Source organism: Pelorhabdus sp. sgz311001 (genome assembly GCF_055901755.1).
In genome coordinates this window covers 115,343-173,013 of sequence record NZ_JBVXUT010000003.1, presented here as the reverse complement: position 1 = coordinate 173,013, position 57,671 = coordinate 115,343, and the positions used below count along the sequence as shown (strand labels likewise).

At 44.4% G+C, this 57,671-nt stretch carries 52 protein-coding genes (2 of these 52 running past the window's edge); 43 read left to right on the top strand and 9 right to left on the bottom strand.

Features of this window, described 5'->3' with window-relative positions; genetic code table 11:
• The 7 genes from AC0MXB_RS09640 to AC0MXB_RS09610 all read left to right on the top strand — a co-directional run.
• A protein-coding gene (locus AC0MXB_RS09640) for an MFS transporter (protein WP_474039455.1) crosses the window boundary here: on the top strand, positions 1-450 show its 3' end. 867 nt of this gene lie to the left of the window's left edge; 450 of the gene's 1,317 nt are visible here — the last part of the coding sequence; the start codon falls outside the window, past its left edge; its stop codon occupies positions 448-450.
• A gap of 59 nt (positions 451-509) precedes the next feature.
• Positions 510-1,166: an MgtC/SapB family protein gene (locus AC0MXB_RS09635; protein ID WP_474039740.1), complete on the top strand. Its 657-nt coding sequence runs from the start codon at positions 510-512 to the stop codon at positions 1,164-1,166.
• Positions 1,167-1,176: 10 nt separating this feature from the next.
• Positions 1,177-1,614 (top strand): YgjP-like metallopeptidase domain-containing protein, encoded by a 438-nt coding sequence (locus AC0MXB_RS09630; RefSeq protein ID WP_474039454.1) that lies wholly within the window; start codon positions 1,177-1,179, stop codon positions 1,612-1,614.
• Positions 1,615-1,756: 142 nt separating this feature from the next.
• Positions 1,757-3,070 carry an NPN-dependent 2-hydroxyacid racemase, LarAH10 family gene (gene larAH10, locus AC0MXB_RS09625; protein ID WP_474039453.1) on the top strand — a complete coding sequence of 438 codons (1,314 nt, stop codon included), beginning with the start codon at positions 1,757-1,759 and terminating at the stop codon, positions 3,068-3,070.
• 59 nt (positions 3,071-3,129) lie between these two features.
• The gene (gene panB / locus AC0MXB_RS09620; protein WP_474039452.1) at positions 3,130-3,966 is read left to right on the top strand and encodes a 3-methyl-2-oxobutanoate hydroxymethyltransferase; all 837 of its coding nucleotides are present in this window, start codon (positions 3,130-3,132) and stop codon (positions 3,964-3,966) included.
• 32 nt (positions 3,967-3,998) lie between these two features.
• Positions 3,999-5,432 carry a sodium:solute symporter family protein gene (locus AC0MXB_RS09615; protein ID WP_474039451.1) on the top strand — a complete coding sequence of 478 codons (1,434 nt, stop codon included), beginning with the start codon at positions 3,999-4,001 and terminating at the stop codon, positions 5,430-5,432.
• 38 nt (positions 5,433-5,470) lie between these two features.
• On the top strand, positions 5,471-6,214 hold the full coding sequence (locus tag AC0MXB_RS09610; protein ID WP_474039450.1) for a hypothetical protein: 744 nt from the start codon (positions 5,471-5,473) through the stop codon (positions 6,212-6,214).
• Positions 6,215-6,235: 21 nt separating this feature from the next.
• Here AC0MXB_RS09610 and AC0MXB_RS09605 read toward each other — a convergent pair whose 3' ends face one another.
• Positions 6,236-7,171: a substrate-binding domain-containing protein gene (locus tag AC0MXB_RS09605; RefSeq protein ID WP_474039449.1), complete on the bottom strand. Its 936-nt coding sequence runs from the start codon at positions 7,169-7,171 to the stop codon at positions 6,236-6,238.
• 260 nt (positions 7,172-7,431) lie between these two features.
• On the opposite strand from AC0MXB_RS09605, the gene modA reads away from it, so the two are divergent.
• The 23 genes from modA to AC0MXB_RS09490 all read left to right on the top strand — a co-directional run bounded on the left by modA (position 7,432) and on the right by AC0MXB_RS09490 (position 36,740).
• Positions 7,432-8,235, top strand: coding sequence for a molybdate ABC transporter substrate-binding protein (gene modA / locus AC0MXB_RS09600; RefSeq protein ID WP_474039448.1), 804 nt, complete (start codon positions 7,432-7,434; stop codon positions 8,233-8,235).
• A gap of 20 nt (positions 8,236-8,255) precedes the next feature.
• Positions 8,256-8,939, top strand: a complete 684-nt coding sequence (gene modB / locus AC0MXB_RS09595) for a molybdate ABC transporter permease subunit (RefSeq protein ID WP_474039447.1) — start codon at positions 8,256-8,258, stop codon at positions 8,937-8,939.
• Positions 8,939-9,607: an ATP-binding cassette domain-containing protein gene (locus tag AC0MXB_RS09590; RefSeq protein ID WP_474039446.1), complete on the top strand. Its 669-nt coding sequence runs from the start codon at positions 8,939-8,941 to the stop codon at positions 9,605-9,607. Before modB ends, AC0MXB_RS09590 begins: the two co-directional genes overlap by 1 nt.
• A 191-nt stretch (positions 9,608-9,798) precedes the next feature.
• A complete protein-coding gene (locus AC0MXB_RS09585) occupies positions 9,799-10,002 on the top strand; it encodes a TOBE domain-containing protein (RefSeq protein ID WP_474039445.1) in 204 nt (67 codons plus the stop codon).
• A 187-nt stretch (positions 10,003-10,189) separates the two neighbouring features.
• Positions 10,190-12,172 (top strand): methyl-accepting chemotaxis protein, encoded by a 1,983-nt coding sequence (locus tag AC0MXB_RS09580; protein WP_474039444.1) that lies wholly within the window; start codon positions 10,190-10,192, stop codon positions 12,170-12,172.
• Between the two features lie 105 nt (positions 12,173-12,277).
• Entirely contained in the window at positions 12,278-15,151 is a 2,874-nt protein-coding gene (locus tag AC0MXB_RS09575; protein ID WP_474039443.1) for a PAS domain S-box protein, read from the top strand.
• A 141-nt stretch (positions 15,152-15,292) separates the two neighbouring features.
• Complete coding sequence (locus AC0MXB_RS09570) at positions 15,293-16,345, top strand: HD-GYP domain-containing protein (RefSeq protein ID WP_474039442.1); 1,053 nt, start codon at positions 15,293-15,295, stop codon at positions 16,343-16,345.
• Between the two features lie 67 nt (positions 16,346-16,412).
• Positions 16,413-17,276, top strand: a complete 864-nt coding sequence (locus AC0MXB_RS09565; protein ID WP_474039441.1) for a pyridoxamine kinase — start codon at positions 16,413-16,415, stop codon at positions 17,274-17,276.
• Positions 17,277-17,289: 13 nt separating this feature from the next.
• Positions 17,290-20,544, top strand: a complete 3,255-nt coding sequence (locus AC0MXB_RS09560; protein ID WP_474039440.1) for a DEAD/DEAH box helicase — start codon at positions 17,290-17,292, stop codon at positions 20,542-20,544.
• 89 nt (positions 20,545-20,633) lie between these two features.
• On the top strand, positions 20,634-21,866 hold the full coding sequence (locus AC0MXB_RS09555) for an amidohydrolase family protein (protein WP_474039439.1): 1,233 nt from the start codon (positions 20,634-20,636) through the stop codon (positions 21,864-21,866).
• Between the two features lie 169 nt (positions 21,867-22,035).
• Positions 22,036-22,710: a response regulator transcription factor gene (locus tag AC0MXB_RS09550; protein ID WP_474039438.1), complete on the top strand. Its 675-nt coding sequence runs from the start codon at positions 22,036-22,038 to the stop codon at positions 22,708-22,710.
• Positions 22,711-22,713: 3 nt separating this feature from the next.
• Positions 22,714-23,943, top strand: a complete 1,230-nt coding sequence (locus AC0MXB_RS09545; protein ID WP_474039437.1) for a sensor histidine kinase — start codon at positions 22,714-22,716, stop codon at positions 23,941-23,943.
• Positions 23,944-24,061: 118 nt separating this feature from the next.
• The gene (locus AC0MXB_RS09540) at positions 24,062-25,342 is read left to right on the top strand and encodes a TolC family protein (RefSeq protein ID WP_474039436.1); all 1,281 of its coding nucleotides are present in this window, start codon (positions 24,062-24,064) and stop codon (positions 25,340-25,342) included.
• Positions 25,343-25,358: 16 nt separating this feature from the next.
• Entirely contained in the window at positions 25,359-26,459 is a 1,101-nt protein-coding gene (locus AC0MXB_RS09535) for an efflux RND transporter periplasmic adaptor subunit (protein ID WP_474039435.1), read from the top strand.
• Between the two features lie 5 nt (positions 26,460-26,464).
• Positions 26,465-27,154: an ABC transporter ATP-binding protein gene (locus AC0MXB_RS09530; RefSeq protein WP_474039434.1), complete on the top strand. Its 690-nt coding sequence runs from the start codon at positions 26,465-26,467 to the stop codon at positions 27,152-27,154.
• A 2-nt stretch (positions 27,155-27,156) separates the two neighbouring features.
• Positions 27,157-28,371, top strand: coding sequence for an ABC transporter permease (locus tag AC0MXB_RS09525; protein WP_474039738.1), 1,215 nt, complete (start codon positions 27,157-27,159; stop codon positions 28,369-28,371).
• A 157-nt stretch (positions 28,372-28,528) separates the two neighbouring features.
• The gene (locus AC0MXB_RS09520) at positions 28,529-29,755 is read left to right on the top strand and encodes an ROK family transcriptional regulator (RefSeq protein WP_474039433.1); all 1,227 of its coding nucleotides are present in this window, start codon (positions 28,529-28,531) and stop codon (positions 29,753-29,755) included.
• A gap of 128 nt (positions 29,756-29,883) precedes the next feature.
• Entirely contained in the window at positions 29,884-30,699 is an 816-nt protein-coding gene (gene iolB / locus AC0MXB_RS09515) for a 5-deoxy-glucuronate isomerase (protein WP_474039432.1), read from the top strand.
• Between the two features lie 273 nt (positions 30,700-30,972).
• Entirely contained in the window at positions 30,973-32,691 is a 1,719-nt protein-coding gene (locus AC0MXB_RS09510) for an ABC transporter ATP-binding protein/permease (RefSeq protein WP_474039431.1), read from the top strand.
• Positions 32,692-32,719: 28 nt separating this feature from the next.
• Entirely contained in the window at positions 32,720-33,409 is a 690-nt protein-coding gene (locus AC0MXB_RS09505) for an HAD family hydrolase (RefSeq protein WP_474039430.1), read from the top strand.
• Positions 33,410-33,599: 190 nt separating this feature from the next.
• Entirely contained in the window at positions 33,600-34,805 is a 1,206-nt protein-coding gene (locus tag AC0MXB_RS09500) for a pyridoxal phosphate-dependent aminotransferase (protein WP_474039429.1), read from the top strand.
• A complete protein-coding gene (locus AC0MXB_RS09495; RefSeq protein ID WP_474039428.1) occupies positions 34,798-35,628 on the top strand; it encodes a transporter substrate-binding domain-containing protein in 831 nt (276 codons plus the stop codon). Before AC0MXB_RS09500 ends, AC0MXB_RS09495 begins: the two co-directional genes overlap by 8 nt.
• Before the next feature lie 53 nt (positions 35,629-35,681).
• A complete protein-coding gene (locus AC0MXB_RS09490) occupies positions 35,682-36,740 on the top strand; it encodes an Ldh family oxidoreductase (RefSeq protein ID WP_474039427.1) in 1,059 nt (352 codons plus the stop codon).
• 107 nt (positions 36,741-36,847) lie between these two features.
• On the opposite strand, the gene AC0MXB_RS09485 is transcribed toward AC0MXB_RS09490, so the two are convergent.
• Complete coding sequence (locus tag AC0MXB_RS09485; protein ID WP_474039426.1) at positions 36,848-37,000, bottom strand: hypothetical protein; 153 nt, start codon at positions 36,998-37,000, stop codon at positions 36,848-36,850.
• Between the two features lie 139 nt (positions 37,001-37,139).
• Here AC0MXB_RS09485 and AC0MXB_RS09480 point away from each other — a divergent pair, with 139 nt between their 5' ends.
• The 5 genes from AC0MXB_RS09480 (at position 37,140) to AC0MXB_RS09460 (ending at position 42,148) form a co-directional block, all read left to right on the top strand.
• Complete coding sequence (locus AC0MXB_RS09480) at positions 37,140-37,973, top strand: DMT family transporter (RefSeq protein ID WP_474039425.1); 834 nt, start codon at positions 37,140-37,142, stop codon at positions 37,971-37,973.
• A 25-nt stretch (positions 37,974-37,998) separates the two neighbouring features.
• Positions 37,999-39,348: a sigma-54 interaction domain-containing protein gene (locus AC0MXB_RS09475; protein ID WP_474039424.1), complete on the top strand. Its 1,350-nt coding sequence runs from the start codon at positions 37,999-38,001 to the stop codon at positions 39,346-39,348.
• Between the two features lie 235 nt (positions 39,349-39,583).
• Positions 39,584-40,327: a CoA transferase subunit A gene (locus AC0MXB_RS09470; protein WP_474039423.1), complete on the top strand. Its 744-nt coding sequence runs from the start codon at positions 39,584-39,586 to the stop codon at positions 40,325-40,327.
• A 38-nt stretch (positions 40,328-40,365) separates the two neighbouring features.
• The gene (locus tag AC0MXB_RS09465) at positions 40,366-41,031 is read left to right on the top strand and encodes a 3-oxoacid CoA-transferase subunit B (RefSeq protein WP_474039422.1); all 666 of its coding nucleotides are present in this window, start codon (positions 40,366-40,368) and stop codon (positions 41,029-41,031) included.
• A gap of 4 nt (positions 41,032-41,035) precedes the next feature.
• Positions 41,036-42,148, top strand: a complete 1,113-nt coding sequence (locus AC0MXB_RS09460) for an acyl-CoA dehydrogenase family protein (protein WP_474039421.1) — start codon at positions 41,036-41,038, stop codon at positions 42,146-42,148.
• Positions 42,149-42,210: 62 nt separating this feature from the next.
• Here AC0MXB_RS09460 and AC0MXB_RS09455 read toward each other — a convergent pair whose 3' ends face one another.
• The 5 genes from AC0MXB_RS09455 to AC0MXB_RS09435 form a co-directional block, all read right to left on the bottom strand.
• On the bottom strand, positions 42,211-43,278 hold the full coding sequence (locus AC0MXB_RS09455; RefSeq protein WP_474039420.1) for an HD-GYP domain-containing protein: 1,068 nt from the start codon (positions 43,276-43,278) through the stop codon (positions 42,211-42,213).
• A 14-nt stretch (positions 43,279-43,292) separates the two neighbouring features.
• Positions 43,293-44,360 (bottom strand): HD-GYP domain-containing protein, encoded by a 1,068-nt coding sequence (locus tag AC0MXB_RS09450; RefSeq protein ID WP_474039419.1) that lies wholly within the window; start codon positions 44,358-44,360, stop codon positions 43,293-43,295.
• 226 nt (positions 44,361-44,586) lie between these two features.
• A complete protein-coding gene (locus tag AC0MXB_RS09445) occupies positions 44,587-44,784 on the bottom strand; it encodes a hypothetical protein (protein WP_474039418.1) in 198 nt (65 codons plus the stop codon).
• Between the two features lie 117 nt (positions 44,785-44,901).
• On the bottom strand, positions 44,902-45,234 hold the full coding sequence (locus tag AC0MXB_RS09440; protein WP_474039417.1) for a hypothetical protein: 333 nt from the start codon (positions 45,232-45,234) through the stop codon (positions 44,902-44,904).
• Between the two features lie 20 nt (positions 45,235-45,254).
• Entirely contained in the window at positions 45,255-46,706 is a 1,452-nt protein-coding gene (locus AC0MXB_RS09435; RefSeq protein ID WP_474039416.1) for a bifunctional diguanylate cyclase/phosphohydrolase, read from the bottom strand.
• Positions 46,707-46,906: 200 nt separating this feature from the next.
• Here AC0MXB_RS09435 and AC0MXB_RS09430 point away from each other — a divergent pair, with 200 nt between their 5' ends.
• From AC0MXB_RS09430 to AC0MXB_RS09415, 4 genes are all read left to right on the top strand, one after another.
• Entirely contained in the window at positions 46,907-48,025 is a 1,119-nt protein-coding gene (locus tag AC0MXB_RS09430; RefSeq protein ID WP_474039415.1) for a cobalamin B12-binding domain-containing protein, read from the top strand.
• 44 nt (positions 48,026-48,069) lie between these two features.
• On the top strand, positions 48,070-48,849 hold the full coding sequence (locus AC0MXB_RS09425; protein ID WP_474039737.1) for a tRNA threonylcarbamoyladenosine dehydratase: 780 nt from the start codon (positions 48,070-48,072) through the stop codon (positions 48,847-48,849).
• Positions 48,850-48,958: 109 nt separating this feature from the next.
• The gene (locus AC0MXB_RS09420) at positions 48,959-49,156 is read left to right on the top strand and encodes a DUF3311 domain-containing protein (protein WP_474039414.1); all 198 of its coding nucleotides are present in this window, start codon (positions 48,959-48,961) and stop codon (positions 49,154-49,156) included.
• Between the two features lie 32 nt (positions 49,157-49,188).
• Complete coding sequence (locus tag AC0MXB_RS09415) at positions 49,189-50,646, top strand: sodium:solute symporter family protein (RefSeq protein ID WP_474039413.1); 1,458 nt, start codon at positions 49,189-49,191, stop codon at positions 50,644-50,646.
• 140 nt (positions 50,647-50,786) lie between these two features.
• Here the strand turns inward: AC0MXB_RS09415 and AC0MXB_RS09410 are convergent, their stop codons facing one another.
• Positions 50,787-51,959, bottom strand: a complete 1,173-nt coding sequence (locus AC0MXB_RS09410; RefSeq protein ID WP_474039412.1) for a M20 metallopeptidase family protein — start codon at positions 51,957-51,959, stop codon at positions 50,787-50,789.
• A 236-nt stretch (positions 51,960-52,195) separates the two neighbouring features.
• Here AC0MXB_RS09410 and AC0MXB_RS09405 point away from each other — a divergent pair, with 236 nt between their 5' ends.
• From AC0MXB_RS09405 to AC0MXB_RS09390, 4 genes are all read left to right on the top strand, one after another.
• Positions 52,196-52,603: a VOC family protein gene (locus tag AC0MXB_RS09405; protein ID WP_474039411.1), complete on the top strand. Its 408-nt coding sequence runs from the start codon at positions 52,196-52,198 to the stop codon at positions 52,601-52,603.
• Positions 52,604-52,672: 69 nt separating this feature from the next.
• Positions 52,673-54,355 carry a glutamine--tRNA ligase/YqeY domain fusion protein gene (locus AC0MXB_RS09400; protein WP_474039410.1) on the top strand — a complete coding sequence of 561 codons (1,683 nt, stop codon included), beginning with the start codon at positions 52,673-52,675 and terminating at the stop codon, positions 54,353-54,355.
• Positions 54,356-54,357: 2 nt separating this feature from the next.
• On the top strand, positions 54,358-55,551 hold the full coding sequence (locus AC0MXB_RS09395) for a metallophosphoesterase (RefSeq protein WP_474039409.1): 1,194 nt from the start codon (positions 54,358-54,360) through the stop codon (positions 55,549-55,551).
• A gap of 139 nt (positions 55,552-55,690) precedes the next feature.
• Positions 55,691-57,310, top strand: a complete 1,620-nt coding sequence (locus tag AC0MXB_RS09390; protein WP_474039408.1) for an ABC-F family ATP-binding cassette domain-containing protein — start codon at positions 55,691-55,693, stop codon at positions 57,308-57,310.
• A gap of 69 nt (positions 57,311-57,379) precedes the next feature.
• Here AC0MXB_RS09390 and AC0MXB_RS09385 read toward each other — a convergent pair whose 3' ends face one another.
• On the bottom strand, positions 57,380-57,671 hold the 3' portion of the coding sequence (locus AC0MXB_RS09385) for an ABC-F family ATP-binding cassette domain-containing protein (protein ID WP_474039407.1). It continues 1,265 nt past the right edge of the window; only the last 292 of its 1,557 coding nucleotides appear in the window; its start codon lies beyond the right edge, outside the window — the gene reads right to left on this strand; its stop codon occupies positions 57,380-57,382.

The window sequence follows — 57,671 nt, the reverse complement described above, 5'->3', positions numbered from 1 at the left end:
TTTTCCATGATAACAATTCCTTGCGGCGGCATTGCTGCTGACTGGCTTTATAAGAAAACAGGCAACTTAAAGCTTTCTAAAAATGTTCCGATTGTTAGCGGACTGGTAGCCGGCGGTATCATGATGATTCCAGCGGCGCTAGCCCAGGACCCGATGACTGGCGTAGTTTTGTTGTCATTGGGCTATTCTCTGATTATGTTTATTCTAGGACCACAATGGGCGATTCCGCCTGATGTAGGCGGCAAAAAAGCGGCTGGTTATGCCTGTGCTCTCGTACAGATTCTCAGCCATATTCCTGGAATTATTGCTCCAATTTTTATGGGGTATATCGTGCAGGCTACAGGTCATTATACGGCAGGCGTTCTTACGGCAGGTCTTGTAGGAATTGTTGGCGGACTGCTCTTTCCTTTCCTTTATCGCGGTGAGAAAGATCATTATCAAGCGCAATAGCCTGTCCTTTTAACAGCAGATATTTTGATTTTGTAAGATGGTGAAGGAGGACGGTCATGATGGTAGGAGATATCGATGCTGCGATTCGGCTGGTGCTGGCCCTGATACTTGGGGCAATTGTAGGCGGAGAAAGGCAGTGGCGGCGAAAATCAGCAGGACTTCGTACTCATGTACTTGTTTCTATGGGTTCCTGCCTCGTGATGATTTTATCAATCAACCTCTATCGTCAGGTACAAGGGTTTACGAATGCTGATCCGGCGCGATTAGCGGCTCAGGTTGTCAGCGGCATCGGTTTTTTAGGCGCTGGTACGATTATGAAGGAAGGGCTGACTGTCGTTGGACTTACTACGGCAGCAAGCCTCTGGATTGTAGCCGCGATCGGCTTGGCTGTAGGCAGCGGGTATATGATTTGCGCTTTGGTTACGACAGCTTTGTCTTATGCGACGCTTACGTGGCTCTCGCGCTTTGAGAAGAAATTTATTAATAACTGTGATGTCTATTTGACAATCACTTCTTTAGATCGTCCAGGCCAAGTTGGGCGAATTGGTTCCTATTTGGGTGAACATGGTGTGGGAATCAAGGATATCCGTGTGATTGAGCATCGTCAGGAGCAGCTTATTATTGGTATTGTTGTTTGCAATTTAGAAAATGATAATACCATTATGCAGGATTTGATTGAGCTTGACGGGATCGTGGAAGTAAAGCGGGATTCCTAAGGAGGTACTTATGCAACGATTTTTGCAGTTAGGCTGGGACTACTCGCTGCAGATTGTAGCGAAAGGCGATAAAATGAAGCTGCGGTTTTATCATCATCATACCTTGCTTCATCAGGTGGCTAAACTGCCCGATGGAGAAGCTGTTCTTGCCACATGGAGCAAGAATAAAACACTTAGTAGGATGCAAAAACGAGTAGAACGATATTTAATCTGTCTGAATCAAAAGGAATTACACAACAGACGACCGTTAAGTTTGGCAAGGCGCAGACGGTGGCCTTGTGCGATGCCGCCTGACCCGGTTGTGGAATATATTATTTTTTATGAATTGTGTCGTACCATTTATGAACAGGCTCAGCCTGATTTTTACCGATTGCTTGCGGCGATTTTGCCGGATTATAAACGGTATCAGGCTTTGTTTCAGGATTATTTACTGGCGCGTACTTCTTGAATGAATCATTCGAAAGGAATCTTTACCCATTACTTGGTAAAGATTCCTTTTCTATTTTGTCAGAAGAGGGATTTGCCAAGGAAAGCCGAACCTAATTAGTACGGTTTTATCATGACGATAACAAGGATGAGGGGGAGAAGGCTTGAGTGACAAAACATTTTTTTTGAAATATGGTAAAGAAGAAATGTCCCTAACGATTCCAGAAAAACAACTTATCTGTGAGGTGCTAGGCAAGGAATATCCGCCCCTGCCTGATGTAGTAGCAGCGGTCAGGCAGGCGATTCGTCAGCCGATTGATGCGCCGCCTCTTCGGGAAATTGTTAAACCTGGCGAGAAAGTAGTTCTTACCGTCAGTGATATTACACGGGCCTGGCAGAGGATGGATCTTATTTTACCTGTGTTGCTGGCAGAATTAAATGAAGCAGGCATACCTGACCAAAATATAACGATTCTGATTGCTGTAGGCGGACACCGTCAAAATACCATAGAAGAATGTAAGCTGCTCTGTGGTGAAGGTGTTTTTGAACGGGTAAGAGTTCTTAATCATGATGCCTGGGACGAAGCAAATATGGTTTATCTCGGCAAAACGAGCCGAGGGACTAAAGTTTCGGTGAATCGGATCATGGCTGAAGCGGATAAAGTGATTTTAACCGGTGGGATTATTTATCACTACATGGTTGGTTATGGCGGCGGACGTAAGAGTATTATTCCTGGCTGCAGCTCGATTCAAACAATTCGGCAAAATCATCTTTGGGCGCTTGGCCAACAAGACGGCAGCGGTTCGAATCCGAATAGTATTTCCGGTAAGACTTCTGGCAACGAATGTCATGAAGACATGATGGAAATTGCGGCATTTGTAAAACCTGATTTTATTGTGAATATGGTACCGACGCCTGATGGCAAGGTCGGTGGAATCTTTGCTGGCAATTGGATTTCAGCTTGGCAGCAGGGGACAAAGCTTGTTGATGAAATTTACGGCGTAGATATTCCGGCAAAGGCTGATATTGTAATTACGACAGCTGGCGGGTATCCTAAAGATATTAATTTGTATCAGACGGGTAAGACCATGGATAATGCCTGCTATGCTGTAAAACGCGGCGGGGTGGTCATTTTATTAAGTGAATGTCCCGATATTTATGAGCCACTAGAGTTTTCTGACTGGTTTAAACATGGTACGAAAGATAAGATTGAAACGGCTGTGCGCGACAATTTTGCGATTCCTGGTTGGGTCGTTCTAAAGGAAATGGAATGTAGCGATTTAGCTTCTTTTATTATGGTGACACGGCCAGAAAATGTAGAACTTGTTACGAAAGCAAATATGACAGCAGCAGCGTCCTTAGACGAAGCTTTGGCTTTGGCAAAGCAACGCTCTTTGACTTCTGAGCCAACCTATATTGTAATGCCTCAGGGCGCCAATACAGTACCGCTTTTTGAGGGGAAGCCCACGATTGGCTGAGCAGCTAATTTGGGTGCAAGAATTCTTCTTTCTACTTAATTTTTTAGGAGGCGAAGGCAATGGATAAGCAGAAAATTACAATTCCCCAGCTCAAGGTTAAAAAAGAAGCAGGTCAAAAATTTCGCATGGTTACAGCTTATGATTACTTAATGGCATCAGTCGTTGATCAAACACCGATTGAAACGATATTAGTCGGCGATTCGTTGGGCATGGTGGTTCTTGGCTATGACAGCACTGTCCCGGTTACGATGGAAGATATGATTCATCATTTGAGGCCTGTCGTGAAAGGTGCGCCTCATACCCTGATCGTCGGGGATATGCCTTTCGGTTCTTATAATGGGACAGAGGCCGAGGCCGTAGCGAATGGTACACGGTTAATGAAAGAAGGCGGCGCTGACTGTGTCAAACTAGAGGGCGGTGAAGCTTTTGCGCCGGTCGTTAAGGCTTTAGTTCGGGCGGGGATTCCCGTTATTGGCCATATTGGGCTTACGCCTCAGACTGTATCACAGCTTGGCGGATTTAAAGTGCAAGGGAAAGACGCTGAGGCAGCGCAGCAATTAGTTGACGATGCGATGGCCTTGGAAGCAGCTGGCGCTTCGGCGCTTGTGATTGAGTGTGTTCCCGCGCCTTTAGGGAAAGTAATTACTGAAAAGCTATCAATCCCGACAATTGGCATTGGCGCTGGCCCGGATTGCGATGGTCAGGTTTTAGTAGCGCAGGATTTACTCGGCATGTTTGATCGCTTTGTTCCAAAGTTTGTAAAACAGTATGCCAATGTGAATAAAATTATGGTTGAGGCCTTGGAACAGTATGCGAGCGAAGTCGCGGCGGGAACCTTTCCTGGGCCAGACCACTGCTTCGGCATGAAGGAAGAAGTTCTTAAAAAACTCTATTAATAGAATAAAGGCCAAGAGAGAGGAGCGTGCCCATGAACGGCTATATTTGGGTCATTGCGCTTTATGCGTTGCTGCTAATTGGAATCGGCTTTGTTGTGACAAAGCGAGTAAAGGGATCAGCTGATTTCTTTGTGGGCGGACGAAAGTTTGGGCCTTTGCTGCTGTTTATTACTCTCGTAGCGCCGAATATTGGTGCCGGATCAACTGTCGGCGTGGCTGGCCTTGGCTATAAGTCTGGTTTGTCGGCGGTTTGGTGGATTATTGCTTCGGCGGCAGGCACGTTTATTTTGGCAGGCTGGGTCGGACCGGCATTATGGCGATTGGCGACGAAACATAATTTTTACACACTCGGCGATTATCTTGATTATCGTTATAACCGTAATTTTCGCGGCATGATTTCGCTGTTAATGGCGATTGGTACAATTGCCATTTTTGCTGGACAGCTTATGGGAATTGGCTGGATTTTATCGGCGGTGGCTGATGTATCAAAGCCTGTGGGAATTTTGATTGGCGCTGTCGTAGTGGTACTTTATTTTGGCGCTGGCGGGCTGCTTTCTGCCGCTTATGTCAATATTATTGAGGCTTCTGTCAAACTGATCGGCTTTGTTATTGCCGTTCCCTTTGTACTGTCTTTTGTCGGCGGCTGGAGCGGTCTGGAGATGAAAGCCGCTAGTCTTATCAATGACCCTGTTAAGACGGAAGCTTTTTTTAGTCTAGACGGTTTGGGGCTGTCGGCAATTATGGGATTTTTCATGATGTTGACACCGTCTTTCTTTATTTCACCAGGCCTTGTTGGTAAAATATATGGCGCGAAAGACGAAAAAACCGTGCGGATCGGCACGGCGTTATGCGGTCTTGTCATGTTCTTATTTGCGGTTATTCCTGTCCTGTTGGGGATGGTTGCTTCGGTAGTTGTGCCCAACTTGACAGAGCGCGACTTGGCGTTACCGACGATTATGAAGGAATGCATGCCCTTCTGGGCTTCGGCGCTAGCCCTTGCTGCCATTTTTTCCGCTGAAGTTAGTGCGGCTGATGCTGTATTGTATATGATCACTTCTTCATTTACGAAAGATTTATATAAATCTTTCATAAATCCAGCTATCAGCGATGAAAAACTGCTTAAAAGCAGCCGAATTGTAACAGCGGCAGCGGGTGTCATTGGCGTAGGAATGGCCATTATGCTGCCCAATATTATTACAGCCTTGTCGATTTTTTACTCGCTCATGTCAGTTTCACTTACGGCGCCGCTTCTGTTCGGGTTGTTTTCCAAACGGCCAACGACGACAGCTGCCTTTATTTCAGCCGGAGCCGGTATTCTCGTGACAATTGCTCTGCAGTTTGGCAATGGCGGCAAAGGGCTGGGCATTTTAAATGCGCAATCAACAGCTATTTTGCTAACGATACTGATTATGCTTGCGATGATGTTTTTGGCGCCAGCAAAGGAAAAACGCCCAAGCGATGTGTAATGGAATTTTTAATAGTGTTCTAATAGGAGATGGATAGTTTGTTTCAGCGCATTTGTGCAAAGTTTCTTGTTTTATTAGCAATGGCTCTTTTTTGTGGCCAGTTTCCTGTCACTTCAGCAGCGACGCCAGCGGCAATCTTTCGTACAGGCGAAGTACATTATTTAGCTACGGAAGATGGAATGTTTGGTATTTTAGGCGATGACGGAATCAAATATCAGCCGATTAATTTGCCACGTCAGTTTCGTAAGGAAGGCGCTGCCATTGCATTTACGGCAACACCCAAAGACGATACCTTTACTTCCATTATGTGGGGAAAGGTTGTGGAATTGAAAAATGTTCACTCGCTATCGCCAGATTTACCAAAAGGTGAGCGAACGGCTATCTATCTTCTTCAGCAACGGATGGATGCTTTTAATGAGAAGAATCTGGCGAAACTTCAAAATGTTGATGTAGAATCGCGGTCATTAGCTCCAGCGCAATTTATGGATTGGATCGGCGGCTATGGCGGTTTCACCTTGCGCTATGTGGAAATTCTTTCGGCTGATCCGATGTCGATTACGGGATATTATATTTATACACGCGGCCTTGGTAAAGAAATTCGCTGGTCTGACGGCGCTGAAATCGCCGCGAGCGCCTTTGAATTGACGCGGCGCAATGATGGTTGGAAATTAACTGCATCAGGCTCTGCTATTGATAAAATTGCCGATGTAGCGCCGCAGGATTTAATGAAAAAAGCCAAAGCAAAATATGGTACGGATGATTTGTCTACTCTATGGCGCTAACTAAACAATACAAAGAACTTCTTAGGTTTCGGCCATAATTTGTCCCGTATAGGTTAAATCATAGCCGCCCATACCCGTGAGTTCTTTTTGGAATTCTTTAGAGCGCAAGATTGCGATAAGAATCTGAAATTCACTTTTGGCAATATCGCGTTTTCGTATTACGAGATCATAGCGTTCTAGGTGGAGAGGAATGAAGGAAATTTTCTCTACTTGGAGCGCTGTTTTTTCAATGCCAAGACCGATATCGGCTTCGCCGCGGGCAACCGCGCTGGCAATGGCAAGATGGCTTGTTTCTTCTTGTTCGTAGCCGTGAACAGATTCCGTAGCTATTTTTAAGAGACGCAGCTTTTCATCAAGTAGAACGCGAGCGCCCGATCCTGGCTCACGATTGATAAAGCGGATATCTTCTCTGGCTAAATCGCCCCAGTCGGCAATTTGTTTGGGATTGTTTTTGGCAACGTAAAATCCTTCAGTACGGCAGGCGAGGTTAATAATTTGAGTTGCTTGGCCTGGCAAGAGACGGCGAACGTAAGGTAGGTTATATGTATCAGTATCGCTGTCCCATAGATGGCAGGTCGCGGCATGGGCTTTGCCGCGATAGAGGGCAAGCAGACCTTCCATGCTGCCAGCATAGTTGCGTAGGCAGCGACAGCTTGGCAGCTGTTTTTCTAAGTGCCTTATAAGAATATCAAGCAAAAGATCTTGACCGCAAAGAATGAACTGATTTTCATTCTTTGCAGTCGAAACAGGCAGCGTCGCCGAATCAGTTGATAGAAGCGGCGGTGCTGTTTTTGCTTTTTGGATGTATTGTTCTAAGTCAGGAGCTTCCACTCGCACTTTGCGGCCAATATGATAGGCGGGCAAGTCACCGCGTTTAATCATTTCATAGACAGTAAATCGGGATATTTTTAGGATCTTTGCCACTTCTTCTGGCGTATAAGAGATTGATTCTGCCATATAAGTCACTCCATTCTTGATCGGTAAAACAAATTGTTATAAAAAGTTCTTGCAATTATCTTATAACAAATACTATAATTATGCCATAGTAGTTTTAGTTTGGTTATGTTTAGTTATGTTTGGTTTTATTCAAATTTACATCATTGAATTCACTTATATTCGTTAAGTTATGATACGCTGTTGTGTCAAGTAACTTGTACGCTGACAGGCGGCAGTTACTTGATTTTTTATTTTATAGTACATTTACGGAGGCGATGAGTATGAACAAGAAGTGGATCGTAATGGCAAGTCTGATACTGGCGACTATGATTTTTACAGTCGGCTGCGGTTCAGAAAAAAAAGAAGCGCCGGCGGTACAGGCGCCCGCGCCAGTAGAGCTGAATATATCGGCAGCGGTGAGCTTAAAAGATGCGCTACTAGAGATTCAAACAAACTATCAGGCAAAGCATCCTAATGTAAAATTACTCTATAATTTGGGCGCGTCAGGTTCATTGCAAAAACAGATTGAGCAAGGAGCCCCAGCAGATCTCTTTATTTCAGCGGCACCGAAACAAATGGATGATTTAGCCGCAAAGAATTTACTGAGTCAAGGAACACGTAAAAACTTAGTAGAAAACAAACTTGTATTGATTGTACCGGAAAATTCTTCGCTTTCCCTTACAAAATACGAAGATTTAACGAATGACAAGGTACAGAAAATTGGAATTGGTGAACCGTCTGTTGTACCTGCTGGCGACTATGCGCAGCAAGTCTTCAAAAAGCTGGGCTTATGGGACCAATTAAGCAGCAAACTTGTTTTGGCAAAAGATGTGCGGACTGTTTTAGCTTATGTGGAAACAGGGAATGTCGAAGCTGGGATTGTTTATAAGACCGATGCCGCTTCCAGTAAGAAAGTGAAAATCGCAGCAACAGCGCCCGAGGGAAGCCATAAACCAATTTTGTATCCTGTAGCGATTTTGGCGAATACGAAGCAAAGTCAGGCTGCAGCTGATTTTCTTGCTTATTTATCTACGCCAGAAAGCGCTGCTGTTTTTGAAAAATACGGCTTTACGATGAGTAAATAGCGGAAAGGTGCTTGAAAATCGTGAATTGGCAGCCAATTATTCTTTCGATTCAAGTGGCACTGTGCTCTTTGATCTTAGTTCTAGTTTTCGGCGTTACCGCCGCTTATGCAATGCGGCGTTGGAGTTTTCCTGGCAAAGCTGCGATTGAGGCTGTTTTTGCCTTGCCGTTGGTGTTGCCGCCTGTCGTAACGGGTTTTTTGCTGTTGCTCCTAGTCGGGCGTCAGGGGCCGATCGGGCGACTCATGGCCGAATATGGTCTGGGACAGATTATCTTTACGCCTTACGCCGCTGTTTTAGCGGGAACGGTTGTTGCTTTTCCCTTGATGTATCAAAGTACCAAAGCGGCGCTGCAAAATATTGATATGCGGCTGGAAGATGCAGCTCGCACGTTAGGCGCTGGTGAACTTAAGGTTTTTTTCACGATTACGCTTCCTTTGGCTTGGCATGGTCTCGTAGCTGGCATGGTACTTTCTTTTTCGCGGGCATTGGGCGAATTTGGCGCAACCATTATGGTTGCAGGTAATATTCCTGGTAGGACCCAAACTATCCCGCTAGCGATTTATTTTGCGGCGGAAAGTAATGATTTATCGACAGCTGGTCTGTATGTTCTGCTCATTAGCGGCATGACTTTTTTATTGATTTTTGCTTTAAATTTGTGGTCTCATGCCAAACAAATTGCGATGCCCTTTAAGGGGGGATTTTAATGCTGGAAGTTTCGGTTGAAAAGAAATTGGCCGATTTTACGTTGCAGGTGAATTTTTCGGTAGACCAGGAAACGCTAGTGCTGTTTGGTCCTTCGGGGTGCGGCAAAACGACAACGCTGCGCTGCATTGCGGGTCTTACTAAGCCGGATAAGGGGAAAATTATTTCTGCAAGAAAGGTGTTTTTTGATAGTGAGGCTAAGGTTTCTGTGCAGCCACGCAAGCGCAATATCGGCTATATGTTTCAGGATTATGCCTTATTTCCGCATATGAGTGTAAAGAAGAATATTTGGTATGGTGTAAAAGAGACAGAGATAAAGGCACAAGAATTATATGAAAACCTGTTAGATTTACTACGGATTCATTCGCTAGAGAGACGGGCGATTCATCAGTTATCCGGAGGCGAGAAGCAGCGAGTCGCCTTGGCTCGTTCTCTCATGGCTCAACCGGAAATTCTGCTGCTCGATGAACCTCTTTCAGCCCTTGATCAGAAGAGTCGCGCCGAAGTGCAGGAAGAATTGAAACGGATGCAGCAGCTTTGGAGCATTCCTTTTATTTTAGTGACTCACGACGCTGCCGAGGCAGAAGCGCTTGGCGACCGCATTTTATTTATGGAACAAGGGCGCCAAGTTGCGTTTTCCGCTATGGGTGCTGCCGTGAGGCAAGGATAATGTAAAAAAAATTACCATGATACAGTTTTTATTCAAATTTCATTTATTGCGATTTTTTTTAATATGGACAAATGTGCTTATTTATAATACTATAGAAGCAGATCCACTATTTAGTGAGCAACGGAGCTTAGATTTCTTTCTTAAGCTCTGTTTTTTTCTGCTTAAAACGAATAAAAGAAGGCGGGGATTGTATGAAAATTAGTGGTAGAAATAAACTAGCAGCTACAGTGAAGGAAGTTGTTAAAGGCGCGGTTATGGCAAAAGTTGTTATGGATTATAAAGGGAGTGAACTTGTTGCTGCAATTACCGTGGATTCCGTGGAAGAGTTAGATTTAAAACCAGGCGATCAAGTAACCGCATTAGTGAAAGCAACAGAAATGATGGTTTTAAAATAAAGGGGACTTTAAAAACAAAGAATTAAATCGCTTGGCCGACGCAGAAACAGAGCTGGATGTACAGCTCTGTTTCTTTGTATACAATCATTTACTTGAGCCTTTGAAAAATTTTACTCTTTGCAGGTAATGCAGCAAAAATCGACGAATTGTTTACTCAATAATGTTTTGGATAAAGGGAGTGAACAGTATGGCGCTGACAATTCAAAAGAAGATGATCGTGTATATTACTGCTTTTATTTTAGTAGCCGTTTTATCAGTAACCATACCGGCCGTAACGTATTTCTCGAATGATATGGAAAAAGATTATGAACAACAAGTCGTTTTGGGAATGGAAGGACTAAATAGCGTACTTGATGAGTATAAAGAAAAGGTTACAAATTATGGAGTGATTTTAGCGCAGCAACCGCAAATCATTGAGGCCGTTGAGAAGAAAGATGCAGTGGCCTTACGTCAGCTGATTACCCCCATCGCCAAAAGTGCAAAATTTGACTCTGTTACGATTTCTGATGAACAGGGGCTTGTCATTGCCAGAACGCATGATACAAAGACTGGTGACAGTGTCTTTAACCAAAACAATGTAAAGCTCGCGCTGAGCGGAACTGTGTCGGCCTTAGTGGAACCTGGTACTGTAGTTCCCTTATCTGTACGAGCCGGTGTGCCAGTGAAAAACAGCGCAGGTAAAATTGTTGGCGTGATTACACCAGGCTACGATGCCAATCGGGAAGAGATTGTAGATCGTGTCAAAACGATGTTTCATGTAGATAATACGATTTTTTTAGGTGACCAACGAATCTCTACGACGATCATAAATGAAGGAAAACGGGTCATTGGTACAAAGCTAAGTGAAAAAGTAGCTTCTATTGTCTTAAAAGAAGGTAAGGTTTATAAAGGTCGTGCGGAAATTCTGGGTAAGGATTATATAACTGCCTATATGCCCTTAGTGGGGCAGGACCAAAAAGTGATTGGCGTTCTTTTTGCTGGACGAGATAGTGCCGATTTAGCGGCGAGCCGCGCGAAAATGATATATACTATTGTGGCTATAGCGTTAGTAGTTTTGGTAATTTGTCTTGGTTTAACAATTTGGTTTGCAAAAAACTTAACAAAACCAATCCATAAGCTTGTTAATACGGCGGAACAAGTAGCTCGCGGTGATTTGACGCAAAAAGCAGCTGTGACTTCACGCGATGAGATTGGTCTTTTGACCGAAAGCTTTAATCATATGGTGGAGGCCTTGCGGTCTTTGGTTTTTCGGGTTGATACGATGACGGGTACGCTGGCTGCTTCTAGCGAGGAACTAAATGCTACAGCCGACCAATCCGCCCAGGGCGCCGCTTTAGCGGCAAAGGCGGTCGATCAGATTGCCGCAGGAACGAAGCGGCAGGCTGATTCGGTCAATCATATTACAAATGTAGCGGAGAAAATTGCCGATAGCACTGAACAGATTTCTCGTAAAACGCAAGGGGCTGCTGTCATAGCCCAAGAAACGGCAAATCAAGCGGAGCAAGGACGACAAACAGTAGAAACTACAGCCAGGCAAATGGAACAAATCGGCGCTGGTACGCAAACGGTTCAGAAGGCAATTGGCGAATTGGCTGCCGGATCTGCTGAAATTACAAAAATTATTGGCGTTATTTCTACTATTGCCGGCCAGACCAATTTGCTTGCTTTAAATGCTGCGATTGAAGCTGCCAGAGCTGGTGAGCAAGGTCGAGGGTTTGCTGTCGTAGCGGAGGAAGTACGCCACTTAGCGGAAGAATCCGATTTAGCGGCACAGCAGATTGCCGCTTTAATCCAAAAGAATCAGAATAATATGGATCAGGCCGTTGCGGCCATGGAAACAGGTGCTGGTGCTGTAACAGAGGGAATTCGCGTTGTTGCCTTAACAGGCAGCGCCTTTAAAGAAATCATGGACTCTATTGTGGCATTATCGGCAGAGATACAGGCTGTCTCAGCAGAAATTGCCGCGATTGTAGCGGCGAGTCATCAATTAGTGGGCGAGATTGGCCAGATTGCTACAGTGGGGAATCAAACCGCGCAGGAAGTGGACAATGTTTCGGCAGCGGCTCAGGGGCAGGCGGATTCCATGGAGGACATTGCATCGTCCAGCAGGCAGCTTGCCGAACTAGCTGGTTCTTTGCAAGAAGCGATTGAAAAATTTCGTGTGAAATAGGCGAAGTGCTAGGTGAAAGATTAAATTTTTTCAAAAGCAGGACTTAAGACCTTGAAACGTGAAGAATATGTCTAAATATAGAAGATTCGATTTGGAGGCTGGAACATGGTCGGTAGAGAAAAGCGCTTTCCTGATGTCACTACAGAAGAAGAGACTGCCTTTTACCGAACCGTTATGGAAGAAGCTAGGGATATCATCTTAGTTGTGGCGGAAAATGGGAGTCTTCTTTATGGCAATCAAGCTGCTTTAAAGGCTTATGGATATTCCTTAAGCGAGTTTTATCGATTGTCAATCGAAGAGTTGCGTGCGGCTGATTCCAGAAATCTTATTTGGCAGCAGATGGGACAGGCGGCGCAACAGGGGATTTTGTTTCGTGCGCAACATCGCCGTGCTAATGGCGAAATTTTTCCCGTCGAGGTGAATTCCCGTTCTATTTTCTTTGACGGCAAGGTAGCTCTTGTCAGCGTCGTGCGCGATATTACAGAAACGATTCTTTTGGAAGAAAGATTGGCTCAGCGCAGCGAAGCTCTAAGCAAAACGAATCAAGAGCTTTCGGCTACTCATGAGGAACTTGTCGCATCAGAAGAAGAACTCCGTCAGCAATTTGAGGAGCTCATGTTACGTGATGAGGCAATTTATCATCAGAATATGGTTCTGTCAGCGCTTCATGATGTGGCAGTGAGCCTAATGCAGCGCCGGACTATGGATGAATTGTTGCAAATGATGGCGGCCAAAACGAATCAGTTGCTTCATACTTTTGATAGCTGGATTTATTTAGTAGATGAGCAGCAGCAGATATTTCGCAAAAAGATAGTTTTAGGCGAGGTAGCTGTTCAATTTCCTGACCAGATTTCGCTGACTCACGGTTTGGTTGGTCAGGCTTATCGAACGAGAAAATTAGCGCTTGTATACAATTATCGCAGTTGGTTAGAGCGGTTACCGCAGAAAGTTTATGACCATTGCTACGGCTTTGTGCAGGTTCCCCTTATCAGGGAGAAAAAAGTTTTCGCTATTTTAGGATTAGCTTTTTCCGAGCAACGCGGTTATTTGACGAATCTTGAACTGTCGCTTTTGCAACAGATGGCTGATCTTGCGATGATTGCCATTGATAATGTAGCGTTGTTAGATTCTTTTCAGCAAGAGATTGAAGAGCATAAAAAAACGGAAGCGGCTCTAAAACAATCCGAACAGAACTACCGTACTATTTTTCAGGCTGCTAATGATGGAATTATTATTCATGATTCCTTGACGAGTGAGATTGTTGATGTAAACGAACGTGCTTGCCAGTTATATGGCTATAGTTATGCTGAATTTATAGCAGGTCAAATTGGCGAAATTGGTACAGGTACCCCGCCTTATAGTCGTGCGGATCTCAGAAGATGGTTGCAAAAAGCCGCGCAGTATGGGCCGCAGTTGTTTGAATGGCAAAAACGACGCCACGATGGATCAATGATTTGGCTAGAAGTAAATTTAAAACAAATTTTAATAGAAGATAAATTTAGGGTTATGAGCTTTATTCGCGATATCACAGAGCGAAAAGAACAAGAGCTTATTTTGAAAAAATCTCAGGAAAGTATGCAGGCCTTGCTTGAGGCAATTCCAGACCCGTTGTTCGTGCTAGGGCGGGACGGTACCTTGGTGCGGTTTATTGCCCCAAAATCTGACGCTTATTTATTGCCGCAAACTTTGATCGGGAAAACCATTTTTGAAATTTTTCCAGCTGATGTAGCGGTAGCTTTATTGACGCAAATTGGACAGGCCCTTGATTTGAAAAAAGCGCAAACCTTCGAAAAGGCTTTTTATGTTGGCGGTAAAATGGAGGAGTATGAGTTTCGCATTGCCGCGAGCGGTGAGGCGGAGGTTCTGGTGATTGTCCGTAATATTACTGATCGTAAACGCATGCAATCAGAACTGGAGTATTTGAGTCTTCATGATGCGCTAACGGATCTTTACAATCGGGCTTTTTTTGAAGAAGAAATGAAGCGTTTTCAACGGGATCGTAAGGGTGGAGCGGGGATTCTTGTATTTGATGTTGACGGTCTTAAATTGATTAATGATACGTTAGGCCATGCCGTAGGTGATTTGATTTTAAAAGATGTAGCAGCGATCTTAAAGAATGCTTTTCGTTGTCATGATGTGGTGGCAAGAATTGGCGGAGATGAGTTTGCTGTCGTTTTGCCCGACTTATCTGTTGGGGTATATGAAGGACATTGCCAAAAAATTCGGCGGCAAATTGCTGCTTATAATGAAGCGGAACCGGTTGTTCCGCTAAGCCTGTCCATGGGATTTGCTGTAAGCCAGGAACAAAATTTAGATATGGTTGCTCTATTTAAAGAAGCCGACAATAATATGTATCGGGAAAAAATGAATCGGCAAAAAGAAGTTCGGCTAATGATTATTAACTTCTTGATTAAAGCGTTGGAGAAACGTGATTTTATTGCGGATGGTCATGGCGACAGAATGCAGAAACTCATTATGGATTTTGCAATTCAGCTGGGGCTGCCTGAGCAAGAGATCGAAACATTGCGCTTACTCGCTTATTTTCATGACATTGGTAAAGTAGGTATTCCTGACAGTATTTTATTTAAAACGGATAAACTGGTTGACGAGGAATGGATGATTATGCGTCAACACTGTGAAATTGGTTATCGGATTGCCTTAGCGGCGCCGCAGTTAACGGGAGTTGCTGACTTGATTTTAAAGCATCAAGAGTGGTGGAACGGACAGGGCTATCCGCTGGGGTTGAAGGAAGAAGCGATTCCTTTACCTTGTCGAATGCTTATGATTGTTGATGCTTTTGATGCCATGACTCATGATCGGCCTTATCGTAAGGCGAAAAGTTTGGAAGCGGCGCTTCAGGAACTCGAAAAAAATGCGGGAACGCAATTTGATCCAGCTTTAGTCGCTATTTTTTGCCGCATCGTGGAAAAAAACATAAATAAGCCGGTGGAGACAGGAAAAACATGGAATAAGCGTTGACGGTCAATCTTTTAAAATTTATAATATTTAATGTACATAAAGTAATTTTTTTGATGCTTTTTTTAGCGTTTTTGTATGCTTTGTCGAAGTATGATAAGATATCTTTCGTTAGCGATTTATTGGAAGAGGAGGCATTTTCTTTTGTCCGGAATCAAGCGATGTTTCATTTCGCAAGTTCAGCCTGGCATGCGTCTTGCGCGAGCTCTTTATATGGAAACTGGAATGGTATTACTGGAAGAAGAAACTATTTTGACCGACTCTTTGATTCGTAGATTGAGTTTGCTGGGTATCCAAGAGTTGTCTGTGTTTGAAGAAAGGTTGTTTTTCCCTCCTGTAATTCTACAGAATGAGCAGAATCTATTTGTAGAAGAGCACCGGAAAATTACCACTTCCATGGCAGAGGCTTTTTATAAAGCTCGCCAGTTTCAATGTGTGCCAATGTGTCAAATATCTTGTCTGGCTGATCAAATTATTGCTTCGCTACTCAGTGTTCCCGGCGTTTTCAGCTATCTTCATATTATTAACTCTCATGATGATTATACTTTTCGTCATAGTGTTAACGTAGCTGTGACTGCTGGCGTGATTGGGCGATGTCTTGGCAAAAGTAAAGAAACGATTAAAGGACTTGTCATTGCTGGCTTGCTTCATGATATTGGCAAGGCGCGCATTCCGCTTGAAATATTGAATAAGCCGGACCGTTTAACTGAGGCGGAGATGGCTATCATGCAAAAACATTCAATGTTTGGCTATGAGCTCTTAGTGGGTACAGATGATATGCCGGGTTCGATTAAAACAGCCATCTTACAACATCATGAGCGCAGTGATGGCAGCGGTTATCCTTGTAAGTTTAAAGATACTCAGATATCGCCTATGGCTAAGATTATTGCTGTTGCTGATGTTTATGATGCTATGACATCCCATCGTGTCTATCAACGGGCTTTATCGCCGCTTGTCGTAAGGCGAGAATTGCTTAAAGAAATGTACGGACGCCTTGACAGTGAAGCATGTCTGGCTTTGATTGCCAGTACCGAGAAGGCTCTCGTTGGATCTCTCGTTGAATTAAGTGATGGTGCGATTGCCAAAGTGATATATTTAAATGATCCGTTAGTTCAACCAATCGTACAGACAATTGATGGTCGCTGCATCGAACTAGAACGGCAAAAAGATCTTAATATTGTCGATTTTATTTTTTAACATAGAGACGCAGAGCAAGAAGCTTTGTGTCTTTTTATTTCTTGCCCAAAGGAGACTGACGCATACTATGACTCAGAACAGTAATATTAAAAAAGTGGCGGCAATTCATGATTTATCTTGCATTGGACGTTGCTCTCTGACCGTAATTATACCAGTATTGTCAGCAATGGGGATTCAAGTTTGTCCCTTGCCTACAGCAATTCTTAGCAGCCATTTCGGCGGGTTTTCTCATATTGCCTCCTGCGATTTTACGGAATATATTTCCCCATTTGCTGCAAGCTGGCAGCAAGAAAAAGTTTCTTTCGAAGCGATTTATAGTGGTTTTTTGGCGTCAGAAGCGCAGATTGATGGCGTTTTAGCCGCGATTGATCGCTTTGCTGCCACAAACCCGTTGATTCTAGTTGACCCAGTAATGGGCGATGATGGGAAGCTCTATTCTCCTTACACGCAATCCATGCAAGAACATATGCGTCGTTTAGTACAGCAAGCGGACGTTATTACGCCAAACTATACGGAAGCTTGTTTTTTGCTTAAAGAAGCTTATGAAACACCTATGGGTACACCCGAAAAAATTCATCAGTGGCTTATTGCTCTCAGCCAATTTGGACCGCATAAGGTTGTTATTACGGGAATTCCTTTAGCTGGTGGAAAACTTCTGAATGCTGGCTATGATAGCGTGTCAGGGGAATTTTGGCAGAAGGTTAGCGAACGGATTCCTGTCTCCTATCCTGGTACAGGCGATCTTTTTGCTAGCCTACTGTTAGGCCAGCTTTTAGCGCAAAAATCGTTGTCTGAGGCTATGGATCAGGCCATTCAGTTTGTAGAATTGGCTGTGAAAAAGACCTATGAGGCCCAAACGCCGCGCCGAGAGGGCGTGTTGCTGGAAAAAATGCTGCCTTATTTGCTGCAAGAGTCAGTCGAAGGCCAGTGAAAGGGACGGTGCTATGCTGACAGAAGGAAAAATTCAGGCGATGGTTACACAAAATAGTACCTTTACCAAGGGAATTAGCTATTTTCATGAAGGGAGAGTGAGACAACTTCGCTTCAGTTTTGATAAACGAATGTTTACGGCGCAGGTGCGCGGCGAGCAAGTTTATGAAGTTGCCATTGAATTTGATCGTCATCAGGAAATGCATGATTGTCAATGTACCTGCCCGGCTTTTGCGGCGTATGATGGCGCCTGTAAGCACATTGTCGCCGTATTAAAGGCGATTCAGGCAGGCTGGGCTCACTATTTCTCGAAAAGTTCGTCTGTTTTTGCGGCGGTTTCGCCAGCCCAGCAGCTTCTAGAGCATTTTCGCCGGGAAAGTTCAGAGCGGATTGAAACCGCCTTTGGGGCGGATCAAGCAGTGGCAACTGTTAAAGTGATTCCCCATTTAGCAATACAAGGTAGCGTCAGTGGCAAGAAAGCGCTGTTGCAGCTTAGCATGGGACATGACCGTTTATATATTGTTAAGAATTTACTGCCATGTTTGCAGAGTCTGTTACAAACAGAAGAATTTTTGGTAGGAAAGTCGCTGACGATTCGTTCGCTCATGGATTTTGAGCTGAAGTCTCGGCGAATTGTTGAATTTTTACTCAATCTGTATCGAGAAGAAATGCAGCGGTCAGCTTGGCAGTATGGCAGTTCTTTAAGTGCTGTTTTCGCGGAAGCACGGTTTTGTCATTTTACGGATTTTCAGCTTCGCCGCTTTTTAGAGCTTCAAGTGGGCGAAACATTGTTCGTTTCTCTGAATCGTCAGAATGAACAAAGCGTAACGGTTACTTCTGGCAGGCCTCCTATTGCTTTTGTGGTGGAACCGACGGCAAGCGGTTTGCGTCTTGCTTGGCAAAGTGCCACAGAAATCATTGAAAAACTAGATCAAAACGGCGAGATTCTTTACTATAATCATGCGATTTACTTAGTTGACCAGGAGTTTGCGAAAATCTTAAGTCCTGTTTTGGATAGCTTTAGTCGCAGTCGTCAAAGTGAGGTTGCCATTGATCGCATTGATTTCTCTGAGTTTTTCGGGATTTTGGCGCCAACGCTGCAGAATATAGCCACTGTGAATGTTTCACCACAGCTTGTTAAACAAATTGAACGTCTTCCTTTAGCAAAGCTCGTGTCCTTGGACCGCTATGGTCAAGGGATGAGTGCCAGCGTGCTGTTTCAATATGGTGATTATGTCTGCAATCCGCTGACGGAAACCTTTCCTGTTAAGCTGCCTGACGGACGTCTGTTGATTCGCGATTTTGTGGCTGAGCAAAATTTGCTGGGGTTTTTTGCGAAACAAAAATTTAATGCGCAAGAGGGGCTTTTTGTACTAAGCGACGAGGGCGAAACGTATTCTTTTTTGCAGCGGGGTCTAGCTATTTTACTACAGATGGCCCAAGTCTCTTTTTCGCAGGAATTTCAAACTATGGAATTAAAGCCAACGCAGTTTGGTGCGACAGTTCGCTTGAATCAAACAACAGATCTTTTGGAATTTTCTTTTGACTATGGTAATTTTTCAGCCAGTGAGATGGCATCGCTGTTAGCGGCCTATAAGCTAAAACGTTCTTATCATCGCTTGCCTGATGGCGCCTTTATTTCTTTGGAGGATGCTTCCTTCCAGACTGTTGCTGAGCTTATTAGCGAATTGGGACTACGGCAAAGCGATGTAATGCGGCCGCTTACGAAGCTTTCGAAGTACTGGGCTTTGTATTTAGATGAGTTTCAGGAAAATCATCCTGATTTTGCTTTGAAAAAAGATGAATTGCTTACCGAGATGACGGCCCAGTTACAACGGAAAAGCGTTGCTGCTTATTCGATTCCAGACGGTGTAAGCGGAACGCTGCGTGATTATCAGAAAAAAGGGTTTTCCTGGCTTATGGCTTTAGCGGATTATGGTCTTGGCGGAATTTTAGCTGACGATATGGGGCTGGGGAAAACGCTGCAAGTTCTGACGTTTCTACTAGCAAGGCGACAAGCTTCGCCTTATCCATCGCTTGTTGTGGCGCCTACTTCGCTGCTCTATAATTGGCAGGAGGAAGCTGCAAAATTTACGCCCGATTTGCGAGTTAAGGTCATTGCTGGGGCGAAGATGGAACGAGAAGAACTGCTTTTGAGCAGTGAAACGGCTGATTTATTGATTACCTCTTATGGTTTGTTAAAACGGGATATCGAACTGTATAGTAAAAAGAAGTTCTATTATTGTATTTTAGATGAGGCGCAAAATATAAAAAATCCCCAAGCTTTAAATAGCAAGGCAGCGAAAAAAATTCAAGCTTCTAGCTACTTTGCCTTAACGGGGACGCCGATTGAAAATCGCCTTACCGAACTCTGGTCGATTTTTGATTTTCTGATGCCAGGTTATTTGGGGACTTATAAGAAATTTGCCAGTCGGTTTGAAATGCCGTTGCAGCAACAACGAGATCAGAAGGTTGGTGAACAGTTGCGGCGTAAAATCAAACCCTTTATCCTGCGGCGGATGAAGGAAACGGTTTTGCCGGAATTGCCGCCCAAGCTGGAAAGTCGTCTGCTTTGTCAGATGACAAGTGAGCAGGAAAAGGTTTATGCTACTTGGCTGGTGGCAGCAAGGCAGGGAATTGAAGCGGAGCTAAGTTCGCAAGGCTTGGCAAAAAGTCATATGCGAATTTTAGCTTTATTGACAAGACTGCGGCAGATTGCTTGTCATCCATCTTTGTTTTTAGAAAATTATCAAGGCGGTAGTGGAAAAATTCGTTTGTTAAAAGAATTATTACAGGAAGCCTTAAGCAGTGGGCACCGCGTGCTCGTATTTTCTCAGTTTACAGCGTTGCTGCATTTGCTGAAGGCGGAATTAGAGGCACTAGGGATTGAATATTTTTATTTGGATGGAGCGACGAAAGCAGCGGAACGGCTTTCCCTTACGGAAGCGTTTAATCAGGGCGAGAAGGAAGTTTTTCTGATTTCGCTGAAAGCGGGCGGAACCGGTTTGAATTTAACGGGCGCTGACATGGTGATTCATTGTGATCCTTGGTGGAATCCCGCGGTAGAAGATCAGGCTACAGACCGGGCCTATCGGATTGGTCAGCAGCGCTTTGTGCAAGTTTATAAGCTGATTACGCAAAATACTATTGAAGAAAAAATTTTTCAACTGCAGTTAAAGAAAAAAGAAATGGTTTCAGATGTTCTTGCCGTAGGCGAGACGTTCCTTGGCAAGTTGACGGAAGACGAATTGCGGGAATTGTTCTCTTAGCGAGAACCTTTTACTTGACAGGGCAAACAGTCTAGCATAGATTAGAAGAAGAAACAGCTTTTCCATTTTTTGTTTGGGAGGGGATTGCCATGTATGACCGCTTAAAAGAGACTATTGAATCGATTGCTCTCATTGATGATCACGGACACCCCGGTTTTGCCATGTATTTTTCGAACCTGCCGGAAAAACAGCGAATTCCATTTGCTGTGGATGGTTATAAATCGCCGGCAGAAAGCAGTGCTGGTTTTCCTTATTTGCGTGAACTCCATGCCAAAGCCTATGAAGAATTTTATGGTTTTACTCGTGAAGCTATGGCTGATCCGGCACAAACCGAGCAGCTTAAAGCGCGTTATGAAGAAAAACGCCAAACAATCGATAAGTGGATTGACGAATTGCTCGATAAGTCGGGCGTAGATATTCTCATGGCAAACATTGCTTTACCTGATGCTTTAAAAAACAATCGACGGATTCGCTTTGTACCGTCCGTTGATCCCTTAGTATTCCCTTTTGATAATAGTTTTTTGAAAAAACGAGTCTTAAGCGACTATTTTCTCGGTTACTTTGAATATGAATTAGCCCGACTGAAACAGGAAAATGGCTATGAAGAAACGGGGTTCTCTGGGTATTTGGCCTTTGTCGATACGGTGCTTGCCGCGTATTATCAGCAAAAAAATATTCCCGCGTTCAAATTTGTCATTGCCTATGCTCGTGATACGAATTTTGATAAAGTCGCTGAAGCTGAGGGAGAAAATCTCTATGAAGCGGCGAAACAAGGCGATGAAGCGGCTTATGTCCGATTGCAAGATCTGCTAGTTTGGCATATTATGCGCTGGATCGTTCGTCACGATATGGCCGTGCAGTTTCATTACGCGATTACCGATAACTATGTGAATTATTTTGATCCCTTGAATCTTGCGAATATGCTTGCTGATGAAGAATTAAAACAAGCTAAGATCGTCATTTTACACGGCGGTTATCCGCGGTTCCAAAACGCCGAAGTTCTTGCGCTAGGCGGTCTCACGCCAAATCAAGTGTGTATCGATATTTCCGGCCGCATTATGTTTGCCAATCATCCGAAAATCATTGCTAAAATGCTGCGGAGTTGGCTCGAAAAACCGCTTCTTTGGGATAAAATTCTCTATGGCTCTGATGTGCTTTGGGGCGAACGTTATGTGTATACCTGCGCCAGAACAGGTCGCGATGCTGTTTATTTTGCTTTAAGCTCGATGATTGACGATGATATTATTGATGAGGCGACGGCGATTTCTATTGCCAAAAAGATTTTGCGTGAAAACGCCTTGCGGCTTTATCGACTCGACTAAAGAATGAGATGTACTGAACAGGCTGTCAGGCTAGGGGAAATTTCGCTATCGAAATTTTTTACTTAGCCTGACAGCCTTTTGTATTGCTACGTAAAGTTTCATTGATGAATCTTCTTTATTTTGCCTATACTAAGTTTAGGGAAAGCAAATCGCGTTGTAGTGGAGATGAATGGTGTTGCGGATTCTGCTAGTAGAAGATGACCAAAACTTAGGAGATACAGTCAGTACGCTTTTGCAGGAAGAAGGCTATCTAGTGGATCGGGCGCTGCAGGGCGATGAGGGGCTGTTTCTGGCCAGGCAGAATATTTATGATCTGCTGATTCTTGATGTGATGCTGCCAGGCATGAGTGGTTTGGCTATTTTAAAACAGCTGCGCGAAGAAGCAATCGTTACGCCAATTCTCTTTTTAACAGCCCGCGACAGTATTCAAGATAAGGTTTGCGGCCTAGAGAGCGGCGCTGATGATTATCTCGTCAAGCCCTTTGCCTTTGCCGAACTGTTGGCGAGGATCAAAGTTCTGCTAAGGCGCCAAGCTGGCGTCAAGGAGAGCAGCCTTGTCTACGGCAGTCTTTCATTAGATATCAAACGAAAAGCAGCTTTTATGGACAGTCGCCCCCTAGGGCTTACTGGCAAGGAATATGAGCTTTTGGAATTCTTGATTTTAAATAAAGAGCAAATTTTGGTGCGTGAGCAGATTTTCGACCGGATCTGGGGCTTTGAATCAGAAGCGACACAAGGAATCGTTGATTTATATATTCATTATTTACGAAAAAAGCTAGCTCCCTTTGGGTGCGATGGTCTGATTCATACCATTCGCGGCGTTGGCTTTATGCTGAAGGCGTAAGCGATGTTTAAAAAGACGCTCCTAAGGCTTACGATCTGGAATTTTTCGGTGTTTTTGCTGTTCTTTCTTTGCTTTAGCTACATTTTGTATCGCTATGTGGCTGATGAGACCTACCGTGATACCGATGATGCCTTGGCGCGAAAAGCCCATGTTTTTGTCTTGGGGCGCGACAGACAGGCGGGAAAACGGGATGAACTTGGCTTTTTAGATCCAAGAATTTTTGTCTTTTGGCATAACTCGGCAGGTGTACTCTTTAGTGAAGCGCCCTTGCCTGTGGCGGAACGGGATAAAATTACCGAACAGATTGAGCAGCTCAACAATCAGCCCCAAACTCATCGAATTGGCAACCATGTGTATCGTTTATGGCGGCAGAGTATTGCGCAGCCTTCGGCCGATATGGCTGATCTAGTGACAGTAGCGCTGATTGACTCGGAGGCGGCAGTATTGCTCCATTTATTCCGCATTATTATGATCAGCCTATTCTTTGGCGGATTGACAAGTGCTGTGGCCAGTTATTTTTTGGCGAAACGATCCCTTGTGCCGATTCAGGCCTCTTGGGATAAGCAGCAACGTTTTGTGGCCGATGCTTCTCATGAACTGCGTACGCCTATTGCCATTATTCAAAGCAGCACGGAGCTATTATTGCGCCATCCAGAACGAACGATTCAAGCAGAACTGAAGCGTCTTCGTGTGATTTTAAGTGAGGCCATTCGCATGGGGAATTTAATTGGTACGCTCCTTACTTTGGCTCGTTCTGATGCGAACCGCTTAGAGTTAGAAAAGACCTTTTTTTCCTTTAGTGAACTCTTGCTGGAGATTATTGAGCAGTTTCGACCGCTCGTGGAGCAGAAAAAGCTTGCGTTAACAGAGGCGATTGCCAAGGATCTTTTTCTTGTAGGCGATCAGGAGCGACTGAGGCAGCTTGTGATTATTTTTTTAGACAATGCCGTGAAATACACGCCGCCAGGGGGGCTGATCGAGCTTTACTGCGCCAGAGAGCAGGAGCAGATCATGTTTAAGATTACCGATACGGGCTGCGGGATTGCGGCGGAAGATATTCCCTTTGTGTTTGATCGGTTTTTTCGCAGTGACAAAGGCCGCAACCGCCAAAGCGGCGGTACGGGGCTAGGGCTAGCCATTGCGCAGTGGATTGTTGATCAGCATAAGGGCAAGGTGCGTTTAGAAAGTGTTCTAGGGGCGGGAACGACTATATCGGTTTGGCTGCCGCTCTAAAGAGAATCAAAAAAAGGCTGACTACAATGAAATCTGTGACAGAGTAGCAAGTGCTAAGGCGCTGCTTTCTGACGCAGATTTTTTATTTTAGCTTTTAAATTCAGAGAGGATGACACAAATGAAGGTACGATCTTTATCTCGGACCGGAAAAACGGCAGCTCTTACGAGTCTCTTCGCTTTTGCTGCTAGTCAGGTTTTTGCCGCTGCTCCGCTCTTATCGCTTGATGATAGTGTGGCTATGGCGCTGAAGAATCAGCCTTCGGTAAAAATAGCAGCAGCCGATGAAGACAAAGCAAACTGGGGCATCCAAGACGCTAAATCAGGCTTATGGCCGCAACTGTCTTTAGGCGCCAGCGAAACGCGCGGCGGTGCTGTACAGGGAATCAGCGACACTTTATCGACGGGACTTCACCTTAACTGGGCGCTCTATAGCGGGGGGCGCTTGCAAGGACAGGTAAAGCAGGCGGAACTGAGTGCCGATAGTGCCAAGCTTGGTGTGCAAAAAGCTTTGGCTGATGCGCGCTTAGCGGCAACCACAAAATATTTTACAGTACTACAGACCAAAAATATGGTTGCTGTCAATCAGGAAGCGGTAAGCAACTTAACAGACCATCTGCAAAATGTGAATGCGCAGTTTGCTGCTGGTACGATTGCTAAGCAGGATGTATTGCGCAGTGAAGTGGAATTGGCCAATGCTCAGCAGAATCTCACGAAGGCTCAAAATGCCTATGATGTGGCTAAGGCGGCGTTAAATGATGCGATTGGCAGCGATTTGTCCTTTGATTATTCTTATCAGGATCAATTGCCTTTTGAACCGTATACACTTTCTTTAGAGGACAGCATTGCTATGGCGGCGCAAAATCGTCCGGAACTAGCGCAGGCGCAAAATAATGTGACAGCAGCTGAAGTTGGCGAACAGATTGCGAATAGTGGTCGTCTGCCAACAGTGAGTCTTACCGGATCAGAAGGCTGGTCAGGCAAAGATCTTGATTTAGGCAACCGGAATTGGTCCGTTGGTGTTACGGCAAGCTGGAATCTCTTTGATGCTGGTGCGACGAAAGCGAAAGCGGCAGAAGCGAAAGCGGCTTCTTTGAAGGCGCAGGAACAAGCGAAGCAGCAGGGAAATGCTGTGGAACTCGAAGTGCGTCAAACTTATTTAACGATGAATGAAGCGAAGCAGCGTATTACAACCTCAAGTGAAGCCGCAGCCAAAGCTACAGAAGACTTATCAATTGCTAAAGTGAAGTATGCCGCTGGTGCTGGCACAAATCTTGATGTAATTGACGCGCAACTGGCCTTAACGCAAGCAAAAACGAATGAGACGCAGGCTCGCTATGATTACAATGTGGCGAAAGCCAGCTTAGAAAAGGCCGTAAATCTTACGGTAGACGGCAAGTAAAAGGAGGAAGTAACATATGGTAGGTTTTTTGCTTCGCTATAAATGGCGCTTCCTTGCATTACTTTTACTCATTGCTTTGCCAGTATTTTACCTGTTCTTTCAAGGCGGTAAAAGCCGCACTCCTATTAGCAGTAGCGCCACAAAACTGGTGGAGCGCGGCTCTATTACGGCGGAAGTAGCTGCTACTGGGACGATTAATCCTGTCAATATGGTGGATATTAGTTCGAAGATATCCGGTTTAATCAAGGAAGTGAAAGTTAGCGAGAATGAAGCAGTGGCAGTAGGGCAGATTTTATTGACACTTGATGATTCACACTTACAAAGTCAGGTGCAGCAAGCCCGTGACCGACTGGCGGAAGCGGCATCGACTTATGAACGTAGTGAAATATTAAGAAGGGCCGGAGCTATGTCAGATCAGCAGTTCGCTGCAGACCGTCTTAGTTATCAGTTGGCCCAGACGGCTTATAATGATGCCTTGTCGCAACTCGCTGATACAGTAATCAAAGCGCCGATTAGCGGTACGGTCATTGGTAAACCGATTCCAGCCGGTCAGGCTGTAGCTCCTGGTATTTCTACGCCCATGGTGCTACTGACTGTGGCGGATATGTCCAAAATGCAAATTCAGGCCCAAGTCGACGAATCCGATATTGGCAAAGTCAAAACTGGACAAAAAGTAACTTTTACAGTGGATGCTTATCCGGGAAAAGTTTTTACTGGTGTAGTAGCCAATGTATCGCAAAAGGCAACAGTACAGCAAAATGTTGTTTATTATAGCGTGTTAGTCGATATTGATGATCCGGCGGGATTGCTGCGGCCAACGATGACCGCTCGGGTTACGATTACGGTCGGTGTTAATGAGCAGGCGCTGCTTGTACCACTCTCTGCGCTTAAAACAGTAAACGGACAAACAACAGTAACGGTGTTGCGCGGCGGCAAAAGCGAAGCCGTAACTGTAACGACAGGTCTTGCTAGCGATACGCAGATCGAAATTACGAGTGGGTTAAATGACAACGATCAAGTGGTTCTGCCGCAAGCAAAAAGTCAGACAGGACCAACAAGCTCTGGCGGCCCGCAAGGCGCTGGCGGTATGAATATGCTGCGCGGACTTGGTAGGTGATCACCATGGCTATATGCATTAAACTGACGAATATTTGCAAAGTGTATTCTATGGGAGAAAATCAAGTTCAAGCGTTAGCTGATGTGAATTTTGCCGTGTCGGTAGGCGATTTTACGGCTATTATGGGCCCGTCCGGATCAGGCAAGTCAACACTTATGAATATTTTAGGCTGTCTCGACAGACCAACGAACGGTTCTTATGAATTAGACGGACAGGAAGTGGCTGATCTCAGCGATGATGCCTTAGCCGATTGTCGAAATCAGAAAATCGGCTTTGTCTTTCAAAGCTTTCATCTTTTACCACGGTTGTCGGCGTTGCAGAATGTGGCTTTGCCGCTTGTTTATGGCGGCTTTGCCAAGGAGCAGCGACTGGCTTTAGCCAAAGATGCGTTAGCTATGGTGGGTCTAAGCGGTCGCTTAGACCACAGGCCTAACGAATTGTCAGGCGGACAAAGGCAGCGTGTTGCCATTGCTAGAGCGCTCGTAAATCGCCCCACTTTGATTATGGCTGACGAACCGACGGGAAACCTTGATACAAAGTCTGGGAATGAAGTTATGGCGATTTTGCAGGAACTCAACGATCAAGGCCGGACGATTCTGCTTGTTACGCATGAAATAGATATTGCTGAGCAGGCCAAACGTATCGTTTTTGTGCGAGACGGCAGAATTATGGGCGATGAACGAAAGGAGGCCTGATGATGTTTTGGGAAAGCATTCGAATTGCTTTTGCTGGTCTTGTGGCAAATAAGCTACGTTCAATTCTTACGATGCTTGGCATTATTATTGGCGTAGCCGCCGTTATTGCCATGGTTTCCATTGGTATGGGAGTCAGACAGAAGGTAGAAAATTCTATTGCCGGACTTGGCAGTAATCTTCTAATCGTTACACCAGGGACGGCCACCAGTGGCGGAGCCAAGCAGGCGGCAGGTTCGGGCATTACCTTGTCAGATAAAGATGCAACGGCTATTGCCAGAGAGCTGCCTGGTGTTTTGGCGGCAGCGCCAGTGGTGAGTCGCCAGTACCAACTCATTTATGGCAATCAAAATTGGCTGTCGTCGGTGCAAGGGACTACGCCTGATTTATTTTCGATTCGAAGTCTGGCGATCGCCGAAGGGACTTCATTTACGACTCAAGATGTGGACGCGCGCGCTCGTGTTGCTGTAATTGGCAAGACCGTAGCTGACAATCTGTTTACGGGTATTGATCCTGTAGGCAAGACGATACGGATTAATAAAGCCCCTTTTCGAATTATTGGCGTCTTAGAAAGTAAAGGGCAGTCAGGCGCTGGCATGGACCAAGATGATACGGTGCTTGTGCCGCTCACGACAGCGCAGGAACGGCTGCTAGGCATTACCTATGTTCAAACGATTTATGTTCAGGCGGAAAACGGCGATGTGATCACTGATTTGCAGGAAGCGATTACTTCACTGCTAAGGTCTAGACATCGTTTAGCCGCCACGGCAAATGATGATTTTACGGTAAAAAATTTGGCAGCGGTCATGGCGACAGCCAGTGAGGCGACCAATACCATTACGCTGCTGCTTGGGAATATTGCCGCGATTTCTCTCTTGGTAGGCGGAATTGGCATTATGAATATTATGCTGGTTTCGGTGACGGAGCGGACACGGGAAATTGGAATCCGTAAAGCCTTAGGTGCTCATTACCGCCATATTTTGCTGCAATTTTTGATTGAGGCCATGGTAATTGGTCTAGCTGGCGGTCTGTTAGGAATTGCTTTTGGCATTGGGACAGCTTATGGCATTTCCTTTTTTGCTGGTTGGCAGACCGTTGTTTCGCTTCCTACAGTAGGCGCGGCTTTTTTCTTTTCGGTGCTTATTGGCCTCTTTTTTGGAATTTATCCCGCCCGTAAGGCCGCTTTGCTTGATCCCATTGAAGCTTTGCGCTATGAATGAATACACTGGATAGTTGGTAGCAATAGTCAGTATGTGGTAAGAATAGACAGGGAGGGACAAAAGGATTTTGTCTCTCCCTGTTGAATCTTTAAAAAGAATTATTTTGTGACAACTAGCCTGTTGCGAGTTTTAGCAGGTAAGGTAGAAGGAGATCGATATGAAGCGGCCAGGTAATAGCAAGTATATGAAGACGTTAAATAGAATGAATATTCTCAACATAATTAAAAAGAATGAAGCGATTTCACGCCAGCAGATTGCCGAAATGACGGGACTTACCCCACCGGCCATTACTGGTATTATTCGCGACTTAATTGAGCAAGGTCTTGTCAAAGAGAGCGGTCTTGGTCTGTCGCAAGGGGGACGTCGTCCAGTCGAATTGGCCTTCCATGCTCAGGCGGCCTATGTTTTGGGAATCGAAATTACTAGTAAAGAGACGACGTTGGCTCTGGCGGATCTTCAGAATAAGCCGGAGCTCTTGAAGAGCTTTCCTTTGGCAATGAATGAGCCGCAGATCGCTTTGCCCGCCTTAGCAGCTGCGGTGAAAGAAGTGCTAGCAAGCTGCGCTCAGCAAAGTAAGAAGATTCTTGGCATTGGAATTGCTTTTCCTGGGATGCTCACCATAAGTGGCTGTGATGTACGTCGGGCCGTGAATTTGGGTCCCCTTTGGCGAGATTATCCGATTAAAAGCTTTTTAGAAGAGTCGCTGGGACTTCCCGTATTTCTGGAAACAAACTCTAAGGCGGCTGCTTTAGGTGAAAAATGGTTTGGCGGCGGCAAGGGCTGTGAAAATTTGATTTATATTAATATGGGAGAGGGAATTAGCGCTGGGATTATTTTAAACCACAATATTTTCCAAGGATCACAAGGGTATGCTGGTCAGATCGGTCACATGGTTATGGAAGAGGACGGCCCATTATGTCGTTGTGGCAATCGTGGCTGTTTGGAGGCGCTTTGCGGCGCTCCGGCATTATTGCAGCGAGTAAGAGATAACTGGCAGCATTTGCATGAAAATGACAAAATGACTTTATCGGTTGGTGAGTTTTTGCAAGCTTTGAATCAGCAGGATACCTGCGCCAGTTCTGTAGCGAAAGAAGCAATGCGTTATATGGGTATGGCTGTAGCTAACATGATTAACTTTTATAATCCTGACAAAGTATTTATTGGCGGCAAGCTCGCTTTTGCAGCAGAACTTTTTTTAGCTGAATTGCATCAAGTTGTTCGCGCCCATGTGTTTTCTGAAGTCGGCGCTGTAACGCCTGTAGAAATTTCTGCTATGGGCGCTGATTCCGGCGTCATCGGCGCCTGTGCCTTGGCTTTAAGAAAATTATTGCATTCAGCTGATTCTCCCTTGTTTGCTTTTTCTGTTAGCGAGGAAGTAGAATAAATATTTTAGAAAATTCTCTCTAAATTTAGGGAGGATTTTTTTTAGAAAACAAGAATGATACAAATAACTTAATTAATTAAATAAATTATGTTAGTGGAAAAGTTTACGAGAGAAAGGGAGAATGAGTTATGCAGTATTTTAAACCTTTTACGGCGCAGGCGGGCTATAAAGAGCTGTTTAAGGCCGGTGAAACGACCGAATTTACTGGTATGGCTGTTTTAACTTTGCAGGGAGGAGAAACCTATTCTGGCAACAGTGCTAAAGAAGAAGTAGCGCTTGTTTTGCTGTCAGGAACCTGCCAGATTACTGTTGATGGACAAGTATTCGAACATTTAAGCCGTAAAGATGTATTTTCGGAAGCCGCTACCACGGTGTATGTGCCGATTGATAGTGTCTGGGAAGTCAAGGAAACAGGCGGACGTGCACTGGAAGTGGCTGTAGCATCTGTTCCGGCTGAAAAGAAATTTCCGGCGTTTATTGTACGTCCCGAAGCGGTTGGCAAGGCCCATCGCGGCGTTTTAAACTGGCAGCGCGATGTCCATGATATTTTAACAGACAAAGTGGAGGGAAAAGTCCATCGGATTGTCCTTGGTGAAACTTTCTCTTGTTCCGGTCAGTGGTCGAGTTATCCTTCCCATAAGCATGATACGTATAATCCGCCTTATGAAGCGAAAATGGATGAAATTTATTTATTTAAGGTAGCCCCGCAAGAAGGTTTTGGCATTCAAGTTATGTATACGGACGACCTTTCCCTGCGAGAAGCTCATATCATAAAAGATGGTGATGCTGTAGCTCTGCCGAAGGGCTATCACCCTGTTGCTTCAGCGCCAGGATTCCGTGTCTACTATTTATGGGTTATGGGCGGCGATTATGGCCGCAAACTTGTACCAAATGACGATCCCAAGTTGAAATGGATTTCCAATATTGCGCCGATGTTGCCATAAAACAGGCGCATACCAGACTTAATGCCAGCCTAATACAGGCTTAATACGTCCAATATCAGACTTAATGCTATCGGCGAGATAGCAATATCATTTTTAACAGTCCGCTTTGCTAAGAAGGGGTGATCCTTTTTGGCAGGGCGGGCTGTTTGTTTTCTTTATTTTCAAAAAAGGTTTTTGGCAGGCGTCCATAGTATAAGGAGTAGATGAAACCGCAAAGCCTTTATTTAACAATTAGTGTGAAAGTACTTATTTTGGCAGGGAAAGGAATGGCTTATGAAATCAGTAAATAAGACGAAAAAAACTTTTTTAAAAAGAATCTGGCAGTTGACGCGAGCTTACTGGTTTTCCCGGGAAAAATGGCCAGCTCGTGGTCTGCTTGGTGTAATTATTGCACTTACGTTGGCGCATGTTTACATACTTGTTTTGTTAAATCAGTGGAATAATACATTCTATAACACGTTGCAAAATAGACAAGAGGATGCTTTTTTTCAGGCACTTGGCCAGTTTGGCATTTTGGCAACTTGTTATATTCTTGTAGCTGTTTATGAGCTGTACCTGCGGCAAATGCTGCAAAACAAGTGGCGGCGGTGGATTACGGAAGAATACCTGGGAAAATGGCTTAATAATAAGACCTATCATTTTCTAGAACTTACCGACTCTAAAGCGGACAATCCGGACCAGCGAATTAGTGAAGATCTGAAACTCTTTGTGACTTTAACGATTCAACTAGGCTTGGGGTTGTTAAAAGCTTCCGTTACCCTGATTTCATTTATTTTCATTTTGTGGCAGTTATCTGGCACCATCGAAGTTTCTGGTGTGACGATTTACGGCTACATGGTTTGGGTCGCCATTTTTTACGCCATTGCCGGTACGTGGTTGACGGCAAAAATCGGTCGTCCTCTTATCGGGCTTAATTTTGCCCAGCAACGCTATGAAGCGGATTTTCGTTTTGGACTGGTGCGAATTCGGGAAAACAGCGAAGGGGTAGCTTTTTATAGCGGCGAGGCCCAGGAAGGTCAAGTGCTAAAAAAGCGCTTTCAGCACGTTTTTGATAATTTTAAAGCACTCATGAAATGCCAGAAAAAATTAACTTGGTTTACTTCAGGCTACAGTCAAATTGCCATTATTTTTCCCTTTATAGTGGCAGCGCCCCGGTATTTCAGCAATCAAATTCAGCTAGGCGGACTGATTCAGATTTCTTCCGCTTTCGGCCGAGTACAAGATGCTTTATCGTTTTTTGTGGATAGCTACTCGGTATTAGCGGAATGGCGCGCCGTAGTAAACCGTCTTACTGGTTTTATTGATCATATGGAAGAAGTCCAAAATTTACAAAAAGAATCTATTGTAGCTATTTCCGAGGAAAAACGGTCAGATGTACAAGTAGCCAAACTAAATGTGACTTTGCCCAGTGGCGAAAAGTTACTGAAAGATTTAGGCTTGACGCTAAAGACCAAAGAAAGTCTGTTAATCATGGGGCCTTCTGGTTGCGGTAAAAGTACTTTGCTTAGAACTTTGGCTGGAATTTGGCCCTTTGGCAATGGGCAGATTGCTTTTCCTGAGCAGCCGAAGGTGTTGTTTCTGCCGCAGAAGCCCTATTTGCCCCTAGGTACGCTGCGGGAAGCCTTCTTTTATCCCGGAAAAGGCGAGGGCATGGAAGAAAAATTGCAAGAAGTTATGAAACTTTGCCAATTAGAGGCTTTCTCTGATAAACTAGATAAAGTAGAAAACTGGTCGCATCTGCTATCACTGGGAGAACAACAGCGCATTGCTTTTGCTAGAGCGCTATTGCAGCAACCGGATTGGTTGTTTCTTGATGAGGCTACTTCGGCCCTTGACGAGCCGAGTGAACAAGCCCTATATGGATTGTTGCGGCGCAAACTGGTAAATACGGCCTTGGTTAGTGTGGGACATCGCGGTACGCTCCGTCAATTTCATCAAGCAAAATTGACAATCCAGCCTGACGGGGCTTGGCAGCTTACAGAAATTGCTTAGGTTTTATATTATGAGAGGGGTATAAAATATGAATATTTTATTCTGGGATATTGACGGTACTTTGATTCGTACAGCCAAAGCCGGTTTGATCGCCTTTGATCAAGCTGTTAACGAACTATGGGGAAAATCCATTTCCTTTGAAGGGATTCGCACAGCAGGGATGACTGATCATTATATTTCTGAGCAGATTATCCGGCGCATCACAGGAAAAGAGCCTTCCTATGAAGAAACGGTTCATCTTACAACAACGTATGAGCGCTTTTTAGCCGCTCAGCTTGCCGTGAGAGAAGGACGGATTATGCCTTCGGTCATTGACATACTAGAAGCACTAGGCAAGAAAGCGAACTATGAAATGCTACTGCTAACAGGCAATACGATGACTGGGGCTGATATTAAGCTCAATCATTTTAAGCTTGCTAAGTATTTTAATTTTGATCATAGTGCCTTTTGCAATTGTTTTAGTAACCGTGATGATATTGCCGCACACGCTCTGGCACAAATGAAAAAACATTATGGCCACCATGAGTCGCTGCAGTTTTTTGTTATTGGGGATACGCCCAATGATGTGAGCTGCGGTAAAAGTATTGGCGCGAAAACGATTGCGATAGCCACAGGAAATTATGCGCTTCATGAACTTGAAGCTTGCGATCCCTGGTGGGCTGTAGAAACGCTGCCATCGCCTGCTGAATTTGAAGCCAAGCTAAATAGTGCAGATTAAAAAATTCAATTGACAAAAATTTGATAGTATGGTAATTTAATTTTCAATTAGTATATTTTATAGGAATTTTACTATTGTTTCTGTCAAGCTGATCATATCTATGAAGGCTAGAGAAAATCCTAAGAAGGGATTTCTCTGGCCTTTTTTTATTATCGGGCTAGCGGGAAACGTCGAGGAGGAGTTGGCGGGAATGCAGCATGTATCTGAAAGAAAATTAGCGACAAGACTGAATAAGATTCAAGTTCCAAGCTTTAAGGAACTAGGTGATTTGGCAATGCACTATCAAGCTGTTGATTTGGGGAGTGGCAAACCTGATTATCCCACAGAGGAAAAATTTAAGGAGGCGGCGATTGACGCGATTCAGCGCGATTGCAATCAATATGCGCCGACCATGGGGTTGAAAAGCTTGCGGCAGGGGATTGCAACGAGAATTGCCGCAAAGTGGAATGTTTCTTTTGATTTCGAAACGGAAATTACAGTTTGCAGCGGTGTTACGGAAAGTTTGACAGCCGCTTTCTTAGCCCTGTTGGATCCCGGTGATGAAGTGATTATCTTGTCACCAGCCTTTGCTTCCTATCAAGGCGGTATACTTTTAGCAGGCGGGAGGCCTATTTATGTCGATTTAATCGAGCCGGATTTTCATTTGGATATAGCAAAAGTCGCTGCTGCCATTACGCCAAAAACGAAAGCAATACTGTTTAATTCGCCTCATAATCCTTCTGGACGGATTTTTACGCGCGAAGAAACTGAGGCGGTCGCTCAACTGGTGAGAGACTACGATTTGTTTGTAATTACTGATGAAATTTATGACGATTTTTACTATCAAGCGGAGCCGCCGCTGCCGATATGGACCTTATCTGGCTTACGAGAAAAGACGATTATCACAAATGGTTTTTCTAAAGTCTATGCTGTAACCGGCTGGCGTTTAGGCTATGTGATTGCACCGCCAATTGTTACCAAGGGAATTCGTAAGGTTCATCAGTATTTGACGCTAAGTTCGGCTTTGCCGTTTCAAATCAGTATGGTCGAAGCACTTCAGGTTAAAGCCTCGTATTATGAAAAACTACGGGTTGATTATAAACGACGCTTAAGTATTTTGACAGATGCTTTTGAAGAACTGAAGATTCCTTATGTAAAGCCTGATGGCGGCTATTTCGTTTTAGCTGATTTTTCGCGGTTTGGTATTGCCGACGACTGGGATTTCGCGCGTTATCTCATTGAGACGGTGGGGCTTGCCGCACGCCCCCTTTCTGGGTTTTATTTTGATGATCAGGTGCGTGAAACCGGTCGGGTTTGGCTGCGTTTCGCTTTTTGTATGAAAGAAAGTGTTTTGCAGGAAGCTGTTGTGCGGCTGAAAAAACTAGAGCAGGTAAAAGGGGAAGCGCGCTATGATTAAGAAAAGAATGATCTGTTTTTTTGCCATCGTAGTAATAGGGATTATTAGTTTGGCGGCGGCTGGCTGCGGTTCAAAGAGTAACGGAGCCGATAGCAGTAAGGTAAAGACTTACTACGTAGCAACAAGGGGAACCTATAAACCTTATACCTATATGGATGAAAAAAACAATTTGACAGGTTTTGATATTGAAATTTTAAAGGAAATCGAAAAACGTAATCCCGATATTAAATTTGACTATAAACTAATGAGTTTGGAAAGTGCTTTTGTGGCGCTTGAAGCGAAGCAGATAGATATAATCGCTAATCAAATGGTTCATAACAGTGACCGTGATACGAAATATCTATTTACCAAAGAGGCCAATAACTTAAAAGACAATCAGATTGTCATTAAAGAAAGTCGAAATGATATTCAGACCTTAGATGATTTGCGAGGCAAAACAGTGGCTTTGGTACCGACAAGCCCTTCTTATCGGGATTTAAAAAAGTATAATGAAACAGCCGAGCCCCAAATCAAATTTCTGCTGACCGATAAAGGCGCGTCAGAAACGCTTAATATGGTGGCTACCGGACGGGCCGATGCCTCTATCGATAATCGGATTACCGTCAAGGAAGCAAATGCTACGCTAAATTATGGTCTTAAGGCTATTGGCGAAAACCTTACACCTGTTCCTACTTTTTATATTTTGCGCAAAGATGCTGAATCAGCTAAATTAGCAGACCGTATAGATGCTGCTCTTAGAGATATGAAAAAAGATGGAACATTGAAAGCTTTATCAGAAAAATTTTTAGAAGGTGACTTTACAATTCCTTCGGAAATAAAGTAAGCAGCGACCGCGTATAACCATTTAAGTTCATAAATAAGGAAGAAGCTGATTTCATGATGCAGTACTGTATCAATCATCGTGACCTACATTCTTTTTGCCAAGCTGTTTTTGTTTCGCTTGGCGTCTCAGAATTTGATGCCTGTATTACGGCGGATAATCTCATCGAAGCGGAACTGCGCGGCGTGAAATCTCATGGGGTGGCGCGCGTCAGAGAATATGCTGACAGTTTAGCTCAAGCGCTTTTTCGTCCTGAACCTCACATTCGAATTACCAAAGAAACCGCAGCAACTTTGGCGATTGATGGTGATTTTGCTTTAGGTGCTGTTAGTGGTACTTTTGCAATGCAACGCTGTATTGCTAAAGCGAAAGAAGCAGGTATCGCCTTTGCTACGGTGAAACGAGGGCGGCATTTTGGTATTGCCGGATTTTATGCGATGATGGCTTTGCCAGAAGATATGATTGGAATTGCTTTATGTAATAGTAATCCTAATATGAGTGTATATGGCGGGACTTCACGTGTTCTTGGCACAAACCCTATTTGTATCGCTGTGCCATCGCAAGAACGCTACCCCTTAGTTTTTGATGCAGCGACAAGTAATGCTGCATTTAATCGGATTAAAAACGCCGCCTTGGAAGGGCAAGCGATTCCAGCAGATTGGGCGCTTGATCGTAATGGTAACCCTACTACAGATGCGAAAGAAGCTTTAATTGGCGGAGTAGTTCCTTTTGGCGGTTATAAGGGATCGGGCTTAGCGATTATGGTTCAAGTGCTAAGCGGTGTCTTAAGCGGGGCCTTTTTAGCCGCAACGAAGAATTACGATGGAAGCATTAAAGATGGTGTAGGTTTTTTTCTTGGCGCTATTAGCATTGAGGCTTTTTTACAAAAGGAAGAATTCAAAGAAGGAGTGGATGCGTTGATTGATTCTTTGAAAGCATCGCGTCATGCTGACAAAGTTAATAAAATTTATATGCCAGGGGAATTGGAATTTTTGCGAAAGGAAGAAAATCTTTCTAGAGGGCTAATTTTAAGTGAAGCTGTTTTCCATGATTTGCTATGGGTACGGGAAGCTTATAAGGTTAGCCATGCTTTAACAAGTAGAGAGGTATTCTAAATATAACAAAACAGCCGGATCTCATCAGTGAGATCCGGCTGCTGTTTTTTGCAGGATTTTTTTGTTTAAAGCGGGAATTTTTCTAAAGAATTCTATTTATAGATTCTTTAGCAGTAAGCTGCAATATATTCTTCTGTCATTTCGTCGAGAGTCGCTTTTAATTCCGTTAACGTTTCTGTCGAAAGGGTTTGTGCTACGTCTTTGCTGTGTACGAGGGTTGCCAGTTTGTTAATGCGGGCCAAAAGGTTTAACTTTTCCATGTATCCTTAACACCTCTTTAATTTAATAACGTTGTCATACTATCATTTCAGATCAATCTTGTAAACAGAAAAGTAAAAAGACGCAATAGAAAGTGTATTGCGATAATTTCGCTCTTGCTCAGAAAGGACATCTTCGTTCATGACAATAAATAATAAAGCAACAGTCGCTCTCTTTTGCACCGCTTTCATCTGGAGCACCGGCGGCGTAATGATCAAATGGGTTGAGTGGAACCCTCTGGCTGTAGCGGGGGTGCGCAGTCTCATTGCAGCCTTTGTCATCGCAATTTGTTTTCGTCGTCAGCCCTTGCGGCTGGGACCTGTCGTTTGGGGCGGCGCTGTGGCTTATTGCAGTGCCGTAACATTATTTGTTATTGCCACTAAAATGACAACAGCGGCAAATGCCATTTTGTTGCAGTATACGGCGCCGCTCTATGTGGCGCTTTTCGGCGGTTGGCTTTTGGGAGAACCAGCGAAGCGGCGCGATTGGATTGCGATTTTTTTTGTGTTTCTCGGTATGGTTTTTTTCTTTTTCGATCGGGTGAATCTTGATGGGATGATTGGTAATTTATGTGCCGTTGGCAGTGGTATTGCCTATGCTTTTTTATTTATTTTCATGCGGCGTCAAAAAGATGAATCGCCCTATAGCTCCATATTGCTTGGCAATGGAATCACTTTTCTTTTGACGTTTCCTTTTTGGGGTGAACTTACTCTTAGTGTTGCCAATCTAACGGCAATGGCGTATCTGGGGGTAGTACAGCTCGGCTTGGCCTATGTGCTTTATTCCTGGGCGATTTCCTATGTAAAAGCTTTGGATGCTGTTTTGATTACTACGCTGGAACCAATTTTAAATCCACTCTGGGTTTTCTTCATTTTAGGTGAAGTGCCAGGAGAGTATGCTTTCATCGGTGGCGTGATTGTGATTATTGCTGTTTTGGCCCGTGGATGGGCGGCCCAGCGATCGGTTTCATCATAAAAGTAGAAACAGAAGGAGGCCTCATATGGTGGAAATCAAACGGAATGAATGGCTAGAAGCGATGCTTGATACGCCTTTTCAGGGTGTTTTAGCTATTGATGCAACAGGTCAAGTTATTTATGTGAATTCTTTTTTCTTAAAGTTGCTTCGCCTTACAGAAGCGGAGGTTCTGGGCAAAAATGTGTGGGAGGTCATTCCTGATTGCCGGTTAGTTGATACGGTAGCGGAAAGCCATTCGCAATGGGGAGAGACCTTAAACCTTGGCGGTCATGAATTGGTTGTAGCTCGTTTTCCCTTAAAACAAGGCAAGCGAATTATTGGCGCTGTTGTCAAGACGCTTTTTCCCGATATGATTACGGCTCATGAAGTAGCTAATCGGCTCGTTCGTCCGAATGTTTGCCGCAATAGTTTTTTTCGCGAACTTCACACTTGTCGGCAGATTATTGGCGAGTCAGAAGGGATGCTGCTCGTAAAGCGATTGGCGCGGCGAGCTTCCCGGACGAGTTCGAATCTTTTGATTACTGGCGAAAGCGGTACAGGCAAGGGAATTTTAGCGGAAGCGATTCATAGTCGTTCCACCCGTAGTGAAGGTCCCTTTATTCGTGTTAATTGTGCGGCTATACCAGAAACACTCTTGGAGTCAGAGCTGTTCGGCTATGTAGATGGCGCTTTTACTGGCGCCCGCCGCGGCGGAAAACCCGGTAAATTTGAGCTGGCTCTCGGCGGTACGTTGTTTCTAGATGAGATTGGCGATATGCCTTTATTTATGCAGGCCAAGTTACTTCAGGTTTTACAGGAACGGCAGGTAGAACGTATTGGCGATACGAAATCCATTGGACTTGACGATATTCGAGTTATTTCCGCTACCAATCAGAATTTGCCGCAACTGGTGGCCGAGCATCGGTTTCGTGAGGATCTTTATTATCGCTTGAAGGTTTTAGAAATCGAGATTCCGCCGCTGCGAGAAAGACGCGAAGAAATTCCCATGTTTATTGCGGGATTGATTGATAAGTTAAATAAGAAGCTGGGGACGGATGCCCGCGGGGTAACAACAGCTTCGATGGAGTATCTGACGAATTATTCTTGGCCGGGAAATGTACGGGAACTAGAAAATCTTTTAGAGCAAGCTGTAATCTGGAGTGATGAGCCGCTTATTGATTTGGCAGTTATACCTGGTTTTCTAGAGAAAAATGATCCAGTCAGTAAGAAACTGGAACAGGAAGGTTCTTATCAAACGATTCTTGAGGAAAAGGAACGGACATTGTTGTTGGAAGCCTTAGAGCGTCATAAGGGAAATAAAGCAGCGGCAGCCCGTGAATTGGGCATGCAGCGGTCTGTCTTATATAAAAAGTTGAAACGGTTGCAATTAGATTAGGGGTTGAATGCAATTTTATTTCTTATTAGCGTCACCAAAAGAGACACTTTGCCATGGAGGCGTGTCTCCTTTAGTGACGCTTTTTTGCAATTTTTTTGTTGGCGAATCGTATCGAAGGGCTGAAACTCAGATAAAATAAGAATCGTGACTTTTGGCATTATTCTTGCAATTAATAAAATTGACAAAAAGACCAGGCGTAGCAGTTATGTTGCCTTGGTGAAGGAGGGGTTTTACTGTGAAATCCAAAGTTATGACCTTGAAGGAGGCGCTAGAAGTCGTTCATGATGGCAGTCGCATCATGATGGGGGGCTTCTTAGATGTAGGCACTCCCCTAAAATGTATTGAAGGTCTTATTGAAAAACAGGTAAAGGATCTGACTCTTATTGCCATTACGCCAGGTAGAGCTGGGTTTGGCAAAGCGCTTCTCTATAAGAATCAAATGGTGAAAGAATTGATTTCAAGCCATGTTGGGACAACACCGGAATCTACGGAAGAGTATTTAGCTGACAGACTTATGGTAAAGCAGTTTTTTCCGATGGGAACCTGGGTAGAAAAGGTCCATGCCGGGGCTGTGGGATTGCCAGCGGCGCTCATTCCAGTTGGTGTCGGAATCTTAGATGAAGCGGGCTTATTTCCTCATTTAGAAGAGCCGAAGGCGAAACTTGTTATAAATGGCATAGAATGCTTCATTGAGCCTGCTTTAACGGCAGAAGTTTCCATTGTCAAAGCCTGGCGAGCTGATGAAATGGGCAATTTAGAATATCGTCAGACTGGAATTAATGATCAGCAGGAAGTCGCTATGGCGGGACAATTTACGATTGCAGAAGTCAATGAAATTGTGCCTGTCGGTACTATTTCACCGGAACGGGTAGGAACGCCGGGGATTTTTGTGAATGCTGTCGTCAAAGGTTACACATTAGCTGAACAGGATGATATTTATCGACGCGACTGGCTTTCTAAAGGCAAGTTGAAGGCGTAGCTTATACAGAATTAGGTAAAATAAGGGAGGTATCATTGATGGATCCGAGAGAATTGATCGCCCGACGGGCGGCACAGGAATTGAAGGATGGGCAGATTGTCAATCTGGGTTTTGGCATGCCTACCCAAGCAGTCAATTATTTGCCGGAAGGCGTAAATTTAATTTTTCATACAGAAAATGGCGCTTTAGGGTTCGGACCGAGTCCGAAGGCCGATCTTGCCGATTCTGATATTGGTAATGCCGGCGGCGAACCAGTTACGATGTTGCCAGGCGCATCAATCTTTTCTGTGGGCGTTTCTTTTGCCATTATGCGCAAGGGATTCCTTGATATCACGATTTTAGGCGCATTAGAGGTCGATCAGGAAGGGAATATTGCCAATTGGGCTGTAAAGCGCAAAGGCAAATGGTGGCCAGGGATTGGCGGCGCTATGGATTTGACTTATGGGACGAAGCAAGTGGTTGCTTGTTTGATGCATACTGATAAAGATGGAGTTTCCAAGGTGAAGAAACGTTGCGAGCTGCCGCTAACCGGAAAAGGTACTGTTAAGATGATTATTACGGAAAAAGCTGTATTTAACGTCGGAAAAAATCGTCTGATTTTGCGAGAAACGGCTCCTGGCGTTACGATTGATGATGTTAGAGCCATTACTGAGGCCGATTTTGACGTAGCTGATGATTTTCACGAAATGGTATTAGGAGGCTGAGGCCATGGAGGAGTGGTTAGAGAAAGTCCGCGCCTTTTGCGATAAAAAACTGTCGCCGCTTGCCTATACCCTTGATAAGGAGAACCGTTTTCCTCGTGAATTGTTGGGGGATTTACAGGAGCTAGGGCTATGGGGGAGTCAATATCCGCAAGAATATGGCGGCGCTGGGCGGGATGTGGAAACGGTTTACCAGGCTGTTACGGAAATCGCCAAAGCAAGCGCTGGTGTAGCCCTCACCTTAATTGTTCATTGGATGGCTTGTGATACTTTACTGAAATTTGGTACGAAGGAGCAACAAGCTACGTATTTAAGGCCCATGCTTCAGGGAGATAAGATTGCCGCATTTACGATCAGTGAACCGCAAGCTGGTTCTGATGCCGCGGCGATAGAGGCATTGGCAGTAAAAACAGAGCAAGGATGGTCGCTTTCCGGCACAAAGTATTTTTGTACCAATGGCGCTTTGGCGGATCTTTACTTTATTGCCGTAAAAACAGCGCCTGATCTCGGAGCTAAGGGAATTAGTCTTGTAATTTTAGAAAAAGGCGCAACAGGATTCACCATTGGGGAACCGCTAGAGAAGCTTGGCTGCCGGAGTTCGCAGACGACGAGCTTGCTCTTGAACCAAGTTGAGATTCAGGAAGAGCAGATTGTTGGAAATGTGAATAGTGGCTTTAAAGCGGCTTTATACGGTCTTGTAGGCGGACGGCTAGGAATGGCCGTTATGGGGCTTGGCATTGCTGAAGCCGCATTTGCAGCGGCTACGGCCTATGCGAAAAAACGGCAAGCTTTTGGTAAACCGATCAGTAAGCTCTATGCGATGCAGGAAAAGACGGCTAACATGGTCATTTCCTTACAGGCCTATCGTCTGTTAACGGCTGATGCTGTCAAAGGACGAGCCGCAGGCAGTGATTATAGTGAAAAAGCATCTATTGCTAAACTCTATGGTGCACGGGCGGCGCAGGAGATTACTTATGAAGCCCTGCAGGTACTTGGCGGTCATGGGTATATGAAGCATCATCCTTTAGAGCGCTATGCTCGCGATGCCAGACTGATGGATATTGGCGTTGGCTCGTCGGAAGTGTTGAAAATGGTTTTGGGTAGTACCTATTTGGCATAAGGACACAGAAAAAATAAACCGGAACAGGCAACTGTAATAGGCGCCTTGTTCCGGTTTGGTTTTTAATGAATAGAGGGGATACAACTACGAATTCGTTGAATGCCTTTCCAATCAGTTAACGAGAGACATTCGCCGTTTTCAAAGGCCAGAATGGGTCGTGGGCTTAAGTAATGACCTGAATAGATGATTTCACCCTCTCGGCCATCTTCTAGTTCTACTACGTTGCCAACCATTGCGTAAGAGGACTGAATTAAGAAGGTTGTACAAAGTTCGGCATCAAGCTTCGTGTACATATCGCCAATGAGGCTTTGGATCGCTTGGAAGGGGCTCATACGCTCTTGATATAAACGGTCTGATATCATCGCATCATAACTGTCAGCAATGGCTAGAATACGGCCGAAGGGGTGAATCTTTGGCGCTGTAAAACCGCCAGGATAACCGCTGCCATCAAGACGTTCGTGATGCTGTAGGACAGCAAGCGCTACAGGCGGTTCCATACCGCGACAGCTAAGCAACATTTTATAGGCTTGCGACGGGTGTTCCTTCATGAGTTTCCACTCTTCAGGGCTCAGGCTTACCGGTTTATCGAGCAGTGCTTGATTTAAGGTGAGTTTGCCAATATCATGCAGAAGACCTGCTAGCGTAAGTTGTTTGATTTCTGTGCGACTATAGCCGAGCCATTTCCCCATGGCGCCGCTTAAGAGGCCTACACGGACTGAATGGTGATACAAATAGTCTTCTGCTGAATTTTCCACATTGAGGTAGCTAATGGCGCCAGATGACAAGGCTAGGGGCAGTACATAGTTTTCAGCAATCGTTATAAAAACTTTTAAAGGAACGACTTTGCGTGTGGCAATGACTTGAAATGCTTGTTTGAGTGTTGTTACGGCATTTTCAAGCAAGGCTAGTTTGCTTTTTTCTAACACGATTGGCTGGATGGAAATAACCGGCTGCTCCGTTTCGATTGGAACGTATTCTACCCCTAAGTGTTCCAGGTGAAGTAGCAGCGACTCATTCAGAGTCGTACCTTTGACAAGGAGGATTTTATTGCGGCTATCTAAGACATCATCACCGAGTTTCATACCGGGGTGTACATCGTCTAAAGCATAAAGCCGGGCAAAGGCCGCCATTGTTGTCATCTCCTTTATGAAGAAATGGGATAAGGCATAATTTCGGCAATGCTTTTAAAATCGGGTAGGGTGACAAACTGTCCATCTAACCGATGAAGAATCGGTTTGGCAGTAACAAAAGGACCCGTAATGATAAGCTGGCCTTCTGAGCCGTCAGTCAGTTTGACCATATTGCCTGATATAGATTGTCCAAATTCATTGAGAAAGGTTGAGCAAATTTCAATATCGAATTTTCCATACATATTTTTGCTTAAGTGTTCCGCTGCGGCAAATGGAGTTACTTTTTCACTGTACAGTCGATTGGAGATCATGGCATCATAGGTATCGGCGATGGCGACAATACGACTATAGGGATGGATTTTATCAGCCGTAAAATGGCCGGGATAGCCGCTACCGTCAAGGCGCTCATGATGTTGGAGAACCGCAAAAGCGGCTTCTTTGGAAATTCCGGGAAGGGAAGCGATCATACTATAACTATAAGTAGCATGAAGACGCATAACCTTCATTTCCGCTTCAGAGAGTTTTCCTGGTTTATTTACAAGTTCCGCGGGGATTTTAGCTTTGCCAATATCATGTAATAATCCGGCCATAATAAGATCAGAGATTGCTTTTTCTTCATAACCGAGCCATTTGCCAATCGCGCCGCTTAAGAGGCCTACATTCATCGAATGGTTAAAGAGATATTCTGGAGCAGGGTGATCGAGTGTTAAATAATTGAGTGAAGCAGGGCCGTTGACAATGGGAATCAGGTCGCTTTTAGCCACGTTTTCAAATACTTTTACGGGGACTTTATCATAATGCTCAATGGCCTTAAAGGCGTCTTTAATGACTTTTGCGGCTTTGTGCAATGATTCGACTTTGGCAGCTTCCAGTGTCACTGAACCTTCCAGTGTTACGCTAGCTTCTTCTTGAATCATTACATCTTCTACGCCGAGACGGAAGAGGCGGTCAATGAGCGGATCACTCAAAACAGTTCCTTCTGATAACAAAATACGTCCGCGTAAATCGAGAACGCTTTTGCCGAGCAGCATTCCGGCCTTTAACTTTGGTAATTCATAAGAGTGTAATTCTTGGGCTGGCATACATGAACACCTCCTTCTATTGCCGTAAAATTTACAATATTATAATAGTTGCTTATTATAAATATGATAGCCTATTACGGCAGCGGCGGCAATGGGAGGAGAGGCGGGATTTTAATGGAAAAGACAAGGCGAAAAGTCCTGTTATTGTAAATGATCGGTAAAAAAGGACTATCGCCGGAAAGCAGCGTATAGCTGCTTTGGTGATAGTCCTTTTTTCTCGGTTTAACTAGTAGGAATGACTTGTTAGTTCGAGAATTTCTTTACGCATATTCTCAAAGATCCGAATATCGCCGCATTCTATGTTGCAGCTTGTACAGTGGGTGCAGTGACTGCAGGTTCTGTCCTCCAAAGAATCAAGCTCTTCTAGTAAGTGTTTTGCTGTAGCGTTTGAGTCGCTTTGTAAGATAGCCGCCAGTTGTGCCATTTTCAAATCCCCCTCACTACTTTTCTCTATGTCTCTCTAGCTTTATTATAGGCTCTTGTGAGGGGAAATACAACAATATTACAAAAAATTGCGAAAAATAGCTTGACTAAATTTTATCTACTCTTCGTGCTGTTTTTGGCTATATTCAGCTATAGCGGCAAAGCGGTCTGGCAGAGAGGCTGCCTTTAACCAAAGATCGCGAAACTGCTGGGAGTTTTTGAAGGTGGCGCTCCAGAGAAAAGCATCTTGCTCGGAATAACAGGCAAAAACAAGGCCTTTGGCTAAAGAAGCGGGGATATTGCCTGCTTCATCAGTCAGCAAGCCGTAGGGACCGTCTAATTTTTCTTCTACACAAAGCGCTGTTAAACCATCTTCAATTTCCACCTCTTCAAAGCCGAGAGCTTCATAAAAAGTGAATAGCGAATTTTCAGGGGTACAAGTTTTGTCCATGGTAATTTACTTCCTCTCTATCAGGGCGATATATGTTTTTTTATTAACTCAGTAAAGACTTCCACAAGTGTCGGATCAAATTGCTTGCCGGCGCAACGTTGCAGTTCTTGCAGCGCCTGTTCTGAGGGCATGGCTTTACGATAAGGTCTGTCGCTTGTCATAGCATCATAGGCATCGACAATCGACAAAATACGGCAAGCTAACGGGATTTCTTCTCCCGCTAGGCCGAAAGGATAGCCTTGGCCGTTCCACCACTCATGGTGTTTTAGAATTTGCTCAGCAATGGGAATTAAATCTGGCGCAGAATAGGCGATACGATAGCCAATTTCGCAATGCCGTTGCATCTCACTGTATTCTTCTGTTGTTAAACTGTCTGGTTTAAAGAGAATCCGATCAGGAATACCTATTTTACCAATATCATGAAACTGAGCCAAGAGCCTTAAATCGCTGAGGCTTTCTTGCGGTAGAGCAAGCAGCTCTCCTAATGCTTCGGCAAGATCTTGCATTCGATCAGCATGGCCTTCCGTAATAAAATCACGCGCTTCTAAAAGCTTCATAGCTGTTTGAACAATCGAGCTGCGGGCGCTTTTATTACGATGCAGTTTTTCCCGATACATGTGAGTGTCAGCCTGTTTGTAGCAGGCAATTAAATCAGGATGCGGGTTGCAGTCTGATAAAGCATACCCAATGGATAAGCTTAAATTGAGACTTTGTTGTGTTTGATTGATTAAAGCCGTCTTATAGCGAATTTCCTTAGCGATGATTTCTAGGGCTGCCAAGGTTGTATTAGGCAGTAAAATAGCAAATTCATCGCCGCCTGTACGGGCTACGCAGACTTGCGGCGGCGCCGCTTCGCGCAAAAGTCCAGCGGCAATCATGAGTAGAACATCGCCTGTTTCATTGCCTAGGGTATCATTTACAAGTTTTAATCCGTCAATGTCGCCAACAATAATACCGATAGGCGCATATTTTTCTTGCGATAGACGTAGCATTTCCGCTTCAAAGTAGGAACGGTTATATAGTTCTGTCAAGAAATCATGTTGGCTTAAATAACGAAAACGATCTCTACCATCCTCGGTGTTTGCCAAAGAGCCGAATTGAGCAAGTCGATTTGCCGCTTGTTCGCGCAGGAGAGCTGGACCGAGGCGTTCCAGGCGAGAGCGCGTGATAAAATCACAGGCGCCAGCATGGAGGCACTCTACAATCGTAGCCTCATCGGCTATATCAGCTAGAATAATAAAAGGCGGCGAATTCTGCTGTTTTTGACAGAATGTAAGGGCTTTTAAGAGGAAATACGGTTCATATTCGGCAATAATGACATCCCAAGCAGATGGCATGAGGTGCATTGTGAAATTTTCTAAAGTGGCAATCGGGGTAATCGTAAAGATAAAACCAAATTGCTGAAGATGCTGCTGGATCAGATCTATGTCTCGATTCTGCTTCGTGGCGAGTAAAAGATTCAGCTCTTTCATAATTTCACTCCCAACCCAAAAAAGAATAGGACGATTGTAACTATTTCCCTAACCTATTGATTAAATCCTGCTCATTAAGATGACTGTCGACAAAAAACGATATAAAAAATCAAAAAAAGCTAACAAAAAGTCCTGTAAGGTTTTCAGAGTGATCATTCTATAGTACAATAAAGGTAAACGCATAAGAGGAGAAGGGGCCGATGGAGTCATTAGCAGTAGTTGATGTTTCTTTACCTAAAATTAGCATCGTTTCGAAGCAGTTTTATGAAGTGGCGCGTTACTCTGTTTTTCTCAAAACACGAGAGCAACTGGAAAAGCATCCCATGCTTGATCAGCTTATTGGTCGACAGACCGAACAACGACCACTGATGTATGAAATACTGCATCGGTTCAACGCTATTTTGCTAGTGTACTGTCACTTTGCGAATCAGAAAATGCTACTTGAGCAAATTTCCTGGCTTTATGGGACTTATCAGGCGCGTGGGTTTGCCTATGAATATTTTCCACTTCTCTTTCAAAGCCTAGAAAAGGCCTTACTAGAACGAAGTGGCAATCGTTGTATGGTCGATTTAGCGCAGCTATTGCAACAGCTCACTATGTATCATTCCTTTTTCATCGAAGCGAGTCAAACCAGCAAAGAGCAGGATGAAAATAAACTTATCGCGAAAAAGTTTACGATTCCTGAACTAGCAGATATTTTGCTTAGCAAAGATTTTAGTCAGGCCTTACCTGTTTTTCAAACAGCTAGGGCTGAATATGATTCGCTGTTGGATTTTTACGAAGAGATTGTCAAGACCGTGATGTATTATATTGGTAAGCAATGGCAGCAGGGGAAAATTAGCGCTGCCCAAGAGCATATTGCTACTGCTTCAGCTAGTCAAGTTATGGCAGTTTTATTTGCTCGGGCGATGCTGGAAACGTTGCCGTCAGCTGAAACGGTAAGGCCGCGAGCCGTGATTTTTGCAACAGCCAAAGAATATCACGAGCTTGGTGCTAAAATGGCTGCTGATATTTTATTTTTAAAGGGGTGGGATGTAACTTTTATGGGCAGTAATGTCCCATCGCGAGATGTGGAAGGCGTGTTGCGGCAAATAGAACCGAAACTTTTGGGGATTTCGGTGACTCTTTCGGATCATTTACCAGATACTAAGCAGATTATTACTAGCCTGCGCAAAGACAGGGCTTTTGATAATATAAAAGTACTTGTCGGGGGCGCCGCCTTCGGCGCTTTGCCGCGGGATACTGTAAAACATCTTTTTGGCGCTGATGAATATATGACGGATCTCCATGATTTAACTTTGTATGCCGATCAGCTTTAGGGGCTGACGAATTCAAATAATATTAAATAATAAAGGGTGACATGATGCTTCATAAATTTTCTAGAACAGAGCTTTTACTTGGCGCTGAAGGGTTAGAAAAATTAAAACAGAGTAAGGTAGCTATTTTTGGTATTGGCGGTGTAGGTACTTTCGTTGTGGAAGGCTTAGTTCGCAGCGGCGTGGGACGGTTTGTTCTTGTCGATGATGATTGTATTTGTCTAACGAATATTAACCGACAACTTCATGCTACTACGAAAACAGTGGGAAGACCGAAAGTTGAGGTCATGCGTGAGCGAATTTTAGAGATTAATCCCCAAGCTGAAGTCGAAATTTTTCAGGAGTTTTATCTGCCAGATCAGGCCGATCGGCTGCTCGCTAGCGACTATGACTATATTGTCGATGCCATTGATACGGTGACAGCGAAAATTGATCTTGTTGTGCAGGCTAATAAGCGTAATATTCCGATTATTAGCAGCATGGGAGCAGGCAATAAGCTAGATCCGACGCGCTTTGAAGTGGCTGATATCTACCGGACATCCGTTTGTCCCTTGGCGAAAGTGATGCGTAAGGAATTGAAAAAGCGCGGCATACCGAAGCTGAAAGTCGTCTATTCGAAGGAACAGCCGTTAGTGCCGCAGGAAACAGAGAATTCTAGTTGTGCGTCGAGCTGTATTTGTCCTAGTGGCAGTACTCGTACGTGCACGACGCGCAATCAAATCCCAGGGAGTATCGCTTTTGTTCCTTCGGTTGTCGGTTTAATCATTGCTGGCGAAGTTGTGAAGGCGATTGCTCTTTCCCAGGAGACAAGTGGTGCGAAAAAATAGTTGTTCTTTCGATAAATACGTATTATAATGTTTTTGTAACAGAATTGATTTACTCAAGGGAGAGGCACTTAGGCGAAGTGTCTCTATTTTTTTAAAAGGAGGGGTTGCTATGAAGTTTTTGAAAGTCATTTTGACGTTGATTCCATTTATTTGGACTGTAGGGATGGTTCCTTTTGTCAATCAGGTTCATCCTATTGTGATGGGGCTTCCTTTTTTAGGGTTTTGGCTTGTCGCAGGCATTTTTGTAGCCTTTGTTTGTCTGCAGATCATTTATCGAATTGATGCCAAAGCAGAACATGAGCCGTAAACCTTTTGCGGTAGAAAATGGGGTGTATACATATGAATGACCAAATAATTTCATTAATCGTGATTTTTGCCTTTATTTTATTTGCTACAGGCATTGGCATGATGCCTGGTTTAAAACACAAAATGAATCTAGAAGAGTGGGCCGTAGGCGGGCGCAGCTTCGGCCATTGGCTGAGCTGGTTCATTTTAGCTGGTGAAATTTATACAGCTTTTGCATTTCTTGGAGCAAGCGGCTGGGCCTATAGCCGCGGCGGCCCGACCTTTTATGTTGTTGGCTACGGCGCTCTTGCTTATATTGTCGGCTATTATTTACTGCCGAAGATTTCCCCGTTGGGTAAGAAATATGGTTTAATGACCCAGCCGGATTTGATTGAGCATCTTTATAACAGCCGTCCTTTAGCCATTTTTACAGCAGTCATTGGCGTTGCTTTTCTTCTGCCTTACTTGCAATTACAGCTTACTGGTTTGGGACTTATTATTGAAACCTGTTCTTACGGTTTATTGACCCGAGTACCAGCAATGATGATTGCTTTCATACTTGTTGCGTCTTTTGTGTATTTGAGCGGCTTAAAAGGGGTTGCCTCGACAGCTGTATTTAAAGATGTTCTGATGATGATAGCCGTGGCTTTCTTTGGTCTATATTTGCCATATCACTTTTTTGGCAGTGTCGGCGGTATGTTTGAAGCCCTTGAAGCGGCAAAACCAGGGTTCTTATCTTTACCTGGCGGCACGAAAAATTTTGATGTGAGCTGGTTTATGTCGACGCTCATGTTGACAGCTCTAGGTTTTTACATGTGGCCTCACTTTGTGCCGAACAGCTTTAGTGCGAAAAATCCTGATGTATTGCGTCATAACGCAACATATTTGCCTTTGTATCAGATTTGCATGCTTTTCCCGATGTTGGTCGGTTTTACGGCTTTACTAGTTCTTAGCGAACCGTTGAAAACGCCAGATATGGCATTTATGTCTTTAGTAAAACAGATCTTTCCCAGTTGGGCCTTAGGTCTCGTTGGCGGCGCTGGTGCGTTAGCTTGTATGATTCCTGCGGCTGATTTGTTGCTTTCTACTTCGATGCTCTTTACCAAAGGCATCTATGGTAAAACTGTTGGTAAAGATGCCACGCCGGAAAAAACGGCGAAAGTTGCCAAGGGCGCTGTGCTTGGTTTAACTGCAATTGCCTTGTGCTTAGCCATTTTCTTGCCCAATATGCTGGTTAACTTATTATTAACGGGTTACTCCGGTGTTACGCAGTTTTTCCCGATGATTGTTCTAGGTCTTTTCTGGCATAAAGGAACGAAAATCGCGGCTTTTTCTGGTTTGCTTGTCGGCGAAGCTCTCGTATTTGGCTTGATCTTAGGAAAAATGGATCCGACGCCGATTCTTGGCATGAATTTAAATGCTGGTTTTGTAGCCCTTGTAGCCAATCTTGTTGTCTATGTTCTGGTAAGTCTTTTGACTTCTTCCGGTGTTAGAGAAACGCGCCACGAATAGCATTACCATGAAAGACACAAACAGAAAAATATGAAATTGCATAAAATATAAATGGAAGCAATATAAAAGGACTAGGCGGGTTTCCCCGCCTAGTCCTTTTTCTTTAGTATTGATTGTTAATTGTTTATTGATATTGTCAATTATTTTTCTGCGGCCAGATTGGCAGCAGTACGAGCCATAACTTCCATACCATAGGCTAAGGCGTCTTCATCAATATCGTATTTTGGATGATGTTGCGGGTAGACAATGCCTTTGGCTTCATTGGCAATGCCGACAAACATAAAGGCTCCTGGTACTTTTTCTACGTAATAGGAGAAATCTTCAGCGCCCATGCTCGGATTGACAGCAATTACTTTGTCTTCTCCCAACGATTCTTTAGCGGCTTGAATAATGGCATTTGTCGTTGTTTCCTCATTAATGAGTGCAGGGTAACTGTCTACGGTGTCAATCGTATAGGTTGCGCCAGCACTTTCGCAAATCCCTTTCGTAATTGCGTGAATGCGGTCAAAGATTAGATTGTGGATCGACCGATCAAAAGAGCGAACCGTTCCTTTGATAACCGCTTTGTCCGGGATGATATTAAAGGTATCGCCTGAATGAAGATAGCCAAGGGAGAGAACAGCCTGTTCTAAGGGGTCAATGCTGCGGCTGACTACTGTATTTAATGCAACAGCAATCTGCGAAGCCACTAGTAAGGCATCAATGGTTTGATGCGGCATGGAACCGTGGCCGCCTTTGCCTTGAATGGTAATCGTGAACTCATCAGGCGAGGCCATGAAGCGGCCGCTTTTGATGCCAATTGAACCAGACGGTACAGGCTGCCAAAGGTGGGCGCCTATAATAGCGTCAACGCCTTCTAAAGCGCCATCTTGAATCATGAAAATAGCGCCGCCGGGGAAGTGTTCCTCGGAAGGCTGGAATAAAAAGCGAATCGTACCGCTTAAATTTTCCTTATAGTCGACAAGTACTTTAGCTACGCCAAGAAGCATTGATACATGGCCGTCGTGGCCACAGGCATGGCATACGCCGGAATTTTGCGATTGATAGGGTTTGCCGCATTCATCTTGCAGCTTGAGGGCGTCCATATCAGCGCGAATGGCGATACAACGACCTGGCTTTGCACCTTTTAAGTCGGCCATAACTCCAGTTTTCGCAATTGCTTTGGGCGTAAGTCCCAGTTCCGTTAAAACTTCCATGATCTTTTTCTGCGTATTGAACTCCTGAGTGCTGAGCTCGGGATGCATATGGAAATGGCGACGCAGGGCGATGACTGACTCATGGTGTTTTTGGGCCAGTTTTTTCAGTGAATCCATGAATACAACCTCCAATGACAATGGGTATATTAAGTTTACAGATACGAAGTAAAAATAAAGCCGAACCTGTAAGAGTAAACATAAATATAACTATACTAGATCGACTTTGATTTTCCTGCCTTTTCCTGGATTTTGAGTGGTTTCATTGCGGCAAGGCAGGGAAAAAGCTTTTCCTTACAGAATCTTTTTAGTAATATATGTCTACACTAGTATCGAAAGGGTTAAGGGGGATTTATATGAAGATGAAACGGGTGGACACGACCATAAGTACCGAGAAATTAACAGAGTCGAAAGAATTCTATATGAAACATTTTGATTTTCGGCTCGTTTATGAAAGTGACTGGTATGTAGAGCTTGTATCGAAAGAACTGCCTTCTGTCGGCATCAGTTTTACCTTACCAGAGCGGGAAGAAGGTATGTATTTTAACGGTAAAGGTCTTGTGTTATCTTTCCAGGTTGATGATGTGGATGCCGAATACAAGCGATTAGAGGAAGAAGGACTTCATATCTATCAGAAATTACAGAATAAGCAATGGGGAGAACGCAGTTTTGTCGTGCTCGATCCCAATGGTGTTCTCGTCTACATCTATACCCTCATTCCGGCGACGCCTGAATATCAGGCAATTTACGACTCTTTTAAATAAAAGGGAGGAAAATCCGGTTTTTTGGAGAAGTATGCCAATTACGCTAAATTTTCATGAGGAGTTAGGGCTATGACAACGACAAATACTACACTACCAGCTAACTTTATACAAAATATAATTAATGAAGACTTACAAAAGCCGAATGGCACGAAGACGGTTCATACACGGTTTCCACCAGAACCGAATGGCTATCTTCATATTGGCCACGCCAAATCAATCTGCCTCAATTTCGGTTTGGCTCGGGAAAACCAAGGCTTATGCAATTTGCGCTTTGATGATACGAATCCTAGCAAAGAAGAAGTAGAATATGTAGAATCTATTAAAGAAGATGTGCGCTGGCTCGGTTTTGACTGGGATGACCGCATGTTTTACGCATCCGATTATTTTGATACTCTCTATGAATGTGCTGTTAAATTGATTCAAGCAGGAAAAGCTTATGTTTGTGATTTATCAGCGCAGGAAATGCGTGAGTATCGTGGCACTTTGACGGAACCAGGCAAAGACAGCCCCTATCGCAATCGGTCGGTAGAAGAAAATCTCGACTTGTTTGCGCGGATGAAGGCTGGCGAATTTCCTGATGGTTCGCGAGTATTGCGCGCTAAAATTGATATGGCTTCACCAAACCTCAATTTGCGCGATCCTGCTTTATATCGCATTTTACGGGCGCATCATCACCGAACTGGTGATGCGTGGTGCATTTATCCTATGTATGATTTTGCCCATCCCATTTCTGACGCCATTGAACAGGTGAGTCATTCGATTTGTACCTTGGAATTTGAAGATCATCGTCCGTTGTATGACTGGGTTCTTGCTAGTCTGGAATGGGAAAATCCACCACGCCAGATTGAATTTGCTCGCCTAAATTTGACTCATATGGTTATGAGCAAGCGTAAACTGCGCCAGCTTGTCGAAGAAAAACTGGTTAGCGGCTGGGATGATCCCCGGATGCCGACGATTTCCGGTTTGCGTCGTCGTGGCTATACACCTGCGGCGATTCGTGATTTTTGCGAACGCATCGGTGTGGCAAAAAGCAATAGTTTAGTTGATATTGGCATGCTGGAACATTGTGTGCGGGAAGATCTCAATGAAACGGCTGCCCGGGCCATGGTCGTACTGCATCCATTAAAAATAGTGATTACCAATTATCCTGAAGGTCAGGTAGAAGAGCTACCAGCGGAAAATCATCCAGCCCATCCGGAAATGGGTGAGAGAACGGTGCCGTTTTCCCGCGAGCTTTATATTGAACAGGAAGATTTCATGGAAGAAGCGCCGAAAAAATTTTTCCGGTTGACGCCAAGCCAGGAAGTCCGGCTGAAACATGCTTATATTATTAAATGTGAAGAAGTGATTAAAGATCCGGCTACTGGCGAGGTAGTAGAAGTTCGCTGCACTTACGATCCAGAGAGCAAGAGCGGCGGCGCTACGGCAGGCCGGAAAATTAAAGGAACGCTTCATTGGGTAGCGGCAGCTCAAGCTGTGAAGGCAACCGTTCGTTTGTACGACTATTTGCTGCTCGACGACGACGATGCTGATGCAAAGGATTTTAAAGAAACGCTAAACCCCAATTCCTTAGAAACTCTTACGGGCTGTATGGCTGAACCGAGCTTAGCGACAAGTGCTGGTGGTACGCACTATCAATTTTTACGGCAGGGCTATTTCTGCACTGATACAGTCGATTCGAAACCAGATCAGCTTGTCTTTAACCGGATTGTTTCGCTTCGTGACAGCTGGGCTAAAGCGAATAAAGGCTGATTATGACACAGACGCCAGGACCTTCCTATATTTTCTTACTGCTCTTTGTATCGCTGCCTATGGTGATTCTTGCTGTCAACGATTTGTTGTGTCGTAAGTGTTGGGCAGAGGCGTATCGGCCCTGGCGCAAGGCTTTCTGGATTCTTTCGCTGCTCTCCTTTGGCATGGTTTTTATCCCCCGCGCGCTAAAGGTTTCTAGTCTGGCGATTACGCCTATATTCCGTATGCTTCTCGACGGTGCTTATGCGGTGATGATCGGACAAGTTTTTTTCACTTTATTCTTAGGTGCTGTCTTTTTGCTTACGGTTATGGCTAACAGGCTGAATTCTAGCGATTCCCGTTCAGGCGGTCTATCGCGGCGTCGTTTTTTGGGCGGAGCGGCTGGCTTAGTGTCGCTCACTTCTTTTGGGCTGGCGGCAAAAGGTGTTGTAGACGGAGAAACAAGACTCGATGTGGTCAAGCAGCAAGTGAAATTTGCGCAGCTACCAGCGTCTTTAGCTCAGTTCAAGATTGCCCAAATCAGTGATGCCCACTTAGGTCCCTTCTTTCCCTTAGAAAAGTTGGATGAAGCGTTAGCGCTGGTCAAAGCTGAGGAGCCGGATTTGTTAGTGATTACTGGTGATTTGATTGATGACCTCGATCTTTTAACGGCAGCGATTGCTAAGCTTAATGCGCTTAGCCCGTCCATTCCGCAAGGAATTTTCTTTTGTTGGGGAAATCATGAATACTTTCGCAATAAGCCCTTAATTGAACGAGCTATTCGAGAGAGCCGCGTGACTTTGCTTGATAATAGCAGTCAACTGCTTCTGCCGGGAGATACCCCCGTTTATTTAGCAGGAGTTGATTATCCTTGGGGGAAGACCACCGCTGACTCAGATCAGATTCGTCAAAAAGATTTAGAGCAAGCGCTTAGTAAGATTCCTTCTGGCGCCTTTACGATTCTCTTGGCGCATCATCCTGACTATTTTACGGAAGCCTTTGCGGCGAAAGTTCCGTTAACGTTATCTGGCCATACACATGGTGGACAAATTGCCGCTTTTGGCCGATCTTTATCGCCAGTGCAGTATAAGTATATGCTAGGCATGTATGAAGATCAGGGCTGCTACGGCTATGTGAGCCCGGGGACGGGCCAGTGGCTTCCGTTTCGCCTTGGCTGTCCGGCTGAGGTGACGCTATTTACTTTTGCAACTAAATAAAGCTTTTACGAACAGCAGTTGAATTCATCGCTGCTGTTTTTTTGTAAAGAAAAAAATTCGAATTCGACTTTCCCTTTTTTTTATGCTATAGTGAGATATTATTGTTTATAACGAATTTTTACAGAAAGATGGTAGGAAAATGATCAGTACAAGCGGGTTAACTCTGCGCTACGGCAAACGGGCGCTCTTTGAAGATGTAAATATTAAATTTACGCCAGGCAACTGCTATGGCTTAATCGGCGCTAATGGCGCTGGAAAATCCACTTTTTTGAAGATTTTATCAGGCGAAGAAGAATCAACCTCAGGTGAAGTTATTATTACCCCAGGTGAACGTCTTGCCGTATTAAAGCAAGATCACTTTGAATTTGACGAGCATGAGGTTTTAAAGACCGTTATTATGGGTCATTCTCGCCTCTTTGAGATTATGGAAGCGAAGGAAGCTCTCTATGCCAAAGCCGATTTCTCTGATGAAGACGGTTTGAAAGTGGCTGAATTAGAAGGCGAGTTTGCAGAACTCAACGGTTGGGAAGCGGAAAGCGAAGCGGCTCAGCTCTTAAATGGTCTGGGCATTGGCGAAGATTATCATTATAAAAAAATGGCTGAACTGGACGGACAGGAAAAAGTACGTGTTCTCTTAGCACAGGCACTTTTTGGTAATCCGGACATTCTGCTTTTGGACGAACCGACAAATCACCTTGATATCGCTTCGATTCGCTGGCTGGAAAACTTCTTAGCCGATTTTCAAAATACAGTTATTGTCGTATCCCATGACCGCCATTTCTTAAATCAAGTTTGTACTCATATTGCCGATATTGACTTTGGCAATATTACGCTTTATGTGGGCAACTATGATTTCTGGCAGGAATCCAGTCAACTAGCCTTAAAACTAGCCAAAGACGCGAACAAGAAAAAAGAAGATCAGATGAAAGAGCTGCAAAGCTTTATTCAGCGCTTCAGTTCGAATGCTTCCAAAGCCAAGCAGGCTACGTCGCGTAAAAAACAGCTTGAAAAAATTACGTTAGAAGACATTAAGCCGTCTACGCGCAAATATCCCTATGTTGACTTTAAAGCCGACCGAGAAGCAGGTGATCAACTGCTGACAGTAGAAGACTTAAGCTTGACGATCGATGGCGTACAGATTTTTAAGGATCTTAGCTTTATGGTTACCAAAGGCGATAAAATTGCTTTTGTCGGCCCAGATGAACAAGCGAAGACAGCACTGTTTCAAGTATTGATGGGAGAAATCGAACCAGATTCCGGTAGCTTTAAATGGGGGGTTACGACCTCTCAGGCTTATTTTCCTAAAGATAACTCTGCTTATTTCGATACAGAAGATAATTTGGTGGACTGGCTTCGTCCTTTTTCGAAAGATCAGGAAGAGACCTTTATTCGCGGTTTCCTGGGCCGGATGCTTTTTGCCGGGGAAGAAACGCAAAAATCGGCCAATGTATTATCAGGCGGCGAGCGGGTTCGTTGTATGCTAGCTAAGATGATGCTGAGCGGCGCTAATGTGCTGCTGCTGGATGAGCCTACCAATCACTTGGATTTAGAGTCGATTACGTCTCTCAATAATGGTCTGATTAATAATAAAGGAACGATTCTATTCGTATCCCATGATCATCAGTTTGTTGAGACTATTGCGAATCGTATTATGGAAATTACGCCAAATGGTCTCTTTGACCGCCGTATGACCTATGATGAATATTTGGAAAACCCTGATGTAAAAGAACAGCTTGACGTTCTGTATGGGCGTGCCTAAACCAACGCAAAATAACAAGGCCGGAGACAGCATTCGCTGTTCTCCGGCTTTCGTTGTTTAAATAGCCATTTAAATCACTTTCGTCGTCCAATTTTCTACATTCCAAACATGAGTGACCCAATCTTCATAGAATTCAGGCTCATGGGAGACAAGCAGAACGGTTCCTTTAAAGTCAATTAAGGCTTTTTTTAGTTCCGCTTTTGCTTCGACATCCAGATGGTTCGTCGGTTCGTCAAGCACCAACCAGTTGATTTCTCTGAGCATAAGTTTACAGAGACGGACTTTGGCGTTTTCACCACCGCTTAAGACCATCATCTGGCTCGTAATATGCTCATTAGTAAGACCGCAGCGAGCTAAGGCA

Coding starts and splice junctions, on each gene's coding strand:
- AC0MXB_RS09550 (WP_474039438.1), top strand. CDS start 22,036: ATGGTGTTGCGGATTCTGCTAGTAGAAGATGACCAAAACTTAGGAGAT.
- AC0MXB_RS09445 (WP_474039418.1), bottom strand. CDS start 44,784: ATGGCACAACTGGCGGCTATCTTACAAAGCGACTCAAACGCTACAGCA.
- AC0MXB_RS09540 (WP_474039436.1), top strand. CDS start 24,062: ATGAAGGTACGATCTTTATCTCGGACCGGAAAAACGGCAGCTCTTACG.
- AC0MXB_RS09490 (WP_474039427.1), top strand. CDS start 35,682: ATGATGCAGTACTGTATCAATCATCGTGACCTACATTCTTTTTGCCAA.
- AC0MXB_RS09435 (WP_474039416.1), bottom strand. CDS start 46,706: ATGAAAGAGCTGAATCTTTTACTCGCCACGAAGCAGAATCGAGACATA.
- AC0MXB_RS09520 (WP_474039433.1), top strand. CDS start 28,529: ATGAAGCGGCCAGGTAATAGCAAGTATATGAAGACGTTAAATAGAATG.
- AC0MXB_RS09410 (WP_474039412.1), bottom strand. CDS start 51,959: ATGGATTCACTGAAAAAACTGGCCCAAAAACACCATGAGTCAGTCATC.
- AC0MXB_RS09560 (WP_474039440.1), top strand. CDS start 17,290: ATGCTGACAGAAGGAAAAATTCAGGCGATGGTTACACAAAATAGTACC.
- AC0MXB_RS09530 (WP_474039434.1), top strand. CDS start 26,465: ATGGCTATATGCATTAAACTGACGAATATTTGCAAAGTGTATTCTATG.
- AC0MXB_RS09460 (WP_474039421.1), top strand. CDS start 41,036: ATGGAGGAGTGGTTAGAGAAAGTCCGCGCCTTTTGCGATAAAAAACTG.
- AC0MXB_RS09525 (WP_474039738.1), top strand. CDS start 27,157: ATGTTTTGGGAAAGCATTCGAATTGCTTTTGCTGGTCTTGTGGCAAAT.
- AC0MXB_RS09580 (WP_474039444.1), top strand. CDS start 10,190: ATGGCGCTGACAATTCAAAAGAAGATGATCGTGTATATTACTGCTTTT.
- AC0MXB_RS09575 (WP_474039443.1), top strand. CDS start 12,278: ATGGTCGGTAGAGAAAAGCGCTTTCCTGATGTCACTACAGAAGAAGAG.
- AC0MXB_RS09535 (WP_474039435.1), top strand. CDS start 25,359: ATGGTAGGTTTTTTGCTTCGCTATAAATGGCGCTTCCTTGCATTACTT.
- AC0MXB_RS09450 (WP_474039419.1), bottom strand. CDS start 44,360: ATGCCAGCCCAAGAATTACACTCTTATGAATTACCAAAGTTAAAGGCC.
- AC0MXB_RS09630 (WP_474039454.1), top strand. CDS start 1,177: ATGCAACGATTTTTGCAGTTAGGCTGGGACTACTCGCTGCAGATTGTA.
- AC0MXB_RS09405 (WP_474039411.1), top strand. CDS start 52,196: ATGAAGATGAAACGGGTGGACACGACCATAAGTACCGAGAAATTAACA.
- AC0MXB_RS09420 (WP_474039414.1), top strand. CDS start 48,959: ATGAAGTTTTTGAAAGTCATTTTGACGTTGATTCCATTTATTTGGACT.
- iolB (WP_474039432.1), top strand. CDS start 29,884: ATGCAGTATTTTAAACCTTTTACGGCGCAGGCGGGCTATAAAGAGCTG.
- AC0MXB_RS09505 (WP_474039430.1), top strand. CDS start 32,720: ATGAATATTTTATTCTGGGATATTGACGGTACTTTGATTCGTACAGCC.
- AC0MXB_RS09440 (WP_474039417.1), bottom strand. CDS start 45,234: ATGGACAAAACTTGTACCCCTGAAAATTCGCTATTCACTTTTTATGAA.
- AC0MXB_RS09615 (WP_474039451.1), top strand. CDS start 3,999: ATGAACGGCTATATTTGGGTCATTGCGCTTTATGCGTTGCTGCTAATT.
- panB (WP_474039452.1), top strand. CDS start 3,130: ATGGATAAGCAGAAAATTACAATTCCCCAGCTCAAGGTTAAAAAAGAA.
- AC0MXB_RS09455 (WP_474039420.1), bottom strand. CDS start 43,278: ATGGCGGCCTTTGCCCGGCTTTATGCTTTAGACGATGTACACCCCGGT.
- modA (WP_474039448.1), top strand. CDS start 7,432: ATGAACAAGAAGTGGATCGTAATGGCAAGTCTGATACTGGCGACTATG.
- AC0MXB_RS09545 (WP_474039437.1), top strand. CDS start 22,714: ATGTTTAAAAAGACGCTCCTAAGGCTTACGATCTGGAATTTTTCGGTG.
- AC0MXB_RS09475 (WP_474039424.1), top strand. CDS start 37,999: ATGGTGGAAATCAAACGGAATGAATGGCTAGAAGCGATGCTTGATACG.
- AC0MXB_RS09500 (WP_474039429.1), top strand. CDS start 33,600: ATGCAGCATGTATCTGAAAGAAAATTAGCGACAAGACTGAATAAGATT.
- AC0MXB_RS09485 (WP_474039426.1), bottom strand. CDS start 37,000: ATGGAAAAGTTAAACCTTTTGGCCCGCATTAACAAACTGGCAACCCTC.
- AC0MXB_RS09555 (WP_474039439.1), top strand. CDS start 20,634: ATGTATGACCGCTTAAAAGAGACTATTGAATCGATTGCTCTCATTGAT.
- AC0MXB_RS09510 (WP_474039431.1), top strand. CDS start 30,973: ATGAAATCAGTAAATAAGACGAAAAAAACTTTTTTAAAAAGAATCTGG.
- AC0MXB_RS09415 (WP_474039413.1), top strand. CDS start 49,189: ATGAATGACCAAATAATTTCATTAATCGTGATTTTTGCCTTTATTTTA.
- AC0MXB_RS09590 (WP_474039446.1), top strand. CDS start 8,939: ATGCTGGAAGTTTCGGTTGAAAAGAAATTGGCCGATTTTACGTTGCAG.
- AC0MXB_RS09390 (WP_474039408.1), top strand. CDS start 55,691: ATGATCAGTACAAGCGGGTTAACTCTGCGCTACGGCAAACGGGCGCTC.
- AC0MXB_RS09605 (WP_474039449.1), bottom strand. CDS start 7,171: ATGGCAGAATCAATCTCTTATACGCCAGAAGAAGTGGCAAAGATCCTA.
- AC0MXB_RS09465 (WP_474039422.1), top strand. CDS start 40,366: ATGGATCCGAGAGAATTGATCGCCCGACGGGCGGCACAGGAATTGAAG.
- AC0MXB_RS09425 (WP_474039737.1), top strand. CDS start 48,070: ATGCTTCATAAATTTTCTAGAACAGAGCTTTTACTTGGCGCTGAAGGG.
- AC0MXB_RS09635 (WP_474039740.1), top strand. CDS start 510: ATGGTAGGAGATATCGATGCTGCGATTCGGCTGGTGCTGGCCCTGATA.
- AC0MXB_RS09480 (WP_474039425.1), top strand. CDS start 37,140: ATGACAATAAATAATAAAGCAACAGTCGCTCTCTTTTGCACCGCTTTC.
- AC0MXB_RS09565 (WP_474039441.1), top strand. CDS start 16,413: ATGACTCAGAACAGTAATATTAAAAAAGTGGCGGCAATTCATGATTTA.
- AC0MXB_RS09430 (WP_474039415.1), top strand. CDS start 46,907: ATGGAGTCATTAGCAGTAGTTGATGTTTCTTTACCTAAAATTAGCATC.
- AC0MXB_RS09495 (WP_474039428.1), top strand. CDS start 34,798: ATGATTAAGAAAAGAATGATCTGTTTTTTTGCCATCGTAGTAATAGGG.
- AC0MXB_RS09585 (WP_474039445.1), top strand. CDS start 9,799: ATGAAAATTAGTGGTAGAAATAAACTAGCAGCTACAGTGAAGGAAGTT.
- AC0MXB_RS09395 (WP_474039409.1), top strand. CDS start 54,358: ATGACACAGACGCCAGGACCTTCCTATATTTTCTTACTGCTCTTTGTA.
- AC0MXB_RS09400 (WP_474039410.1), top strand. CDS start 52,673: ATGACAACGACAAATACTACACTACCAGCTAACTTTATACAAAATATA.